Annotated in this window: 56 protein-coding genes, 1 tRNA gene and 2 pseudogenes (2 of these 59 cut by a window edge); 21 read left to right on the top strand and 38 right to left on the bottom strand. The window is 63.5% G+C overall.

The window, feature by feature from the left end:
* The 3 genes in view from cysS to DXY02_RS06765 are tightly spaced (at most 46 nt apart) and all read right to left on the bottom strand, a layout consistent with a single transcriptional unit that may run on beyond the window.
* Positions 1-587, bottom strand: partial view of a cysteine--tRNA ligase gene (gene cysS / locus DXY02_RS06775; protein WP_170951508.1) — the 5' portion only. Its footprint begins 895 nt before the window's first position; 587 of the gene's 1,482 nt are visible here — the first part of the coding sequence; its start codon is at positions 585-587; the stop codon falls past the left edge of the window.
* Positions 588-633: 46 nt separating this feature from the next.
* Positions 634-3,594: a DNA polymerase I gene (gene polA / locus DXY02_RS06770; protein WP_114988596.1), complete on the bottom strand. Its 2,961-nt coding sequence runs from the start codon at positions 3,592-3,594 to the stop codon at positions 634-636.
* Between the two features lie 24 nt (positions 3,595-3,618).
* Positions 3,619-4,785: an efflux RND transporter periplasmic adaptor subunit gene (locus DXY02_RS06765; RefSeq protein ID WP_244276185.1), complete on the bottom strand. Its 1,167-nt coding sequence runs from the start codon at positions 4,783-4,785 to the stop codon at positions 3,619-3,621.
* Between the two features lie 51 nt (positions 4,786-4,836).
* On the opposite strand from DXY02_RS06765, the gene ychF reads away from it, so the two are divergent.
* Positions 4,837-5,928 (top strand): redox-regulated ATPase YchF, encoded by a 1,092-nt coding sequence (ychF, locus tag DXY02_RS06760; protein ID WP_114988594.1) that lies wholly within the window; start codon positions 4,837-4,839, stop codon positions 5,926-5,928.
* A gap of 578 nt (positions 5,929-6,506) precedes the next feature.
* On the opposite strand, the gene DXY02_RS06750 is transcribed toward ychF, so the two are convergent.
* A complete protein-coding gene (locus DXY02_RS06750) occupies positions 6,507-7,721 on the bottom strand; it encodes an MFS transporter (protein ID WP_244276184.1) in 1,215 nt (404 codons plus the stop codon).
* Positions 7,722-7,858: 137 nt separating this feature from the next.
* Here DXY02_RS06750 and DXY02_RS06745 point away from each other — a divergent pair, with 137 nt between their 5' ends.
* Positions 7,859-9,433 (top strand): alpha/beta hydrolase, encoded by a 1,575-nt coding sequence (locus DXY02_RS06745; RefSeq protein WP_114988647.1) that lies wholly within the window; start codon positions 7,859-7,861, stop codon positions 9,431-9,433.
* On the opposite strand, the gene DXY02_RS06740 is transcribed toward DXY02_RS06745, so the two are convergent.
* The 13 genes from DXY02_RS06740 to DXY02_RS06680 form a co-directional block, all read right to left on the bottom strand.
* Positions 9,427-10,446, bottom strand: coding sequence for an ABC transporter permease (locus tag DXY02_RS06740; protein ID WP_114988591.1), 1,020 nt, complete (start codon positions 10,444-10,446; stop codon positions 9,427-9,429). The two genes, DXY02_RS06745 and DXY02_RS06740, sit on opposite strands and share 7 nt — an antisense overlap.
* Entirely contained in the window at positions 10,446-12,005 is a 1,560-nt protein-coding gene (locus DXY02_RS06735; protein WP_114988590.1) for an ABC transporter substrate-binding protein, read from the bottom strand. Before DXY02_RS06735 ends, DXY02_RS06740 begins: the two co-directional genes overlap by 1 nt.
* An 88-nt stretch (positions 12,006-12,093) precedes the next feature.
* Positions 12,094-12,330 carry a hypothetical protein gene (locus DXY02_RS06730; RefSeq protein ID WP_114988589.1) on the bottom strand — a complete coding sequence of 79 codons (237 nt, stop codon included), beginning with the start codon at positions 12,328-12,330 and terminating at the stop codon, positions 12,094-12,096.
* Between the two features lie 101 nt (positions 12,331-12,431).
* A complete protein-coding gene (locus DXY02_RS06725) occupies positions 12,432-13,739 on the bottom strand; it encodes a homoserine dehydrogenase (protein WP_114988588.1) in 1,308 nt (435 codons plus the stop codon).
* A gap of 109 nt (positions 13,740-13,848) precedes the next feature.
* Positions 13,849-14,271, bottom strand: coding sequence for a SufE family protein (locus DXY02_RS06720; RefSeq protein WP_114988587.1), 423 nt, complete (start codon positions 14,269-14,271; stop codon positions 13,849-13,851).
* A gap of 7 nt (positions 14,272-14,278) precedes the next feature.
* The gene (locus tag DXY02_RS06715) at positions 14,279-14,722 is read right to left on the bottom strand and encodes a hypothetical protein (RefSeq protein WP_114988586.1); all 444 of its coding nucleotides are present in this window, start codon (positions 14,720-14,722) and stop codon (positions 14,279-14,281) included.
* Positions 14,723-14,733: 11 nt separating this feature from the next.
* Positions 14,734-15,282, bottom strand: coding sequence for a 5-formyltetrahydrofolate cyclo-ligase (locus DXY02_RS06710; RefSeq protein ID WP_114988585.1), 549 nt, complete (start codon positions 15,280-15,282; stop codon positions 14,734-14,736).
* Entirely contained in the window at positions 15,279-15,743 is a 465-nt protein-coding gene (gene ruvC / locus DXY02_RS06705) for a crossover junction endodeoxyribonuclease RuvC (protein ID WP_114988584.1), read from the bottom strand. Before ruvC ends, DXY02_RS06710 begins: the two co-directional genes overlap by 4 nt.
* 18 nt (positions 15,744-15,761) lie before the next feature.
* Complete coding sequence (gene bchI, locus DXY02_RS06700) at positions 15,762-16,850, bottom strand: magnesium chelatase ATPase subunit I (RefSeq protein WP_114988646.1); 1,089 nt, start codon at positions 16,848-16,850, stop codon at positions 15,762-15,764.
* A gap of 20 nt (positions 16,851-16,870) precedes the next feature.
* Positions 16,871-18,223 carry a DUF3370 domain-containing protein gene (locus DXY02_RS06695; protein ID WP_114988583.1) on the bottom strand — a complete coding sequence of 451 codons (1,353 nt, stop codon included), beginning with the start codon at positions 18,221-18,223 and terminating at the stop codon, positions 16,871-16,873.
* On the bottom strand, positions 18,220-19,365 hold the full coding sequence (locus tag DXY02_RS06690) for a serine hydrolase (protein WP_114988582.1): 1,146 nt from the start codon (positions 19,363-19,365) through the stop codon (positions 18,220-18,222). Before DXY02_RS06690 ends, DXY02_RS06695 begins: the two co-directional genes overlap by 4 nt.
* A 28-nt stretch (positions 19,366-19,393) precedes the next feature.
* Complete coding sequence (locus DXY02_RS06685) at positions 19,394-20,140, bottom strand: RNA methyltransferase (protein WP_114988581.1); 747 nt, start codon at positions 20,138-20,140, stop codon at positions 19,394-19,396.
* 9 nt (positions 20,141-20,149) lie between these two features.
* Complete coding sequence (locus tag DXY02_RS06680; protein WP_025362444.1) at positions 20,150-20,563, bottom strand: c-type cytochrome; 414 nt, start codon at positions 20,561-20,563, stop codon at positions 20,150-20,152.
* 56 nt (positions 20,564-20,619) lie between these two features.
* Here DXY02_RS06680 and petG point away from each other — a divergent pair, with 56 nt between their 5' ends.
* Positions 20,620-20,736, top strand: coding sequence for a cytochrome b6-f complex subunit V (petG, locus tag DXY02_RS12945; RefSeq protein WP_071823076.1), 117 nt, complete (start codon positions 20,620-20,622; stop codon positions 20,734-20,736).
* A gap of 10 nt (positions 20,737-20,746) precedes the next feature.
* Here petG and rsmD read toward each other — a convergent pair.
* The 5 genes and pseudogenes from rsmD to DXY02_RS06650 form a co-directional block, all read right to left on the bottom strand.
* Positions 20,747-21,286, bottom strand: a pseudogene (gene rsmD, locus DXY02_RS06670) (16S rRNA (guanine(966)-N(2))-methyltransferase RsmD); the annotation flags it as partial.
* Positions 21,283-21,924, bottom strand: coding sequence for an imidazole glycerol phosphate synthase subunit HisH (gene hisH, locus DXY02_RS06665; protein WP_114988579.1), 642 nt, complete (start codon positions 21,922-21,924; stop codon positions 21,283-21,285). The gene hisH and the pseudogene rsmD, both read right to left, overlap by 4 nt.
* Positions 21,925-21,950: 26 nt before the next feature.
* Positions 21,951-22,274 carry a thioredoxin gene (gene trxA, locus DXY02_RS06660; RefSeq protein ID WP_006851354.1) on the bottom strand — a complete coding sequence of 108 codons (324 nt, stop codon included), beginning with the start codon at positions 22,272-22,274 and terminating at the stop codon, positions 21,951-21,953.
* Positions 22,275-22,453: 179 nt separating this feature from the next.
* Positions 22,454-23,617, bottom strand: coding sequence for a GuaB3 family IMP dehydrogenase-related protein (locus DXY02_RS06655; protein ID WP_114988578.1), 1,164 nt, complete (start codon positions 23,615-23,617; stop codon positions 22,454-22,456).
* Between the two features lie 63 nt (positions 23,618-23,680).
* Positions 23,681-24,211 carry a CAAD domain-containing protein gene (locus DXY02_RS06650; RefSeq protein ID WP_114988577.1) on the bottom strand — a complete coding sequence of 177 codons (531 nt, stop codon included), beginning with the start codon at positions 24,209-24,211 and terminating at the stop codon, positions 23,681-23,683.
* 91 nt (positions 24,212-24,302) lie between these two features.
* Here DXY02_RS06650 and gyrA point away from each other — a divergent pair, with 91 nt between their 5' ends.
* Together gyrA and crtL are read left to right on the top strand one after the other, a co-directional pair.
* Entirely contained in the window at positions 24,303-26,927 is a 2,625-nt protein-coding gene (gyrA, locus tag DXY02_RS06645; protein ID WP_114988576.1) for a DNA gyrase subunit A, read from the top strand.
* A gap of 2 nt (positions 26,928-26,929) precedes the next feature.
* Positions 26,930-28,168 (top strand): lycopene beta cyclase, encoded by a 1,239-nt coding sequence (gene crtL, locus DXY02_RS06640; RefSeq protein WP_114988575.1) that lies wholly within the window; start codon positions 26,930-26,932, stop codon positions 28,166-28,168.
* A 79-nt stretch (positions 28,169-28,247) separates the two neighbouring features.
* Here crtL and DXY02_RS06635 read toward each other — a convergent pair whose 3' ends face one another.
* Positions 28,248-29,843 carry a glycoside hydrolase family 57 protein gene (locus DXY02_RS06635; protein WP_114988574.1) on the bottom strand — a complete coding sequence of 532 codons (1,596 nt, stop codon included), beginning with the start codon at positions 29,841-29,843 and terminating at the stop codon, positions 28,248-28,250.
* 109 nt (positions 29,844-29,952) lie between these two features.
* Between DXY02_RS06635 and DXY02_RS06630 the strand changes: the two genes are divergently transcribed.
* Together DXY02_RS06630 and DXY02_RS06625 are read left to right on the top strand one after the other, a co-directional pair.
* Positions 29,953-31,575: a 2-isopropylmalate synthase gene (locus DXY02_RS06630; RefSeq protein ID WP_114988573.1), complete on the top strand. Its 1,623-nt coding sequence runs from the start codon at positions 29,953-29,955 to the stop codon at positions 31,573-31,575.
* Between the two features lie 10 nt (positions 31,576-31,585).
* Positions 31,586-32,410: a carbohydrate ABC transporter permease gene (locus DXY02_RS06625; RefSeq protein ID WP_114988572.1), complete on the top strand. Its 825-nt coding sequence runs from the start codon at positions 31,586-31,588 to the stop codon at positions 32,408-32,410.
* On the opposite strand, the gene DXY02_RS06620 is transcribed toward DXY02_RS06625, so the two are convergent.
* Positions 32,327-32,641: a hypothetical protein gene (locus tag DXY02_RS06620; protein ID WP_114988571.1), complete on the bottom strand. Its 315-nt coding sequence runs from the start codon at positions 32,639-32,641 to the stop codon at positions 32,327-32,329. The genes DXY02_RS06625 and DXY02_RS06620 overlap by 84 nt on opposite strands.
* Positions 32,642-32,702: 61 nt before the next feature.
* Here DXY02_RS06620 and DXY02_RS12495 point away from each other — a divergent pair, with 61 nt between their 5' ends.
* On the top strand, positions 32,703-32,879 hold the full coding sequence (locus tag DXY02_RS12495) for a hypothetical protein (RefSeq protein WP_170951499.1): 177 nt from the start codon (positions 32,703-32,705) through the stop codon (positions 32,877-32,879).
* A 41-nt stretch (positions 32,880-32,920) separates the two neighbouring features.
* Here DXY02_RS12495 and DXY02_RS06615 read toward each other — a convergent pair whose 3' ends face one another.
* Positions 32,921-33,130 carry a hypothetical protein gene (locus DXY02_RS06615; protein WP_114988570.1) on the bottom strand — a complete coding sequence of 70 codons (210 nt, stop codon included), beginning with the start codon at positions 33,128-33,130 and terminating at the stop codon, positions 32,921-32,923.
* A gap of 70 nt (positions 33,131-33,200) precedes the next feature.
* The gene (locus DXY02_RS06610; RefSeq protein ID WP_114988569.1) at positions 33,201-33,647 is read right to left on the bottom strand and encodes a hypothetical protein; all 447 of its coding nucleotides are present in this window, start codon (positions 33,645-33,647) and stop codon (positions 33,201-33,203) included.
* Between the two features lie 90 nt (positions 33,648-33,737).
* Between DXY02_RS06610 and DXY02_RS06605 the strand changes: the two genes are divergently transcribed.
* From DXY02_RS06605 to DXY02_RS06590, 4 genes are all read left to right on the top strand, one after another.
* Entirely contained in the window at positions 33,738-33,986 is a 249-nt protein-coding gene (locus DXY02_RS06605) for a hypothetical protein (RefSeq protein ID WP_114988568.1), read from the top strand.
* Positions 33,986-34,288: an MTH1187 family thiamine-binding protein gene (locus DXY02_RS06600; protein ID WP_114988567.1), complete on the top strand. Its 303-nt coding sequence runs from the start codon at positions 33,986-33,988 to the stop codon at positions 34,286-34,288. Before DXY02_RS06605 ends, DXY02_RS06600 begins: the two co-directional genes overlap by 1 nt.
* A gap of 82 nt (positions 34,289-34,370) precedes the next feature.
* On the top strand, positions 34,371-34,859 hold the full coding sequence (locus DXY02_RS06595) for a hypothetical protein (RefSeq protein WP_114988566.1): 489 nt from the start codon (positions 34,371-34,373) through the stop codon (positions 34,857-34,859).
* 26 nt (positions 34,860-34,885) lie between these two features.
* Entirely contained in the window at positions 34,886-35,473 is a 588-nt protein-coding gene (locus DXY02_RS06590) for an RluA family pseudouridine synthase (RefSeq protein WP_114988644.1), read from the top strand.
* A gap of 30 nt (positions 35,474-35,503) precedes the next feature.
* On the opposite strand, the gene DXY02_RS06585 is transcribed toward DXY02_RS06590, so the two are convergent.
* On the bottom strand, positions 35,504-37,594 hold the full coding sequence (locus tag DXY02_RS06585) for an HDIG domain-containing metalloprotein (protein WP_114988565.1): 2,091 nt from the start codon (positions 37,592-37,594) through the stop codon (positions 35,504-35,506).
* A gap of 70 nt (positions 37,595-37,664) precedes the next feature.
* Here DXY02_RS06585 and folD point away from each other — a divergent pair, with 70 nt between their 5' ends.
* The 5 genes from folD to DXY02_RS06560 all read left to right on the top strand — a co-directional run bounded on the left by folD (position 37,665) and on the right by DXY02_RS06560 (position 42,120).
* A complete protein-coding gene (gene folD / locus DXY02_RS06580) occupies positions 37,665-38,546 on the top strand; it encodes a bifunctional methylenetetrahydrofolate dehydrogenase/methenyltetrahydrofolate cyclohydrolase FolD (RefSeq protein WP_114988643.1) in 882 nt (293 codons plus the stop codon).
* A 95-nt stretch (positions 38,547-38,641) separates the two neighbouring features.
* Positions 38,642-39,148: a TIGR02466 family protein gene (locus DXY02_RS06575; protein WP_305791129.1), complete on the top strand. Its 507-nt coding sequence runs from the start codon at positions 38,642-38,644 to the stop codon at positions 39,146-39,148.
* Positions 39,149-39,272: 124 nt separating this feature from the next.
* Positions 39,273-40,163, top strand: a complete 891-nt coding sequence (gene crtE / locus DXY02_RS06570) for a geranylgeranyl diphosphate synthase CrtE (protein ID WP_114988564.1) — start codon at positions 39,273-39,275, stop codon at positions 40,161-40,163.
* On the top strand, positions 40,160-40,672 hold the full coding sequence (locus DXY02_RS06565; protein WP_114988563.1) for a divergent PAP2 family protein: 513 nt from the start codon (positions 40,160-40,162) through the stop codon (positions 40,670-40,672). Before crtE ends, DXY02_RS06565 begins: the two co-directional genes overlap by 4 nt.
* Positions 40,669-42,120 (top strand): ATP-dependent RecD-like DNA helicase, encoded by a 1,452-nt coding sequence (locus tag DXY02_RS06560; protein ID WP_114988562.1) that lies wholly within the window; start codon positions 40,669-40,671, stop codon positions 42,118-42,120. Before DXY02_RS06565 ends, DXY02_RS06560 begins: the two co-directional genes overlap by 4 nt.
* A gap of 1 nt (position 42,121) precedes the next feature.
* Here DXY02_RS06560 and DXY02_RS06555 read toward each other — a convergent pair.
* From DXY02_RS06555 to DXY02_RS06525, 7 genes and pseudogenes are all read right to left on the bottom strand, one after another.
* Positions 42,122-42,809 (bottom strand): annotated as a pseudogene (locus DXY02_RS06555) (GAP family protein).
* Between the two features lie 146 nt (positions 42,810-42,955).
* The gene (locus DXY02_RS06550) at positions 42,956-43,330 is read right to left on the bottom strand and encodes a hypothetical protein (protein ID WP_114988561.1); all 375 of its coding nucleotides are present in this window, start codon (positions 43,328-43,330) and stop codon (positions 42,956-42,958) included.
* 115 nt (positions 43,331-43,445) lie between these two features.
* The gene (locus tag DXY02_RS06545; RefSeq protein ID WP_244276193.1) at positions 43,446-43,766 is read right to left on the bottom strand and encodes an acylphosphatase; all 321 of its coding nucleotides are present in this window, start codon (positions 43,764-43,766) and stop codon (positions 43,446-43,448) included.
* The gene (locus DXY02_RS06540; protein WP_114988559.1) at positions 43,694-45,121 is read right to left on the bottom strand and encodes a cobyrinate a,c-diamide synthase; all 1,428 of its coding nucleotides are present in this window, start codon (positions 45,119-45,121) and stop codon (positions 43,694-43,696) included. The genes DXY02_RS06545 and DXY02_RS06540 overlap by 73 nt, the downstream gene beginning before the upstream one ends.
* 14 nt (positions 45,122-45,135) lie before the next feature.
* Positions 45,136-46,422 (bottom strand): glucose-6-phosphate dehydrogenase assembly protein OpcA, encoded by a 1,287-nt coding sequence (locus DXY02_RS06535; RefSeq protein ID WP_114988558.1) that lies wholly within the window; start codon positions 46,420-46,422, stop codon positions 45,136-45,138.
* Positions 46,423-46,478: 56 nt separating this feature from the next.
* On the bottom strand, positions 46,479-48,002 hold the full coding sequence (zwf, locus tag DXY02_RS06530) for a glucose-6-phosphate dehydrogenase (RefSeq protein ID WP_114988557.1): 1,524 nt from the start codon (positions 48,000-48,002) through the stop codon (positions 46,479-46,481).
* Between the two features lie 168 nt (positions 48,003-48,170).
* Entirely contained in the window at positions 48,171-49,361 is a 1,191-nt protein-coding gene (locus tag DXY02_RS06525) for an FAD-binding oxidoreductase (protein WP_114988556.1), read from the bottom strand.
* A 161-nt stretch (positions 49,362-49,522) separates the two neighbouring features.
* On the opposite strand from DXY02_RS06525, the gene DXY02_RS06520 reads away from it, so the two are divergent.
* Entirely contained in the window at positions 49,523-50,044 is a 522-nt protein-coding gene (locus tag DXY02_RS06520; protein WP_114988555.1) for an SRPBCC family protein, read from the top strand.
* Positions 50,045-50,170: 126 nt separating this feature from the next.
* On the opposite strand, the gene DXY02_RS06515 is transcribed toward DXY02_RS06520, so the two are convergent.
* Both DXY02_RS06515 and DXY02_RS06510 read right to left on the bottom strand, forming a co-directional pair.
* Positions 50,171-50,243: transfer RNA gene (locus tag DXY02_RS06515), tRNA-Glu, on the bottom strand.
* 47 nt (positions 50,244-50,290) lie between these two features.
* Positions 50,291-51,442: a histidine kinase gene (locus tag DXY02_RS06510; protein ID WP_006850655.1), complete on the bottom strand. Its 1,152-nt coding sequence runs from the start codon at positions 51,440-51,442 to the stop codon at positions 50,291-50,293.
* A gap of 107 nt (positions 51,443-51,549) precedes the next feature.
* Here DXY02_RS06510 and DXY02_RS06505 point away from each other — a divergent pair, with 107 nt between their 5' ends.
* The 3 genes from DXY02_RS06505 (at position 51,550) to pepN (ending at position 55,458) form a co-directional block, all read left to right on the top strand.
* Positions 51,550-52,137, top strand: coding sequence for a hypothetical protein (locus tag DXY02_RS06505; RefSeq protein WP_114988554.1), 588 nt, complete (start codon positions 51,550-51,552; stop codon positions 52,135-52,137).
* A 132-nt stretch (positions 52,138-52,269) separates the two neighbouring features.
* The gene (locus DXY02_RS06500; protein ID WP_244276181.1) at positions 52,270-52,680 is read left to right on the top strand and encodes a cAMP phosphodiesterase; all 411 of its coding nucleotides are present in this window, start codon (positions 52,270-52,272) and stop codon (positions 52,678-52,680) included.
* 174 nt (positions 52,681-52,854) lie between these two features.
* Positions 52,855-55,458, top strand: a complete 2,604-nt coding sequence (gene pepN, locus DXY02_RS06495; RefSeq protein ID WP_114988552.1) for an aminopeptidase N — start codon at positions 52,855-52,857, stop codon at positions 55,456-55,458.
* Here the strand turns inward: pepN and DXY02_RS06490 are convergent.
* Both DXY02_RS06490 and DXY02_RS06485 read right to left on the bottom strand, forming a co-directional pair.
* Positions 55,448-55,657, bottom strand: coding sequence for a transcriptional regulator (locus DXY02_RS06490; protein ID WP_114988551.1), 210 nt, complete (start codon positions 55,655-55,657; stop codon positions 55,448-55,450). The two genes, pepN and DXY02_RS06490, sit on opposite strands and share 11 nt — an antisense overlap.
* A 48-nt stretch (positions 55,658-55,705) precedes the next feature.
* Positions 55,706-55,830, bottom strand: the final stretch of a protein-coding gene (locus DXY02_RS06485) for a hypothetical protein (protein ID WP_244276180.1). It continues 169 nt past the right edge of the window; 125 of the gene's 294 nt are visible here — the last part of the coding sequence; its start codon lies off the right edge, out of view — the gene reads right to left on this strand; it ends in the stop codon at positions 55,706-55,708.

Below are 55,830 nucleotides of genomic sequence, written 5' to 3'. Positions count from 1 at the left end.
GGTTCTCCGGGTTTGGCCCCTTTCCAGAGCGCGAAATCGAAGGGGTGCTGCTTGCGGGCCTCTTCGGCATCGGCCACCCGCCCGGCGGCGTTGTCCTGTTGTTCGCTCAGGTCGCGGCCGCTGAGCTTGCCGTAACCGGCATGTTTCATCACCGCGAAATACACATCCCCTTCAGCGCTGTAGGCCGCACCCTTGGCTTCCAGTTCGCCGATCAGTGCGCGGATGCCATCCAGGCACTGGGTGGCGCGGGGCATCCGGTCGGGCCGCAAGATCCCCAGGGCGTCCATGTCCTGGTGGAACGAGGCAATGTTTCGCTCGCTCACCTCCGTCATCGAGGAGTTCTCCTCGCCGGCCCGTTTGAGGATCTTGTCGTCGATGTCGGTGAAGTTCTGAACGAAGGTCACCTCGAGGCCGCGCCAGATCAGATACCGCCTCAGCACATCCCAGTTGATGTAGCTGCGGGCATGGCCCAGGTGGCAGAGGTCGTAGACCGTCACGCCGCAGCAATAGATGCTCGCCTTCCCCGGGGTTAGGGGTGTGAACGGCTCGGTGCGGCGGGTGAGGGTGTTGGTGAGCCGCAGGGACACAGCCATTCAGAAGCTGCGGCTGAGGCTACGGCCTGTTCGGCTGGGTTTATTTCGCCTCCATCCAGTTCGCGCCGACGCCGGTCTCCACCACCAAGGGAACACTCAGCGCAACGGCCTGTTCCATGGTCTGCACCACCAGCTCTCGGATGGCGTCCAGGGCGTCCGGCGCCACCTCGAGCACCAGTTCGTCGTGCACCTGCAGCAGCAGCTGGGCCGGTAGGCCCTGACGCTGCAGGGCGTCTTGCAGCTGCACCATTGCCACTTTGATGATGTCGGCACTCGAGCCCTGAATCGGGGCATTGGCCGCCGCCCGCAGTTGCTGCGCCTCCATGCCGCCGCGGCGGGCCACGTCCAGGTCGATCTCCAGCGGGTCCTTGCCCAGCAGCCGCCCCAGGCCGTTGCGATCGAAGTGGAACGGCCGCCGGCGGCCGAGAATCGTTTCCACGTAACCGCGGCTGAGGGCGAGCCGCTCCTGCAGCTCGAGGAAGGCGAACACCTTCGGGTAGCGCTGCTTGTACTTGGCTAAGAACTCCTTGGCTTCGCTCTGGCTCACGCCGGTTTCCCGGGCGAAGCGCTGGGCTCCCATGCCGTAGATCACACCGAAGTTGATCGTTTTGCCGAGCCGACGCTCGTCCGGGCTGACCTCGTCCTTGTCCAGCAGCAGCCTGGCGGTCAGCGCGTGCACGTCGTCGCCGCTGCGGTAGGCCTCCTGCAGCACCTCTTCTCCCGAGAGGTGGGTGAGGATGCGCAGCTCGATCTGGGAGTAATCAGCGCTGAGCAGGGTCCAGCCCTCCTGCGGCAGGAAGGCCTTGCGGATCCGCCGGCTGTACTCGGTGCGCACCGGAATGTTCTGCAGGTTGGGGTTGCTGCTGCTCAGTCGCCCCGTTGCCGTTACGGCCTGGTTGAAATCGGTGTGGACCCGTCCGGTTTCCGCCTCCACCAGCTGCGGCAAGGCGTCGATGTACGTGCTCTTGAGCTTGCTGAGCACCCGGTGCTCCAGCACCAGGGGCACCACCGGGTGGTCGTTGCCGAGCTTTTCCAGCACGGTGGCGTCGGTGCTGAAACCGGTTTTGGTGCGCCGGGATTTCTTGCGATCCAGGCCAAGGGTGTCGAACAGCAGCTCCCCCAGCTGCTTGGGTGAGGCCAGGTTGAAGTCCACACCCGCTGCCGCTTTGGCGTCGGATTCCAGCTGCTGCAGGGTGGAGCCCATCTCCTCGGAAAGGCCCTGGAGATAGGGCACATCAATGCGGATTCCGGTGGATTCCATCCGGGCCAGCACCGGTTCCAGCGGCTGCTCCACCTGCTCCAGCAATGGCAGCAACTGCGGCCCCATGGCTTCCAGCTGACGTCGCAGCAACAGGGCGAGGCGATGGGTGACGTGCACGTCTATGCCGCAGTACAGGCTGGCGGGTTCCAGCGGCACATCGGCGAAGGTTTGCTTCTTGCCCACCAGATCGGTGAAGGCGGTGGGCTGGAAGCCGAACTCCCGTTCGGCCATCAGCTCCAGACCGTGTTTGGCCGCGGCATCCCGCAGGTAATCGGCCAGCAGCGTGTCGATCACGACGCCCTCGAGGGCAACGCCATGCCGCAACAGGATCAAGCGGTCGTATTTGGCGTTCTGCAGAGCCTTGGGGTGGTTGCTGCTGGCCAGCCAGGGGGCGAGGGCGGTGAGCACGGTTTCCAAGGGCAGCTGCTCCGGGCTGCTGTCTTCACTGCCTTTGTGACCCAGCGGGATGTAGGCGAGTGCGTCCAGGGCCTCTCCCCAGCAGATGCCGATGCCCACCAGTTCGGCGCGGAACGGGTTGAGGTCGGTGGTCTCGGTGTCGAAGGCCACAGGCAGGCTGCTGTCGGTACAGGCCATCAGCCTTTGCACCAGGACGTCCAGGGTCTTTTCGGTCTGGATTAGCTGCGGCTTCAGGGCCGGCAGACCCACGTCGTCTTGGGTTGTCGGCTCGGTTGCGGCCTCTGCAGCTGCTGGTTCTGTGGTGGCTGAGCGCCGGGGGGTCTTGGCTGCAGCGGCCTCCGCATTGGCCCCGTAGCCCCCTTCGGAGAAGGCCGCCACAAAGCCGCCCACCTGGCGCAGCAGGCTGTTGAGCTCGAGGTCTTCCAGGCAGCTGCTCAGGCCGTCGGCATCCACTGACGACAACGGCAGGCTGGGTTCCTTGGGCAGGGGAACATCCACGAGAATCTCGGCCAGCTTGCGCGACAGGTAGGCGTTGTCGCGGTCGGCGCGCAGCTTCCCTTTCAGTGCACCTTTGATGGCGCCCCGGCTGGCTTTCGGCCCTTCGGCTTCCACTTGCTCGAGGGTGGCGTACACCGCGTCGAGGTCACTGTTGTCTTTCAGCAGGTTGATGGCTGTTTTGGGGCCAACACCACGCACGCCGGGGATGTTGTCGGAGCTGTCCCCTGTGAGGGCCTTGAGGTCCACCACCTTGTCGGGCATCACGCCGAGCTTGCCGAGCACCCCTTCTTCGCGGATCAGCGTTGGGCCACTGCTTTTGGCGTAGGGGCCGCCACCCATGTAGAGCACCGCGATGTCGCGGCTGTCATCCACCAGCTGGAACAGGTCGCGGTCTCCCGAGAGGATCCGCACGCCCCATCCGGAGTCGGCCGCTCGGTTCGCCAGGGTTCCCAGCACATCGTCGGCTTCATAGCCCGGTGCCATGCAGAGGGGGAGCTGCAGGTGCGTTTCGAGGATCTGCTGCAGCTGTTCGAGGTCCTGGAAGAACACCTCAGGGGCCACATCCCGGTGGGCCTTGTAGTTGGCGTCCGCCTTGTGGCGGAAGGTGGGCTCGGCTGTGTCGAAGGCGATGGCAACGCCCTCTGGCTTCAGGGTTTTGCTGTTGTCCAGCAGGGCTTTGAGAAAGCCGTAGGTCACGCTGGTGGGCCGGCCGTCTTTGGTGGCCAGACCGCCTTCCCCCCCCTTGCTGAAGGCGTAGAAGCTGCGGAATGCCAGGGAATGGCCATCCACAAGCAGCAGAAGGGGCTTGGCGGTGGCCTCGGGCATGACGGTGTTGAAAGTGTGGGTGGATCAATCGCGGCGATCGGCCCATGGGGGCAGATCGATGAACACGCGGGTTCCTGATTCGAGACCGTTCAGGATCGCAGTCTTGTCGCCGCTGCTGTTGCCCAGTTCCACCGGCTGAAAACGTGGTTGCTGGTTTTCATCCACCAGCAACACACCCTGTTGGCCGTCTTCAAGGGTGATCGCCACGGTGGGCACCAGGATTTTGGGCGCACTGCGCCCGGTTTGGAAATTGATGTCGGCGGTCATGCCGATCTTCAGTTTCTTCTGCGGGTTAACGAAGTTCAGCTTCACTTCAAAGGAGGTGACGCTGTTTTCCTTCGCGGCGCGGGGGGCAACCTCACTCACCGTTGCCTGGAAGCGCTCATCGGGGTAGGCATCCACCCGGATCTCGGCGGTTTGGCCGGGCTGGATGCGGCCGATGTCGCTTTCTGGAACGCGGGCCCTCACCTCCAAGCCTTGCGAGAGCTCAACGATTGAGGCGCTTGTGGCACCGGCTGTGGCCGAGGCGGCTGTGGTGGGGGTCACAAACGACCCCGGTTCGGCGTAGCGCGCTGTGATCGTTCCTGAGAAGGGGGCGCGGATCGTCGTTTCTCGACTCTCCTGTTCCAGTTGCTCCACCCGTTCTCGGGCTGCCACCAGACCCGCCTGCCTGGCCAGCATCTCGAAGCGCGCATCACTGAAGTCGTCAGCGCTGAGCGCGCCGCTGGCATACAGCTGGCTGCGACGTTCGAAATCCTCCCTCTTGTTCTGATAGTTGGCGTCGGCCTGACGCAGCAGAGCCTGTTTCTCCTGCAGCCGATCATCGAGATCGCCGCGATCCATCACCGCCAGCACCTGCTCGTTCTCCACCACATCCCCTTCATCCACCATCAGCTCCGCCAGCAGACCCGGCTTGCGCGGACTCACGTTTACCTTCTGCTGGGCCTGCAGTTCCCCGCTGGCGCTGATCACTCCAGAGAGCACGCCGCGTTCAGCTGTGGTGGTGAAGGGCGTCAGATCCCGTTGACGGTTGCTCCAGGGACCGAAACGCAGCAGTAGCCCACCCCCGCACAGGGCCAGCACGAGCAGCCCCACCATCGCGGCTTTGGGCCGTCTGGATCGTGCTTTTGCCACTGAGGCCAGCTCTGCTTCAGGCGATGGGGATGCAGGGGAGCGCAAGGACTGCAGCATGGGCCCACAAAACTTCACAACAGTCTCGCCGCTGGCCGGTAGATTCCGCCGATGCTCAAAGCCGGAATTGTTGGATTGCCCAACGTGGGCAAATCCACCTTGTTCAATGCGTTGGTCGCCAACGCTCAGGCGCAGGCCGCCAATTTTCCGTTCTGCACAATCGAGCCCAACGTCGGCACCGTGGCGGTGCCCGATGAACGACTGGACCGGCTCACAGAACTGAGCAAAAGCCAGGACACCATTCCGACCCGGATGGAGTTTGTCGACATTGCTGGTCTGGTGAAAGGCGCCAGCCAGGGCGAAGGTCTGGGCAACAAGTTCCTCGCCAACATTCGTGAGGTGGACGCGATCGTTCACGTGATCCGCTGCTTCGAGGACGATGACGTCATCCACGTTTCAGGGTCAGTGGGTCCCTCCCGGGATGCGGAGGTGATCAATCTTGAGCTGGGTCTGGCGGATCTGGCTCAGATTGAGAAGCGCCGGGAGCGTCTCAAGAAGCAGATGCGCACCAGCAAAGAAGCGCAGGTGGAAGACGCTTCTCTTGAACGGATTCAGGCGGTGCTCGAGAACGGTGGTGCGGCTCGCAGCGTCGATCTGAACGACGAAGAAGCGGCGATGATCAAGCCCTTGGGGTTGTTGACCGCCAAGCCGATCATCTACGCCACCAATGTGAGTGAAGACGACCTGGCTGAGGGCAATGTCTTCTGCACCGAGGTGGTTGAACTGGCCGCAAAGGAAGGTGCCGAAACGGTGCGGATCTCTGCCCAGGTGGAAGCGGAGCTGGTGGAACTGGGAGATGAGGAAACCGCGGACTATCTGGAAGGTCTCGGGGTGACGGAAGGCGGTCTGCAAAGCCTGATTCGGGCCACCTATCGATTGCTCGGGCTGCGCACCTACTTCACCACCGGTGAAAAGGAAACAAGGGCCTGGACCTTCAAAGCCGGGATGACCGCTCCGCAGGCTGCCGGTGTGATTCACACCGATTTCGAGCGGGGCTTCATCCGCGCTCAGACCATCGGTTGGGAGAAGCTGCTGGAAGCTGGCTCACTGGCGGAAGCCCGCAACAAAGGCTGGCTGCGCAGTGAAGGAAAGGAGTATGTGGTGGATGAAGGCGATGTGATGGAGTTTTTGTTCAACGTTTAGTCAAAGCATTTGATTTCCTAGACATTCCCTCTAACGCTCTTTGACTTTTCAAGAGTGCTTGATTGGGGAAATATCAGTGATCTCTAGTTGGTTCGCCTAGAGCAAGCCCGGAATGCACTTGTAGCCCTTGAGGAACTTGCTCAACTTTCCACCCTTCATGATCTCACTTCCAATTGTCTCGCATTGATTCAGGGATTCAACTGGAATGAGTTCGATCTCCTGGGTGATTGTGCTTAGAACCAGGTAAGCCGCTTTCTTGTGCTCTCCGTGAGCCACAAGTGAACGTCCATCGTGCTGAGTGGCACTGGCAAGCGGAGAAAATATGACGGTAAGCAGCATCGCAGTGAACCATTTCATTGAGCGATCTGATCTTGCTTTTGCGGTGTTGTGGTCAACACTGTTTGGCTGCTGATCAATTCTTTGTACGTCCATAGAGCATGAACATCTGTTCTCTGGTTGAGATCAATTGGTAGGGCAAAAAGAGGAGTCAGGTCTTCTTCAGTATTTATCTTCAGCATCTAACTGAGAGATGGACTTCTCTTGGCCCTCGGATGGTCTTCATCCTCTGCCGTCAGCTCTCAACGATGTTGTTGACCTGAACTGCCTGCCAGGGCATCAAAGCGTTGTTGCTCTGGCAAGGCGATGTCCTGGCCTGTTGCTGTCACCCCGTAGCGCGGCTTGAGGCTGCGCAGGCTGGGGAGCACGACCAGGCAGGCCCCACCCATCAACAACCAGAGCAGCAGGCCATTGTTTTGAAGGTCCAGCAGGGCTCCACCAGCGAGAGGGGCCACAATGGCGCTGATGGCGAAGCACTGGGAAAACAGTGCCATCGCCAAACCCCGGTGTTCCGGTGGTGTCTCTTCAATGACGGCTTCTGTGGCCGTGGGCAGGAAAGCGGCCTGGGCGAAGGCCATCGGCAGCAGGGATGCCAGCACAAGGATTGTGCCGTTCTCGAACAGGGAGGAGAAAGCAATCAGGCTGCAGCCCAGACTGAATCCCGCCAGGCTCAAGCCGAGACCGAAGGCAACGCTGCGCTCCGCCAGCCAACGGCCCACCGGCCACTGCAGGCTCACCAGCAAGGTCAACTGAAGGGCGATCAGGGCACTGCTGTGGCTCTCGCTAAGGGCCGGTCGCACCAGCCCGCCGCGCACCAGATCGAGGGGAAGCGCACTCTGTTGAAGGGCCAGGATCCCGGTGGCCACCACACTGATCAGCAGTACCGGCAGCAGGGGAAGCAACCAGGGCAGTCGGGTTGTTGGCCGTGGCCGTTGACCAACCGGCGCTGGGCTGTTGCTGCTGAGGTTGCGGTAGGGCGGACCGTCCTGGAGCGGAACAAGGCTGATCAGCACCAACACAGCGCCCATGCACACCGCTTCAACGATGTACACCGTCCGCAGGATTCCAAGGGTGGCGGCAGCGGTTCCGATCAGCGTCCCGATGCCGATGCCGAGGGCATCGGCACTGCGCACCAGGGCGTAGCCCCGCCCTGAGGGAAGGTTGCCGCAACTGAGGGGAACGGCCAATTCGATGGCAGGCCAGTACAGACCCGCTGCACAGCCCAGCAGCAGCTGTCCGAGCAAGTAGCTGTTGTAGTTGTCGGCCTGCAGCAGGATCAGATCAGCTGCAATGGCCAACAGGGTTGTGCCCCTCACCGGCCAGGAGCAGCGAATGCCGCGATCAAGCAGTGCACCGCTCAGCAGGCGCACCACCGTGCCGATCAGGGCAGAGACGGCCAGGCCGCTTCCCACTTCACGCGCTGAGAAGTCGATCGCATGAAAGATCAGCGGCGTCATGAACATCACCCCGCCGGCACCGATGGACGCCAGGAACCTCAGTCGGGTGACATTTCTCAGGGGTGATGGAAACTGGTTCCACCACCGCAGAGGGTCAGGCGTTGCTGCGCGGACGCTTAACAGGACGATGCATCGCGATGGGCTTGATGGGCAGTCTGCTGCTCAGCACGTGCGGATCGTGGCCTGTTGGCTCCACAGAACGTGTGGAGGTCAAGATTGACGGCGTGGTTCTTCCGGTTTCGGTGGAGGAACTCGGATCCTTTGTGCGCTCGCCGACGGCTGATCCAGCGCAGCTCTCGCGATCGGAGCTCTCCACCTGGATGGGGCTTCTCGCACCGGAGAGCCGACAGGGGTTGATCCGTCTGCTCAAGGCTCCTGTGCTCTCCCGTCGCAGCCTCGGGCGTCAGTTGCTGAGCAGCTGGGGGGCGGGTCCGCTGTTGGATGCCCTGGGGGAATTGATTCGAGTGGATGGCGAAACGCGCATCAATCGTTGGCTGGTGCTCTCCACGCTGGAGCAGTTGCTCGAACGGCAGGAAACCGTTTCAACGCTGGATGTGTTGGAGGCGTTGCCCACCCCGCAGTTGCGTCTGGATCTGGATGCGTTGGTGGCTGCTGCCAACCGCTGGCGGCTGGAGTTGAAGCGTCATCAGGCCTTGATGCGGACTTTGGCTCGGGAAGAGGCTCGGCTGCAGCCCCTTCAGGGCAGGGAGCGTGCTGCCTCGGCTGATGCGCCCCGTCACGAAACGCTTGCAGTGGGCCATCGTTCGCGGCTATTGCGGCTGGAACGTTGGATCCCCCAGTCGCCTCGATCGGATCAGACATGGGTCTTGATGATGCCGGGGCTGGGCGGGGACCCCAACCACTTCCACTGGCTGGCCCGTTCGTTGATGCAGGCGGGTTGGCCCGTGCTGGTGCTGGAGCATCCCGGTAGCGATGCCGCCGCTGTTCAGGGTTTGCTGGAGGGGCGTCAGTCGTTTGATGGCGCCGCAGCACTTCGTGATCGCTTGGCTGACCTGGCGGCGGTGCTGGAGGCGCAACAAGGGGGCGATTTGAACATCCCCGGGACCGAGGTGGTGCTGATGGGCCATTCCCTGGGAGCCCTAACGGCCCTCCTGGCCAGTGGGGCGGAGCTGGTGCCCGGGATGGCCCAGCGCTGTGAAGCGGCCCTGGCGGGCTTGCCCCTCGCCAACCTGTCTGAATTGCTCCAGTGCGAACTGGCGGCAGGCCGTGTGCTCGAGAGCAAAGCGATGGACGCGCCGCCCCGTGCGGTGGTGGGGCTCAACAGCTTTGGTGGGTTGATCTGGCCGCACCGCGCCAGTCGGACGTTGCCGATTCCGCTGTTGATGGTGGGTGGCACCCTCGATCTGATCACCCCTCCTCTGGATGAGCAGCTGGCTCTTTTGGCTGGATTGGCGGAGCATCCCGCCAGCCGGGTGGTGGTGGTGGAGGGGGCCAGTCACTTTTCACCGATTCGTGTGGATGGCCAGGGCAAGGCGTCAGAGGGGGACGACATCTTCCGGCTCGGCGAAGAGTTGGTGGGCGTCAATCCCCTCAGCGTTCAACGGGTGATTGCCCATGAAGTCATCCGTTTTCTTGATTCCCTGAACTCCCCGTCACCCAGCAACGATGCGGTTCACCTGATGGACGCCAGTTCCAAGACGCGCTGGCATCGCTTGGGCCGTCGCAGGGCCTTGCAGCTGCTGGATCAGTAGCGCACCCGTGGATCGAGGGCGGCCACCAGCAGGTCAACGGCAACACTCACCAGCACCACAAGGGCGGCGATCACCACCACGATCCCCTGAACGACGGGGTAGTCCCGCTGATTGATGGCTTCCTGCAGACGCAAGGCAATGCCTGGCCAGGAGAAAGTCACTTCAATCAGCAGGGCCCCACCGATCAAGGAGGCCACGGTGATGCCAGCGATGGTGAGCACCGGCAGCAAAGCATTGGGCAGCCCGTGGCGCAGGATCACCTGGCGCTCAGTGAGGCCGCGGCTCCGCGCCGCTTCCACGTAGTCGCCGCGCAGGGTGCGTCGCAGGTTCAGTCGCAGGGCGGTCGTAAAGGTGCCGCTGAGCAGCAGAGCCAGGGTTCCCGCGGGCAGGATCAGGTGACGCACGGTGCCTCGAAAAGCGGCCCAGTTGTTCTGCAGAGCGCTGTCCAGCAGGAAAAAGCCGCTGCCCTCGGGGGGAAGAAGGCTGGGGGGGAAGCGCCCGCCCACCGGCAACCAGCCCAGGCTGACGGCGAACACCAGCTGCACCAGCATGGCCACCCAGAAGGGCGGCAGGGCATAGGTGCCCAATCCGTAGAGGCGTCCGCCCAAGTCGATCTTCCCCTCGGGCCGGGCAATGCCACTGAAGCCAATGCTCAGCCCCACCACGGCAGCCAACACCAAGGCGATAACGCTCAGCTCCAGGCTGGCGGGCAGGGTTTTGCCGATTATGGTTCGAACTGGCTCCTGGTTGATCAGGGCCTGCCCCAGATCGCCGTGGATCAAGCCGTTGAGATAGCTGAGGTACTGATCCAGCAACGATTGATCCAGGCCCAGCCGAGCTCGCATGGCGGCTTTGGCGGCGGCGGGGGCACGGCTTCCGAGAACCGCATCCACGGGATCACCTGGGGCGACGCGCAGTAGCAGGAACACCAGGCTGGCGATCAGCCACAACATCAATGGCGCCAGGGCGAGGCGGGTGGCGCTGTAGCGGGCGAGGTCTCGGGCGCGTCCCATCAGTTGTTCGTGGCTCCGTCCTGGCGGCGCTCCAGCTCAGCGAGCATCAGCTGACCACTGCCATCAAATCGTGGAGGGTTGAGGTTCAGCTGGGCCCAGGCCCGAGGTGAATCCAGCCAGACGGGGATGTAGGCGGCACCGTCGGCCGAGAGATGGTCCACATGGTCCAGGGCGGTGCGGCGGGCATCACCCATCAGCGTGTCGGATTTAATCAGGGCGGTCTGCAATCCGGGGGCACTCCAGAAGCTGCCGCTGATGGCTGCTTCTCCTTCCGTGCAGATGTTGCCCTCCACCGAGGTGCAGCTCAACAGCGGCGTCAGATAGGCCTCCGGATCGGGGTAGCTGCCGCGCCAATCCAGCATCACGGCTTTGAAGGTACCTTCCCCCAGCTGGCGATAGATGGTGGTGGATTCGACGCCATCGAGATCCAACACCAGGCAGTCCGAGAGGTCTCGTTGCACCTGGGCCTGCCAGGTGAGGGCCAGCAATTTGTCGGCGGGCACATTGGAGCGGAAGGTGAGCGGAAAGCGCAGGGTGCTGCCGTTGCAGTAGCCCGCTGCCTGCAGCAGATCGCGGGCCTGCTCGGGGTTGTGTTCGGGCCATGGGGCCATGGCGCCACCGGCCAGGCTGGGGGGCACCAGCGCCCGCAGCGGACGGCGCAGCCCGTAGCTCACCCGTTCACTGATCTCGCTTCGGTTCAGGCTGACGGCCAGGGCCCGTCTGAGGTTGGGGTCTTGGAATGGCTCCCGGTTGCTCAGCAGGGTGATGTAGCCGATCTCCATCGCCGGACCCACCGACTCGTGCAGCTCCCCTGCTCTGGCCCGTTCATGCAGGGTGTGGCGCTGGTCTTCGTCGATCGAGGCGGAGAGCAGCAGATCCACCTCGCCACTGCGCAATGCCCCGTAGAGCGCCGTGGAGTTGCTCAGCGTGATCAGATCGAGGCCGTTGTTGCGCGGCGCCTCACCCCAGTACTGGGCGAAGGGCTCCAAGCTTTGCTGATGTTCGCTGAAGCGGGTCAGTTTGTAGGGGCCTGTCCCCACAAAGCGGTCGTGCAGAAAACGGTCCTGATGGTTGCTGTAGGCCGTTGGTGAGATCGGGGTGAGGTTGATCGACGTCAGCAGGCCCTGCAGGGATGTGGAGGGGCGACTGAGGCGCAGCCGCAGGGTGTGGCTGTCGGCTTCCTCCACCGCCGCAATCCGGTCGCCCACCACATAGCTGAGGGTTCCGATCTCGAGGAAACGCCGCAGGCTGAAGGCCATGGCTGCGGCATTGAACGGCGTTCCATCGTGGAATCGCACATCGGTGCGCAGGGGAACCGTGACGGTGCGACCGCCATCACTGAGAACCGGGGCCGAGGCCGCCAGGCGGGGTTCTAGGGAGCCATCCCGCCTGAGGCGATAGAGCGGATCACCCAGGGCGCTGATCAGCTGCGTGGCGCCGAGGGTGCTGGCCTGGGCTGGATCCAGGGAACTGATTCGGCCTGCAGAGGCCACCGTGATGCGGCTGGTGGGGGGCGGGGCCTGACACCCCATCTGGGTGATGGTGAGAGCCAGGGCCATCAGCGCTCCACCGCACGTCCATCTCGTGGGGCGATCGGTGCGCTTCAACGGGCCTCAATCAACACGGGTCGGCCCATTCAACAGGGACTTACCCGACCTGGCGAATCCTTTCCAACGAGATTTCGAACACCGGTGAGCCCTCGTTGCTCTGCAAGGGCCAGCGGCGCACCCAGCAGCGGTCGTGGTCACCATCCACGCCGATCACCTGATAAGTGTCGTCGTCACTGTCGAGATTGACGCAATCTCCCTGGTGCACCGTCATCGGATTCACCTCCTCCTCTAGGGGGCAGCCTTGACCGGGACTCGAACAGGTGAGGTTCTGCATGAACCGTTTCGAGCACAGATCTGAGGATTCAGGCCTGTGCTGTGGAAGTTCTTGACACTCTGACGCACGCCAGGGGGCATTCGCCAGGGCTGAAGCTCTCCCTAGAGGCAGCCGAGGTGAGCGGCCAGGCCAGACACCTCCGGCAAAGCCTGGATGGCGTCCAGGGCTTCATTCATCTGACGTTGGCTCACTTCGTGGGTGATCACAACGATCTCGGCGCCGGCGTCGCTGGCATTGAACTGCACGATCGACTGGATCGACACGTTGCGTTGGCCGAAGCAGCCGCCCACGTTGCCGATCACGCCAGGGGCGTCTTTTGTCTTGAAACGCACATAGTGGCGTTGGCGAATGTCGCCTGAGTCGACCAGAGCGCAGGGGCGCCAGCTGCTGGCGGCCAGCAGGGGATCCACGTTCCCCGGCCCTTCACTGGCCTGGCGGATGCCGGCGATGTTGAGGATGTCAGCCACCACCGCAGAAGCGGTCGGGCCGGCGCCCGCGCCGGGGCCGTAGAACATCACCCGGCCGATGGGGTCACCTTCCACAAGGATGGCGTTGTTGACGCCGTTCACGCCGGCCAGGGGGTGGTCCTTGGGAACCAGCGTGGGCTGCACCCGCAGGGAGAGGGGCAGGGGATCGCCGCTTTCAGCCATGCGCTCGGCCACCGCCAGCAGCTTCACGCCGTAGCCCAGTTGATTGGCGTAATCCACATCCACTCCCTGCAGGCCACTGATGCCCTCGGTGGGAACGGCAGCGCGATCCACGCTGCCGCCGAAGGCCAGAGTCGCAAGGATCGCGACCTTGTCGGCCGCATCAAGACCGTCCACATCCGCTGCCGGATCGGCTTCGGCGTAGCCCAGCTCCTGGGCATCCTTGAGCACCGAGTCATAGGCGGCCCCCTCCTCAGCCATGCGGGTGAGGATGTAGTTGGTGGTGCCGTTGATGATGCCGCTGACGCGGTTGATGCGGTTGCCCCCCAGGGACTGCTTCAGCGGCTCAATGATGGGAATGCCGCCACCAACGGCGGCCTCTATCAGCACGTATACCCCGGCGGCGGCCGCGGCTTCAGCGATTTCCTGACCGTGGCGTGCGATCACGGCCTTGTTGGCGGTCACCACGGATTTGCCGGCTGCAATCGCCTGGAGAATCAGGCTGCGGGCCGGCTCCAGGCCGCCGATCACCTCCACCACCACGTCCACGGCTGGGTCCTGAATCACCGCCGATGGGTCGGTGGTCAGCAGGCTTTCGTCCAGAGCAACGGGCCGGGGGCGGTTCAGATCGCGGACGGCAACACGGATCAGCTCCAGTTCACCCACCAGCGGGTGACGTTCGCTGGGGTTCTGGAGGATCGATGCCACTCCACCGCCAACCGTGCCCAGTCCCAGCAGACCCACGCCGACATTTGCTGCCATCCCCTGTGATCCGTGTTGGAACGTTTGCGAGCGACTCTATGTATTGACGTGATTCGGCTTCTGTTCCTGTCTCTGTCGGTCCCTGTCCCTGTCCTGATCAGCGCTTGGGTCAGCTGTCCAGTTGACGGGCCTGCTCCTGCATGGCCAGGAGGATGTTGAGGAAGCCATTGGCGCGTGAGGGCGTCAGGCTGGCCTGCAGGCCTGTTGCTGCAATGAAGGCCGGGTCCACCGCCTGCACCTGGGCCGGTGTCAATCCATCCAGCCCCTGGATCAACAATGCGAGCAGTCCCTTGGTGATCAGCGCATCGGAGTCGCCCTGCCAGCGCATCACTCCCTCATCGAGGGCACCCCGCACAAACACCTGCGACACACATCCCTTCACCTTGATGTCGTCGGTCTGCTCCTCGGCCGGCATGGGTGCGAGCTTCTTGGCCAACCAGAGCACGTATTCGTAGCGGCGTTTTGGATCGGCGGTGCCGCCCAGGCGCTCCACCATCCGGTCGAGGGCATCACTGCCGGTGCTGGTGGCCATGCGGGGCTCAGTCGTATCGACGTCGCACGCTAACCAGCAGCCCCACCATCACCAGGCTGAACGGGAACATGACCACCTCGTTCAGATCCACTTCGCCGTCTTGAACGGGAAGTTCGAGGTAGTCGCGGTGGCCTGGACCACCGTCCACCTGGAGATCAACGGTGCCGTTGCCCACGCTGCTGAGATCGAGGCTCAGGCGTCCCTCGGCATCGGTGCGGCCCAGTTCCTGCCCTGGCGTGCCATCGGCATTGAGCAGGCGAACAACGGCCCCCTGGGTGGGCTCACCGTTGGAAAAGCTGCTGCTCAATTGCAGATCGCCATCGAGATACTGCAGAGCACTTTCGATCTGATGGGCTTTGGCAGGGGCCAGCAGCGCGCCATGTAGCACTGAGCCGAGCAGAAACAGTGGAGCCAGCAGACGCAGCATGGAAGGGCGATCAATGCTGCCCATGATGCGGCCTCTCAGGCGGGCCGACCAGCACCCTGTTCCGTGATCCAGCCGGTGAACGGAACATCCCAGGACTCCCGAGGCAACGCCTCGGCCGCAAGGCAGGTTGAGGGCAGCACCACCCAGGCCGGCACGGCAGCCCAGGCGGGATCAGCCCTGAGCCGGTCGTAATACCCACCGCCGTAGCCCAGGCGGATTCCCGCGCCGTCCACCGCAAGCGCCGGCACTAGCAGCAGCGCCACTTGATCGGGTTTCAGAGCATCTCCTGTGGCAGGAGCGGGAATGCCGCAGCCATCGGGCTGAAGCGATTCCTCACACCAGCTTCGGTAGATGAGCTTGCCGTTGCCATCGGCCACCGGCAAGGCCAAGGGCGGATGGGGACCATCCCGCATCGGCCGTACATCAACTTCCCCCGGGAGGGGCCAGTAGATGCCCACATGGCGGTTGCCGCAGTTGGACTGGTCGATCAACGCCGCCACGGCGTTCTGGATGGATCGCGTGGCGGCTACCTCCAGATGACGCTGGGCTTTGAAGTGACGGCGCAGGGTTGGCTTGCTGCTCATCGCTGCAACCAGGCCGTCAGCGCCACCGCAAGGGCATCGGCCGCATCGTCCGGGCGGGGCGGTTCCTCCAGGTTCAACTCCCGCATCACCGCCTCCAGCACCTCATCCTTTTCGGCATGGCCGAACCCCGCCACGGCGAGTTTGATCTGCATGGGTGGGAACTCCACTATCGGGATCTTGAAGCGGGCCAGGGTCATCACCACCACGCCCCGTGCCTGTACCACGTTGATGGTGTTGCTGGATCGGTAGAAGAAAAACTTCTCCACGGCCGCCAGTTCCGGGCGCCAGATCCGGATCAGCTGGCGCAGGTCGCCAGCGATCTCCACCATGCGATCACCGTCAGAGCGACCGGAATCGGTCTGGATGATGCCGCAATCGAGCATGCGCTGGCATCCGTCCTGAATGTCGATCACCCCGTAGCCCACCCGGGCGAGGCCCGGGTCGATGCCGAGGATCCGCATGGGCTGATTGTGGGGGGATCAGGCGGCGAGGGCCAGTTCGAAATCAGCGCGGTCGCTGCTCTCGCTGCGCTCAAACACCTTGCAGAACACCTTCACCACGCGGTCGCCGGAATCCACCTGCTCCAGGGGGTCCTTGCGCAGCCGGTGGCGCAGGCAGCAGGAGGCCACGCGCGCCACGTCTTCCTCGCTCACTTCCGTGCGTCCTTCGAAGGCGGCCAGGGCCCGGGCGGCACGGTTGGTGACGATGTCACCCCGCAGACCATCCACATCCAGCTCGCCGCAGACCGCGGAGATGCGCAGGCGCAGATCCTCATCGATGGTCACCTGACCGAGGCGTTGCTGAGCCTCCACCACACGCTGTTGCAGGGCGTTTTGGTTGCCCTCCACGGCGGTGCTGAAGCCATCGGGATCGCTGTCGAAAGCGGTGCGCTGGTCCACCACCTGCACCCGCAGTTCCGGATCACGCACGGTGCGCACTTCCACGCTCATGCCAAAACGGTCGAGCAGCTGGGGGCGGAGTTCGCCTTCCTCGGGGTTGCCGGAGCCGATCAACACGAAACGCGCGGGGTGACGCACGGAGACGCCTTCCCGTTCCACGGTGTTCCAGCCGGAGGCGGCGGAGTCGAGCAGAACGTCGACGAGGTGGTCGTCGAGCAGGTTCACCTCATCCACGTAGAGCAGGCCGCGGTTGGCCTTGGCCAGCAGGCCGGGCTCAAAGGCGCGCACGCCTTCGCTCAGGGCTTTCTCGATATCGATGGTGCCGCAGAGGCGGTCTTCCGTTGCACCGAGGGGAAGGTCCACCATCGGCACCTGCCGCGGTTCGGTGCTTAGGGTTTCCCCCTGCTGCATCCGCTCGCGCACCTCACTGCTCTGCAGGTCGGGATCGCTGGCCGAGCTGTTGTATGGATCGCCGGCGACAACGTCGATGTCCGGCAGCAGATCAGCCAGGGCACGGATCGTGGTGGATTTGCCGGTGCCACGGTCTCCCATGATCATCACGCCGCCAATGCGCGGATCGATCACGTTGAGAAGCAGGGCCAGCTTCATCTCCTCCTGACCGATCACCGCAGTGAAGGGGAAGACCCTGCGCTTCCGGGGTGCAGTCACGAGCAATTCTCTAGGCGTGCTCAGGATTGTTTCACAGGCTGCACGGTGATGACTTGCGGTGGCGTGGCATCAGCGGGATAGACCAGGCGAACGCGTACCTCTTTGTCCTCCCCTGGCTTGAGCATCAGCTGTCCCAAGAACGGCCCCTGCTGCCCCTGGCGCAGCACCAGGTGCTGGGTCTGGCGCCCCTTGGCAACACCCTCTGAATCCTCCAGACCCGTGGTCTGCACAGGCCCGCGGAACATCACCGGACCGTTGAGGTCATCGCGGAAGCGCAGCAGAGAGGTGGTGCTGTTGCCTTTGAGGGGCGAATCCAGCGACAGTTGCAGCGTGACCGCGGCTGAACCGGTGTTTTTCAGCGGCAGGGTGAGGTCGTACTCCACCCCGTAGTTGCCATGGGCCGCCCAGGCGGTGCCAGGGTAAAAGCGTTTGAGTTCCGCGGTTTGCACCTGGTTGGTGGCGAGGGTGCCGCGCTCCAGGCTGCTGATCGGCCAGGAGATGGGGGCCTTGGGTGCGGCCAGCACCGGGCTGCCCGGGTCGGTGATGCGCGCCCGCCAGCTGCTGCCGATCTGAACACCGCTCACCCGGGAATAAATGATCTTGCCCTTGCTGCCCCGTGGGGTGGGTTGGTGCTCCTTGCCGCTCATGCGCTGGTCCTTGAGCAGTTGCAGCCAGTGCTGCTCGCTTGGAGCCTTTCCGTTTTCACCGTGGGCGGCCAGGGTGGCCAGCGCCACCGGCCCGGAACTATGGAAGCGCAGTTGCAGGTTGCGGCCGTTGAGCAGGGGATCGAGACCGGCAACGGGAATCGGTAACAGCAACAGCTGCGTGGGTGCACCGGGAGCCAGGCTCCAGCGGCGGTTGGTCAGTTCCACTGCGCGGCGGCCGGCCAACAGATCGCCAGCCACACGGCTGCCGGGGCCAGACGCCACCACGTCGGTGGTTTCCGGCATCAGGCTCGGCAAGGGCAGGAAGGGGGCCTGGGTCTGGCCGGGCCCTGTGGCCTGCGAAAGCGAGGTGCTGCCTGAGAGCAGCTGCAGGGTCACAGGAGCGTTCCCCAGCGGAGCTGCCAGCACCGCCAGCCACAGGGTTGAGCTGGGGCTGCCCGCCGCATCACCGGCATACACGTGGTGGCTGAACAGGTCGAACCGACCGTTCAGCACCACTGGAACCGACGCCGCCTTCCCATCGGGGAAGGTTGAGATCAGGATGCCGTCGTCTTCGATCAGTTCGGGGTTGTTGTCGTTCACCATCAACACGCTGTCGAGGCCTCCCGGCAGGGGGCGAACGCTCTGCTGACGCTCAATCACCTCCGCAGCGCCGGGCATGGCTGCAACAGCCAGCCAGGCAGCAGACAACAGCGGAGCGAGCTTCATGGCTTGGGCGGAACAGGGATGGGTTTGAGGTGCGGTGCCATCGCAGCGACGAGCTGACGGATCAGTTCGGTGGATCGGGGGTCGTTGAAGGGGCCCTCCACCAGAAATCCCGCCACAGCGCGTCGTCCGTCGGGGAGTTCGATCAGCCCGGCATCGGCGTAGGCGATGCCGATGTCGCCTGTTTTGTTGTAGACGCGGTACCCCTTCCGGGCCAGGCTTGCGTCCGGTTCGCCCTGGGCGCCACCGAGGCCGCGCATCAAGCCCCTGGGCAGCAGCGTGTTGGTGATCGACGTGCCCATCACCTCGCGAAAAAGATCCCGGCTGCGGGGGGCCAGCAGCTCGCCGCTGTCCACCAAGGCGATTGCCCGGCTGAGATCTCTGGCACTGGTGGTGTTGGTTCCGTCGAGATCCGGCAGCCAGTTGTTCACCACGGTGGAGGGCAGGTCCAGCTCCTGAAAGCGGGCGTTGATCGCATCCATTCCCCCCGCCCGGGCAATCATCAGGTTGGTGGCGGAGTTGTCACTCACTCGGATCATTTCCGTGGCCACCTCATGGGTGGGGAAGCGACTGCCCAGGGGCCAGGAGGCCATCCAACCGGCGCCGCCTCCCACCAGCTCCTCGGTAAGCGTGAGCGGTTCGTTCCACTGCAGTGTTCCCTGATCCAGCAGTTCCAGCACTGCGAGCAGGATCGGCGTCTTGATGGAGCTGGCGGCAGCCATCGGCCGTTCGGCCTGCATGGCCGCAAAGCGCCCGTCGTCGAGGATCAGCATGTAGGCGCTGGCCTGCAGATCCCTCTGTTGTGCGGCCAGCTCCAGCCAGCGCTCACTCAGCGCCCTGATTTCCTGCCTGGGGGCGAAGCGTGCCTGCTTCAGACCCTTCGCCACGACAGAAGCAGGTTTCTTCCCTGCGGCGTTTTCAGTGCTGGGCGGCTCCATGGCGTCACCGAGCAGCGTGGTGATCAGCGCTTGATCGGCCAGCCAGCTGGGCAGGGCGATCTCCTGTTGCTGAACGCGGGGCGCTAGCAGCCGCAGGCCGCTGCCGGTGAGCAGTCCCAGACCCACCCCCATCAACACCAGCCGCAGGATGAGCGGGGCCGGACCTTTCCAGCCGGCGGAGCGACGTGACGAACGACTGCTGCTCAACCTTTCAGCCGTGACTGTTCGGCAGAGATTAGGGGCGCTTGGCGCGGATGGCCCAGCGCAGTTGGCGCACCATTCCCCGCAGCAGAGCCACCTCCTCAGCGCGCACCGTGGCGCGTTGCAGCAGATCCCGCACCTTGGCCATGCGGGCGGAGGCGGTGTGCTCCAGCAGGAAACCGGCCTCCAGCAGCAGGTCAGTGGCGTCGTCAAGAAAGGCTGAAAGCGCCTTGGCGGCTGCCGGGTCCGGCGATGGCGGCTCGATGCAGTGGGTTTCAGTACTCCCGCTGTTGAGGCGGGCCAACTCATGCAGCACCACCGCCACGGCGTGGGAGAGATTCAGCGAGGGATAGGCCTCCCCGCTCTGCAGGCAGAGAACCCTCTGGCAGAGCCGCAGCTCACTGTTGCTGAGGCCGCGGTCTTCCCGTCCAAACACCAAGGCCACGGGGGCGTCTGAGCTGGAGCTGCTGCCATCCCTGGCCAGCAACCAACCCAGGGCCTGCTCGGGTGTTTGCAGGGGGATCTCTCCATGGTCCAGGCGTCCGCAACTGCCCACGGTGCGGCGGCAGTCATGGATGGCCGTCAGCAGGTCGGGAACCACCATGGCGGCCTGAAGCAGCGCCTGGCCGTGCACGGCCATCAGCATCGCCTCCTCGCTGAGGTGGTCACAGCGGGGGGCCACCAGCCGCAGTTCGCCTACCCCGAAATTGGCGCAGAGCCTGGCCACGCTTCCGATGTTTAGGGGGCCGGCCGGCTCCACCAGCACGACAACGGCATTCAAGGCAGCGGCTCAGCTGAGGGTGTGCAGATAGGCCAGCAGGTCGGCCATCGATTGCGGTTCCATCTCAAAGCTCGGCATGGGAGGAGTCTCGCCGCTGATGATCTGGTGCACCAGAACGGGGTCTTTGAGCTGGTTGCTGACGCCCTGAAGTTGAGGGCCCACCAACCCCTGGCCGGCAAGGCCGTGGCAGCCGGCGCAATTGATCCGGAACAGCTGGCCGCCGTGGTCAACGGCCCCCTGCAGCTCAAGGCTGGCCTTGATGTAGGGGTCCTGCTGGGCGCTGCCCAGAACCCAGAGCACCAGCACCACGCAGGCCGTGGCAGCTGACACCACGAGCGCGGCGATCAGGCCGCGCCCCCGATCGCTCGAATCATTTGCATCAGCTGATGCCGATTCGGCCGCAATTCGTGACGGCTGGACCACAGACCCGGAGTTCCAATGAGAGAATTCTCCCTAATTCTGATTGCTGACGCGACGCGATGATCGAACCTCTGCTCTGCGGCATCGTTTTGGGTCTGATCCCCGTCACGCTGATGGGTCTGTTCGTGGCGGCATGGAACCAGTACCGCCGCGGTGGCAGCGCTCTGGGGGGCTGAGAAGCATCACGCTGCTGATGCCGTAGCGGCGTTGATCCACAACCGTCCAATCTGAGCCCGGTTCTGGGTTCAGGTTTGAGCGATGTTCACACACCACCAGGGAGTCCTGGTGAAGCCAATTCCCCTCGGCGAGGGCGATAAAGCAGGGTTCGTAGAGGCCCTGGTCGTAAGGGGGGTCGAAATAGACGATGTCGAAGGGCTCCTGGTTCCAGCCCTTGAGCAGCCATGCGATCAGCTCCCTCCGTTCTGTGCGGATTTCCGGAGCCTGTGAACGGCTCGCCGCCACTGCACTGAGGTTGCTGCGGCTGACGCGGATGCATTGCGGGTCTTGATCAACGGCCACCACACAGCGAGCCCCCCGCTGCAGGGCCTCACAGCCCATCACGCCGCTGCCGCTGCAGAGGTCGAGCCAGCGGCAGTCCTGCAGATGCGGGGCAAGGATGTTCATCACGGCTTCGCGCACCCTGGAGGTGGTGGGCCGAGCCGTGCGACCCCCGGGGCTCAGCAGCCGTCGCCCCCCGCTGAGGCGCAGTTGCCCGCCACCGCTCATGGGCAGGGTTCAGCCCCGTTACACAGCCAGGTCAACCAACGCTTGAGCATCTGTTCTCCAGCATCGGACGACTTCTCCGGATGGAACTGGCAAGCGCCGACGCGGCCCCGCCAGACCACAGCGGTCACCTCCTGATCGCCGAAGGGGGCCGAGGCCTTGAGGTCATTTCGATCGCTGGGAACAGCGGCGTAGCTGTGCACGAAATACACCCACTCTGATGGGGCATCGCTGCTGAGCAGCGGGCAGCTGCCGTGATGCTTCAACGGAGCCCAGCCCATGTGGGGGATGCGTTCGCCGCTGTTGCTGGGCAGGCGGCTCACCCGTCCGCCCAAGAGCCCGAGGCCTGGATCGCTGCCTTCATCGCTCTGCTCGAACAGCAGTTGCAGGCCGAGGCAGATGCCGAGCAAGGGGCGATCCTCCTGACCCCAGCGCAACAGGTGGGGCACCAGTCCGGTGGCCCTGAGGTTTGCCATGGCCGGATCAAAAGCGCCGACCCCGGGCAGGATCAGCGCATCGACGCCCTCCAGATCTTCGGCGTTATGGATCAATGAGCAGCACTGATCGAGCCGCTCGAGGCATCTCTCCACCGAGTGGAGATTGCCCATGCCGTAATCGATTAACCCGAGGTTCAGACTCAACCGGTCGATCCGTTCTGGATACGGATTCAGAGGTACTTGGAAATGGTGCCTGACAGGGTTGCCTTGGGAACAGCGCCCACGACGGTGTCAACTTTCTGGCCGCCCTTGAAAACCATCAGCGTCGGGATGCTGCGGATGCCGTACTGGCTGGCCACGTTGGGGTTCTCGTCGGTGTTGAGCTTGAACACCTTGATCTGGCCGTCAAATTCCTTGGCGATCTCTTCCACGATCGGAGCCACCATGCGGCAGGGTCCGCACCAGGGTGCCCAGAAGTCCACGAGAACCGGTACGTCGCTCTGGAGCACGTCCTGCTCGAAGGATGCATCGGTGACAGCAGCAGCGCTGGACATATGAGCAGGAGAATTTAGGGAGAATTTAGCAACGGTTTCGAGCGAAAACACAGCTCTTCCCTGCTGAGAAGGGAACTGTGACAGTCGCTCTCCACAAAGAGTGAAAGCCCGATCGCGTCGGGCCGGGGGGTGTGAGGAGTGTGGGGCCGAGGCCCGCACAGCTCCAATTTAGCCCTGCATTACTTGCCCATTCCGAGGTGCTGGGCCTTTTGGTAGACCTTGCCTTCCGTCAGCAGGGAGGGTGCCACGACCACCTCCACCTGCTGCATCTCTTTAATGGTTTGGGCGCCCAGGGTGCCCATCGATGTCTTCAGGCAGCCCAGCAGGTTGTGGGTGCCGTCGTCCAACTTGGCCGGGCCACGCAGGATGCGCTCGATGCTGCCGGTGTTGCCCACATTGATGCGGGTGCCGCGGGGCAGTACAGGGCTTGGGGTGGCCATGCCCCAGTGGAAGCCACGGCCGGGAGCTTCCTCAGCACGGGCGATGGGAGAACCGATCATCACGGCGTCGGCGCCACAGGCGATGCACTTGCAGATGTCACCGCCGGTGACGATGCCACCGTCGGCAACGATCGGCACGTAGCGACCGCTTTCCTTTTCGTAGTCGGCCCGGGCGGCAGCACAGTCGGCCACTGCGGTGGCCTGGGGAATGCCCACGCCGAGAACGCCACGGGAGGTGCAGGCTGCACCGGGGCCGATGCCCACCATCACGCCGGCGGCACCAGCCCTCATCAGCTGCAGGGCCACGTCGTAGGTGACGCAGTTGCCGATCACCACGGGAACGCCCATGTCGCGGCACAGGGCTTCCAGATCCAGGGTCTCCTGGCCTGCAGGACCGGTGTGATCCGTCGAGACCACGGTGGCCTGCACGAAGAACAGGTCGGCTCCGGCTTCGGCGATGGCCTTGCCGAAACGCATGGCTGCCACCGGAGTGCCGCTAACGGCTGCAATGCCGCCCTGGGCCTTGATGTCCTGGATGCGTTTGCGGATCAGCGCCTCCTGAACCGGCTGGCTGTAGATCTCCTGCATCAGCGGGACGAATTCGTCCTTGCCAACGGCGGCGATGCGATCCAGCACCTGGTTGGGGTCGTCGTAGCGGGTCTGAACACCCTCAAGGTTCAACACGCCAAGGGCGCCCAGTTGGGACAGGCGAACGGCCATGCCCACGTCCACCACGCCGTCCATGGCGCTGGCGATGATCGGGATCTCGCGCTCGATGCCACCCAGGGTCCAACGGGTATCGGTGACCTCGGGGTCCACCGTGCGACCCCCAGGCACCAGGGCAATTTCATCAATTCCGTAGGCCCGGCGAACGGTCTTGGAGCGTCCGAGCTGAATGTCCACCGCGCGACTTCAATAAAGTCAGATCAAGCTACCAATCGGGATGATCAGCTCAGCTTGATCGGGTCAGCTCGATCGGCCCGTCACGCGGGTCCAGGTGGAGCGGGCGCCCTTGATGAAGTTGTCCCGATCGCTGTTGCGGATCAGGTTGCGCAGGGCGAAGTTCACCAGCCAGACCACGCCGGCCAGCTCCAGCAGGCCTGGCACCAGAGGGATGCTGTTGATGGTGCTGAGCACACCGGAGTAAACCGTCGCCACCAGGCTGAACACGATCAGGCCGCCCAACACCCGCAGTGGCAGCTGGGCTTTGGTCCAGAGCTCCGCCAGATCGTTCTGCTCGAGCCAGTCCTTCACCTTGCCCAACAGCAGCTCCCATTCGCCGCCGTCTTCATCGGCGCTCTCCTGAGCAGAGATCGACACGGTGGAAGCGATCACCGGGTCTGGTGTTGGAGCGGGGGTTGGTGCTGGCGTGGGCGCCGGTGTTGGTGCCGGAGTCGGCTCAGGTTCCGGCGTTGCGGCGGGCGTGGGCTCCGATGTGGGGGTGGGGTCGCTGCCTGGGGTTTCGGCTTCAGGGCGCGGCTCGTCGACAGGACCCATCACATCAGTGGAAAGCGTTCGGCAGTTTATCCGGATTTTTCTGTTGCTTCCACTGTCCGAGATAGACTGACAAAGGACGTCTGATGCACGTATGACGGATTCTGTGGGGCCTAGCGGCGGCGGTCCCGGCGATTCCGACGATCGGATCATTCAGACGGACCTGCGCAACGAGATGTCGCGCTCCTACTTGGAGTACGCGATGAGCGTGATCGTGGGTCGGGCCCTGCCCGATGCCCGCGATGGCCTCAAGCCGGTGCATCGCCGGATCCTGTACGCGATGTACGAGCTGGGCCTCACCAACGACAGGCCTTACCGCAAGTGCGCCCGTGTGGTGGGCGAAGTGCTCGGCAAATATCACCCCCACGGCGACACCGCCGTGTACGACGCCCTGGTGCGCATGGCCCAGGACTTCTCGATGTCGATGCCCCTGATCGATGGGCACGGCAACTTCGGCTCGGTGGACAACGACCCACCGGCGGCCATGCGATACACCGAATCGCGGTTGCAGGCGCTCACCACCGACAGCCTCCTGGAGGACATCGAGGCTGAGACGGTTGATTTCGCAGACAACTTCGATGGCTCCCAGCAGGAGCCCACGGTCCTGCCGGCGCGGATCCCGCAGCTGCTGCTGAATGGTTCGGCGGGCATAGCCGTGGGGATGGCGACCAACATCCCGCCCCACAACCTCAATGAACTGATTGATGGCTTGCTCGCGTTGATCGCGAACCCGGAGATCACCGATCAGGAGTTGATCCAGCTGATCCCCGGCCCGGACTTCCCCACCGGCGGTCAGATCCTGGGTCGTGAAGGCATCCGCGAGACCTACCTGGGTGGCCGCGGCTCGGTGACCATGCGCGGCGTGGCCAACATCGAAACGATTGAGGCTCCCGGGCGGCCCGATCGCGATGCGGTGATCATCACCGAGCTGCCGTATCAGACCAACAAAGCTGCGCTGATCGAGCGCATCGCGGAGCTGGTCAACGACAAGAAGCTCGAGGGCATATCTGACATCCGCGACGAGAGCGACCGCGACGGCATGCGGATCGTGGTGGAGCTGCGCCGCGACGCCTACCCGCAGGTGGTGCTGAACAACCTGTTCAAACTCACCCCGCTGCAGAGCAACTTCAGTGCCTACATGCTGGCGCTGGTGAACGGTGAGCCGATCCTGCTCACCCTGCGCAAGATGCTCGAGGTGTTCCTTGACTTCCGGGTCGAGACGATCGAGCGTCGCACCCGCTACCTGCTGCGCAAGGCCGAAGAGCGCGACCACATCCTGCTGGGCCTGCTGCTAGCCCTTGATCAGCTCGATCCGATCATTGCCTTGATCCGGGCTGCACCCGACACGGCCACGGCACGGCAACAGCTGCAGGATCGTCATGGCTTGTCCGACATCCAGGCCGACGCCATCCTGCAGATGCAGCTGCGTCGTCTCACCGCCCTTGAGGCCGACAAGATCCGGCTCGAGCACGAGGACCTCGTCACCAAGATCGCCGACTACAAGGACATCCTTGGCCGGCGTGAGCGGGTGTTCGGGATCATCCAGGACGAGCTCGGCCAGCTGCGGGAGCGCTACCCGACCCCGCGCCGCACCGAAATCCTCGACCTCGGCGGTGGCTTGTCTGACATCGACCTGATCGCCAACGAGCGGTCTGTGGTGCTGCTCACCGAGACCGGCTACCTCAAGCGGATGCCGGTGAGCGAATTCGAGGCCACCAGCCGCGGCACCCGCGGCAAGGCCGGCACCCGTAGCCAGGGTGAAGATGCGGTGAAGCTGTTCATCAGCTGCAACGACCACGACACCTTGGTGCTGTTCAGCGACCGTGGTGTGTCGTACGCCTTGCCCGCCTACCGCGTGCCCCAGTGCAGCCGTGCGGCCAAGGGAACACCGGTGGTGCAGCTGTTGCCGATCCCCCGGGAAGAAGCGATCACCACGTTGATTCCGGTGTCGGAGTTCAGCGACGACACCGACCTGGTGATGCTCACCCGAGGTGGCTTCATCAAGCGCACCCGCCTTTCGGCCTTCAGCAACATCCGCTCCAACGGCCTGATCGCCATCAACCTGGAGGAAGGCGATGCCCTCACCTGGGTGCGCCTGGCCGTGCCGGGCGACAGCGTCTTGATCGGCTCCAAAGCCGGGATGACCATCCACTTCCGGCTCAGCGATGAGGAGTTGCGCCCCCTGGGGCGCACGGCCCGCGGCGTGCGGTCGATGAACCTGCGCGAGGGCGATGCCCTGGTGAGCATGGATGTGCTGCCGGTGGAACTCGCCGATCAGGTGGCTGCCAGCGCAGACGATGAAGAGGATGCCGCCAGCGAGGGTCCCTGGGTGCTCGTGGCCTCGGCTTCGGGTCTGGGCAAACGGGTTCCGGTGACGCAATTCCGCCTGCAGAAGCGGGCTGGCATGGGCCTGCGGGCGATTAAGTTCCGCATCGACTCCGATCAGCTGGTGGGGCTGAGTGTGCTCGGTGCCGGCGAAGAGCTGCTGCTGGTGAGCGAGAAGGGGGTGATCGTGCGCACCAGCGCCGATGCCATCCCTCAGCAATCCCGTGCTGCCACGGGAGTGCGTCTGCAAAAGCTCGACAAGGGCGACCGGCTGCTGAAGGTGGTGTTGGTGCCGCCTGAAGCGGAGGACGACTCCGCTGACGACACCTCGAACGACAGCGATTCGAGTGATACCGAAGCGTCTAACACCGACAACAACGCTCAGGACAGCTGACCTTGGCTGAGCCGGTGGATGTGCTGGTGCTGGGGGGCGGTCCTGCTGCCCTCTGCATCGCGTCGGAACTGAACCAACGGGGTGTGGCTGTTGCGGGCATCGCCCCGGATCCGGTCGAAGATCCCTGGCCGAACACCTACGGAATCTGGGCCGAAGAGCTCAAAGCGGTGGGGCTTGAGCAGCTGCTGGAGCACCGCTGGAGCGACACCGTCAGTTATTTCGGCGAAGGTGGCTCAACGGCTCAGGATCAGAGCCATGCCCACGGGATCGACTACGGCCTGTTCGATCGGGCGGCTCTGCAGCGCCATTGGCTGGAGCGCGCCGACGGCGTGGTCTGGCATCAAGACACGGCCGAGCGGGTGGAGCTGAACGGTGCAACCACCAACGTGTTCTGCGCATCGGGAACCACCCTGCAGGCGCGCTTGGTGATTGATGCCTCCGGTTCGCGCACGCCCCACATTCGCCGCCCCGATCAGGGGCCGGTGGCGGGCCAGGCGGCCTACGGCGTGGTGGGGCGTTTCTCCAAACCGCCAATTGAGCCGGGCCGGTTTGTGTTGATGGACTACCGCTGTGATCACCTCAGCGAGGAGCAGCGCAGCGAACCGCCCACGTTTTTGTATGCGATGGATCTGGGCGATGGGGTGTTCTTCGTGGAGGAAACCTCACTCGCCTTGGCGCCGGGTGTTCCCTACGACGTGCTCAAACAACGGCTGCAGCAGCGCCTCGATCGGCGCGGCGTGGACATCACTGAGGTGATCCATGAGGAGTTCTGCCTCTTCCCGATGAACCTGCCGCTGCCGGATCGCAACCAGCCGGTGCTGGCCTTTGGAGGCGCGGCGAGCATGGTTCATCCCGCCTCGGGTTACATGGTGGGATCGCTGCTGCGGCGGGGGCCTGATCTGGCCCAGGCCATATCCGAAGCCCTCGTCAATCCAAGCCTTGTTTCAGCGGCTTTGGCGCAACGGGGTTGGCAAGCGCTCTGGCCGATCGATTTGGTGCTGCGCCATCAGCTCTATCAATTCGGTTTGGGGCGGTTGATGGGATTCAACGAAGCGTTGTTGCGCATCCACTTCGCCACTTTCTTCTCCTTGCCGAGGGAGGAGTGGTTTGGCTTCCTCACCAACACACTGCCGTTGCCGCGCTTGATGGGGGTGATGCTGCGCTTGTTTGCCCTCTCCCCATGGGAGTTGCGGCGTGGGTTGGTGTTGGGGGCGGCGAAGGATCAAGCTCCGCGGTTTTGAGATCGTTTCAGGACAGACCCGATCCCTCAGTTGAGGGAGCGCTGAACAGCCACGCCCCCCCCATCTGAGGGAGGAATTTTTATGCGTTGGGTGCAGAGGGCTGTGCCGCGGACTGCAACGGAGCCCAGTCCAACGGCTGAATAAGCGGGAACAGGCGGTCGTCCGTCTGCACCTCCTCGAGCCAGCCCTCCGGTAGTTCGCTGGTGCCGTCGATCGCCTGCATCAACTGCCAGAAGCGGCCCAGGTGGCGCTGGACCCGTTCCTTGGCCAGTTCGGTGGTGGTTCCGGCACGGAGGATGAAGCTCCAATCGGACGACTGCGCCAGCAACAGCTCCCGAGCAGCCTGCTGCAGCCACTGCATCGCCTGCTCGCTGCCCACGCCGCAGCTGCAGCGCTGCACCATCGCTGCACTGGCCTTGTCCCACTCAGGAATGATCCAGGCGTTGCTGTCGTTCAGCCAATAGTCGTGATAGCCCCCTTGCCCCCAGCTGGAGGGGCAGGGATCGCAGAGCTGCAGCTGGCCAACGTTGTTCAGCACATCGCGCAGCCGGGTGAAGGCCACCCCCTGCTGAGGTGCCTGCTGAAACAGCTGGTTGAGAAAGGCTGGCCCTTCAAACCACCAGTGGCCGAAGAGTTCGGCATCGAAGGGCGCCACCAGCAGGGGGGACACGTCCATGGCAGCGCTGAGCTGATCCAGTTGCCGCCGGCGTCCCTGCAGGTAATCGGCGGCATGCTCTTTCACCCGTTCCGCCGCCACCCCCGGTTCGTAGGGGCGTTTGCGGTCCAACGGCGCGCTGTGGTCAGTGACCCGATGCAGCTTCAGGCCGAGCGGTCGCGGTTGGTCAAGTCTCAGCGGTTTGAGCTCCTCGATCGGCAGGTCCCAGCCCAGATCGCGGTGGAACTCCCGGTAGTGGGGATCGCCGGGGTAACCGTCCTTGGCCGACCACACCGGCAGCGTGGCGTCACTGTCGCGTCCGAAGAAGGCCACCCCATTGCGGCTGCAGATCGGGGCGTACACCCCATAGCGGGGCCTGGGCCGGCCGTGCAGCAACCCATGCCCATCCAGCACGGCGTAGCGCAGCCCCGCATCGCGCATCCAGCGATCCAGGTCCTCGTAATAGGCGCATTCCGGCAACCAGATCCCCAAGGGGCGTTCGCCCACGAGGCGTTGGTGCTCCCGCACCGCCGTGCGCAGTTGCCCGCGCACCGCTTCCGGGTGATGGCGCAGCAGGGGCAGGTAGCCGTGGGTGGCGCCGCAGGTGAGCAGGTCTACCACCCCCTGGCGCTGCAGGGCCGCGAAGCGCTGGATCAGATCGCCGTCGCAGCTCTGCCAGGCCCGCCGATGCCGCTCGATCGTGGCCGCCAGGTGCTCGGCGCCTGCGCGCAGGGATGGGTCAGCCTTCGGGAGGAGATCCAGCCGTTCGTTCAGCCAGTCGGGGAAGCGCTGCTTGAGGTCTTGATCGCTCAGCAGCGACAGCAGCGTCGGCGACAAGCCGATGGTGAGCTTGGGCTGCTGGTGGGGGTCGGCGCTGGCCCGCTCCAGCGTTTCCAGCAGCGGCAGATAACACTCGATCAGGGCCTGGAAAAACCAGTCCTCCTCCAGGGAGCCAGGTTGTGCCGACCGCACGTAGGGCAGATGGGCATGCAACACCAGGGCGACAGCGCCTTTGGTCACGAATAAGCCCAAACGTAGGCTGAATTTAATCCGATTCCCCCTCGGGGACTGAACTAGGATGGGTTAACTCATAGTCATTCCGACTAAGACCTCCGCTGGAGCCCCTTCCATGGCCAAGGACCCCGGTCGCGTCCTGATTTTTGACACCACCTTGCGGGATGGTGAGCAGTCGCCCGGGGCGAGCCTCAACCTGGAGGAAAAGCTGGCCATTGCCCAGCAGCTGGCGCGGCTCGGTGTGGATGTGATCGAGGCGGGGTTCCCCTTTGCCAGTCCCGGTGATTTCGCCGCTGTGCAGCGGATCGCCCAGCAGGTGGGTGGCGACAACGGCCCGATCATCTGTGGCCTGGCCCGTGCCTCACGGGCCGACATCAAGGCCTGCGCCGATGCCGTGGCGCCAGCCCCGCGTCGCCGCATTCACACCTTCATCGCCACCAGCGACATTCACCTCGAGCACAAGCTGCGCAAGAGCCGTGCCGATGTGCTCGGCATCGTTCCCGAGATGGTGAGCTACGCCCGCTCTCTTGTGGAGGATGTGGAGTTCTCCTGTGAAGACGCCGGCCGCAGCGATCCGGAGTTCCTCTACGAGGTGATTGAGGCGGCGATTGCCGCTGGCGCCACAACGATCAACATTCCCGACACCGTCGGCTACACCACCCCCTCGGAGTTCGGTGCACTGATTGCGGGCATCAATCAGCACGTGCCCAACATCAGCGATGCCGTGATCTCGGTGCACGGCCACAACGATCTCGGCCTGGCCGTGGCGAACTTTCTTGAGGCGGTGAAGAACGGCGCCCGTCAGCTCGAATGCACGATCAACGGCATCGGCGAACGGGCCGGCAATGCCTCCCTCGAGGAGTTGGTGATGGCGCTGCATGTGCGGCGTCGTTACTACAACCCCTTCTTTGGCCGGGAGGAGGACAGCCCCACGCCGCTCACGGCCGTGCGCACCGAAGAGATAACCAAGACCTCACGGCTGGTGTCGAACCTTACCGGCATGGTGGTGCAGCCCAACAAGGCCATCGTTGGTGCCAATGCCTTCGCCCATGAATCCGGCATCCACCAGGACGGCGTTCTCAAGAACCGGCTCACCTACGAAATCATCGACGCCCAGACCGTGGGCTTGTCCGACAACCGCATCTCCCTCGGCAAGCTGAGCGGCCGCAGTGCCGTTCGCGCCCGTCTGGAGGAACTGGGCTACGACCTCACCCGTGAGGACCTCGATGAGGCCTTTGCCCGCTTCAAGGAACTCGCTGATCGCAAGCGCGAGATCACCGACCGTGATCTGGAGGCGATCGTCGGCGAACAGGTGCAGCAGCCGGATGCTCGTTTCCAGCTCAAGCTAGTGCAGGTCAGCTGCGGCAGCAGCCTGCGCCCCACCGCCACCGTCACCCTTTCGGATGAGGAGGGCAGTGAAACCACAGGCTCGGCGGTGGGCACCGGTCCGGTGGATGCCGTCTGCCGTGCCTTGAATGATCTGTCGGGTGTGCCGAATGAATTGATCGAGTTTTCGGTGAAGTCGGTCACCGAGGGCATCGATGCCATGGGCGATGTGACCATTCGCTTGCGCCGCAACGGTGCGCTCTATTCCGGTCACGCTGCCGACACCGATGTGGTGGTGGCGGCGGCCATGGCCTTCGTGAACGCCCTCAATCGCCTGGTGGCTGGAGAGGAGCGCCAGTCATTGCATCCGCAGAAGGATCCTGTTGTTCTGGAGACCCGACCGACGCTCTAGAGCCGACGCCATGCGCACCTCCACCGCCCGGGCCGTTCAGCTGGTGCTGCTGATTCTTCTTGCGCTGCTGGTGCTCACTCCGTTGCTCTGGTTGGTGAGCACCTCGCTCAAGGGCCCGGCTGAGGACATCTTCAGCAGTCCACCGGCGTTGCTGCCCGCCCAGCCGAGCCTCGATGCCTACGTGCGGCTGTTTCAGGACAATCCCCTCAGCATCTATCTGTTCAACAGCACCGTGGTGAGTGGCCTGGCGGTGCTGGCCAACCTGTTGTTCTGCTCCCTGGCCGCCTACCCCCTGGCCCGTCTGCGCTTCGCCGGCCGGGGCCTGGTGCTGGGGCTGGTGGTGGCCACGATCCTGATCCCGTTTCAGGTGGTGATGATTCCGCTGTATCTGCTGATGGTGCAGCTGGGGCTGCGCAACACCCTGCTGGCCCTGGTGATTCCCCAGGCGGCTACCGCCTTCGGCCTTTATCTGCTGCGCCAGAGCTTCCTGGGTGTTCCCAAGGAGCTGGAGGAGGCGGCACGCATCGATGGCTGCAGCCGTCTGGAGGAATGGTGGAACGTGATGATCCCCGCCGCCAAAGCCGATCTCATCACCCTGGCGATGTTGGTGTTCATCGGCACCTGGAGTGATTTCCTCTGGCCGCTGGTGATCCTCGACGACCCGTCCCTCTACACTTTGCCTCTGGGCCTGCAGCAGCTTTCCAGCAGCTTCTCGCTCGATTGGCGGATCGTTGCCGCCGGCTCGGTGGTGTCAATCCTGCCGGTGTTGTTCTTGTTCGTGCTGTTGCAACGCTTCATCTTGCCCAATGCCAGCGGGGATGCGGTGAAGGGATGAAGCGGCCGAGGTGCGCATGGCCGAGAAGGCATCCATGCGTTCCTGCATCACACCCATCTGTTGGCTGAGCAGCTCACTGTGGGCGCCGTTCGGTGTGCGCTCCTCCAGTTGATCGATCCGCTCCTGCAGCGCATGGAGGCGTTGGTTGTGCTGCCGCAAACCCTGCAGCAGGGTCACCACCAGAACACTCACCAGGGCCAGGCTGCCGCAGCTGATCAGTTTCAAGAGCATGCAACCTCCCCACTTGGGCCGATGCTGACTTGAATGGGAGCACGCAACAAGTGGTGTAGGGATGTCTCTCGAGGATCTCGAGCGGTTTCTCGGGCTTGCTGCCGAGCGCGGCTTTGCCCTGAGTGAGGCGGATGTCTTCGCGGCCCAGCAGCGCGAACACCAGGCGCGAACGGCAGCTGAGCTGCAACAGGATCAAGCCGCCGAATCACGACGCCTGCGCAATTTCATCCACGGCTGATCACCACCACGTTTAGTTCACAGTTCCGTTCAAAGATCCAGTCACTGATCCAGCTTCACCACGTCCGTTGCTTCTCCGAACACCTCGCGGATCCAAAGGGCGTGTTTCACAGCGCCATCGTGGCTGTGAAAAATCCATGCCCTGTCGAGGGAGGCTTGGCTCTCGATGCGTTGGTCCAGGGCATTGACGCCGAGGTAGCCGCCCTCCGAGCAGGACCGCAGCACATAGCGTTCGGCATGTTTGGTGAACATCGGCTGAGCGGGCTATCTCTTCTCGCTAGGGATGCGGTTGCGCGGCTTTCGTCGTTCTGCGGAATTGCTTCTACTTCTCTTCCTTGAGGGTTAAGAGGGTTTGTTGTTGCCAGCCCAAACCCATGGGTGCGGCAAAGCGGATTTGATGCCCGCCCTCCCGGAACCAGGGGGTGCTGAGGGTCTCGATCTGAAGCTCGTCCGGGTTGAGCGACCAGGTGTACTGCAGGTAGCGGCGCAGCTCCTCCGGCTCGGGCGGATGGGGTTGTTGCCAGTGCACCACGGCCAACTGCCCCGGCCGTGAGTGGAGAATCGCCAGACGGTGATTCGGATCGCCATCGTTGGCGGGCTGAATCGATTCCTTCAGCTGCTCGTTGCAGACGTAGAGCCGCAGCGGAGCACTGCCATCGGCCTGGGGAAGTGGATATTTGTTGAGATACAGGGCCCGTGCTTTTTGAAACGCTGCCCCCGGAGCCTTCACCATCAAGGCGTTGTAGGCCTGCTGCAGCTGATCACTCATGCCCTTTGCGTACCGTTGCTGGCTCCAGTGTGGGAATGCCGTCGGGTCAGGACCATGGGAAGATGATGACACTTCCGGGATTGGACTGCGATGGCCAAGCATCGCTCCCGCTACCGGTTGGTTGGCCTCGACGGTCAGCCGCATCCGGTGCTCGACGCCCCCTACGACTCGTTAGAACTTGCACTCGCTGATGCCAGTGATTGGTGCACGGGACAAGGGTCCCGCTGTTCCATGGGTCAGCAGGGCATTGCGGTTGAAGTGCGAACCAACAGCGGCAGTTGGCGCACCATCGACTACCCCGTCAGTTGCTTGAGCCGATCCAGTTCGATGGCGGGCTGATGTGGGTCAGTGTTGATCTCTGCGTGGTGCCGATCGGTGTGGGCGTCAGCCTTTCGCCCTACATCGCCACCTGTGAGCGGGTGATCGCCGCCACGGGCCTGAACCATCAGCTGGGCCCCAATGGCACGGCGATCGAAGGCCCGTGGGACGAGGTGATGGACTGTGTGCGGGCGTGTCATGCCGAGTTGCATGGCATGGGAGCCCCGCGTCTTTACACAACGCTCAAGCTCAACACCCGCACCGATCGGCAGCAGTCGTTTGCGGAGAAGGTCACGTCCGTGCAACAGCTTCTTGGCGAATAAAAATCTGTAGAACTTCGGTGGGAATCAAGCCGGCTTGAGCCGATCTTGAGACCAATGAGATTGTTCTGTGGTCCCTGGCTTGATGGGTCGCCGTTTCAGGGCTGCGCTGTTGGTTCTGCTGGTGTTGCAGCTCACGGGTAGTGCTGTTCAAGCCTCAACCTGGGATCGCATCGCCAGTTACCTGCGGCTGCTGCAGCGGGCGGGCGTGAAGGCCCTGGTGGCGCCCGACTGCCCCTTGGGCTTACTGGGGGCCTTCCATGAGGGCAAGCAGGCCCTGTTGATGTGCGGCAACAACCTGCCCGACGATCCCGCCGTGGTTTGGGTGGTGCTGGCCCATGAATCAGCCCATGTGATGCAGTCGTGCCATGGCGGCAACCTGATGCCGGCGGCCTTGCTCAGCCGTGAGGTGGAGCTGGCCCGCCAGCAGGAGCCCAATCCTTTTCACGAGTTGCAGCTCTATCACTCCAGCCAGCATCACGTTGAGGCGGAAGCCCGGCTGATTCAGGCCCTGCCCGCGGAGCAGGTGGTGGCCTTGTTTGAACAACACTGCGCCCAGCGGCTTTCCCCTTGAAGCTGCTGATCCGGGACCCGTGGCTGATGGCGGTCGACAAGCCCGCCGGCCTGCTGAGTCAACCGGGCCTGGGGCCCGAGCAAAGCGATTCCGTGATCACCCGCCTGCAGCAGCAGGACCAAAGCCTGCGCCTGGTTCACCGCCTGGACCGCGACACCTCCGGGGTGCTGCTCTTGGCCCGAAGCGCTGACGCACTGCGCCGCCTGAGTGCCCTGTTTGCTGAACGGCGGATCAACAAGCTGTATCAGGCAGATGTGGAGGGGGAACTCCATGGCCGCGGTTGCATCGCCAGCCCTTTGGCGCGCCTGTCGCGCCAACCGCCGCGCTACGGCAGCCACCCCGAGGGACGTTTGGCACTAACGATCTGGAGGGTCCACACCGCTGGTGCCCACCGCACGCGGCTCTGGCTGCGTCCGCTCACGGGGCGCTCCCATCAGCTGCGGGCCCATCTGGCCGAACGGGGTCACCCCATCGTGGGCGATCCCATCTATGGGGATCCCGGCCGGTCCTGCCGCTTGCATCTGCATGCCCAGGCCCTGAGCTTTCGCCATCCCTTCACCCAGCAACGCGTTCGTTTGATCGCGCAGGAGGTTCCCTTTGCCACTGAGTGCTGAACTCGTGAGTGCTGAACGCGGACGCTGCGGTCAGCGTCGGGCGGGGATTGGATAGGGGATGCGGCGGTGGCGCATCCGCCGCCACACCTGCACAAAGGCACGAATCACCAGTTCCACTTCGCTGCGGTTGAGGCTGCTTTTGCGCAGTTGTCCATCCCGCTGCCGCGCTTCCACAATCCGCCGCACCGTGTCCACCGCCTGGGCATCGGAGGTGTCGGGGGGGAGGGATCGAAGCGCTGCTTCACAGCCGTCGGCCAGCATCAGGATCGCCGTTTCTTTGGAGCGGGGTACCGGGCCCCGGTAACGGAAGCGGCGCTCCTCAACGGCTCCGCCGCGCTCCTGGGCCTTGTGCAGGAAGTAGCCCATTTTCAAGGTGCCCTGGTGCTCAGGGATGAAATCGGCGATGGGCCGGGGCAGGCGGTGGCGCCGCGCCAGCTTCAGCCCCTCATCCACATGGGCTTGAAGCACCGCCGCACTCGCCTGGGGGTCATCCAACGCGTCGTGGGGATTGGGGCCATCCTTCTGGTTCTCGATGAACCAGTCCGGCGCATGCAGTTTGCCCACGTCGTGGTAGAGCGAACCTGTCCGGATCAGATCCACATCCGCACCTATCGCCCGCGCCCCCTCCTCCGCCAGGCCGCAGATCATTAGGGTGTGTTCGAAAGTTCCCGGGGCTTCGCAGGAGAGGCGGCGCAGTAGAGGGCGCTCCTGGTCGGCCAGTTCCAGCAAACGCGCCCGGGTGAGCAGGCCAAAGGAGCCCTCGAGCATCGGGATCAGCAGCAGGCTGAACATCAGCAGAACACCGAGCACAAAGGAATCGGTGGCCAGTTCATCCAGGCTTGGATTCAGATTTCCCCAGAGCCGCAGGCCGGTGATCGGTTGCAGTTGCAGCAGCAGCCACTGCCCCACAAAGGCGCCGATCGGCAGCAGCACCGTGAGTTGAAGTAACTGGCCGCGGCTGCGCTGACGACCTGCGATCAAGGCCCCAGCGGCGGCCACCGTTGCCGCCACAATTAGGCGACCGTCCCCCAACCCCTGGACGGGTTCTGGCCAGAGCAGAGCGGCCACCCCCATCCAGACCAAGCCGCAGCCGGTGCCGAGGCCTTCCGCCAGCACCAGGGTGGGCGCCACCAGCACAGCCAGAGGGCTCACGGAGCTTTTGAACCAGAGCTTGGCTCCCTGCACCAGCAGCAGCAGGCCCACCGCCAGCAGCGCATGGCGCACCTCCAGGCCAGGCCGTTCACGCCGCATCACCAGAAGCATCACGGCGCAGGCTGCAGCGGCTTCAACAAACCGTTGGAACCAGATCAACGGTTGGGGTTCGCGGCGCACGCGGCCGAAATAATCCAGCACGTCGTAGGCCTGGGGACTGATCAGCTCGCCCTTGCGGGTGATCAGATCCCCCTTGCGCACCTCGATGGTGGGGATGGCCTGTTTGGTCAGCTGTTCCTCGATCAGCTGTTTGCTCAGGTTCGGGTCCGTGCGCAGGTTGGTGCTGCCGCGCATGGCGCTGGTGAGAACCTTGCCGGCCAGGGTGCGCGCCGCCTCTGGCTGCAGGGCAACCGCCTTGAGTTGCTGGTCGGCGGCCTTGCGCAATTGTTCAATGGCCAGGTTGCTCACAAGCCCTTGGCTGAGCATGCGATCAGCGGTGCTGCGCACCGCTTTATCCCAGGCCAGAAGCTCCCATTCGCTGCGTCGTTCCAGCCACCTTTTCTCTTGATCAGACAGGTTCACGGGCCCGATCCGGTCTCCAGATCCGGTATTGGTGACCTCCTGCAGTTGCAGCAGTTGCTGCTCGAGCCGTTGTTTGAGTGCTTGGGTTTGCTCCTGATCGATCACCTGCACCACCGATCGCGCCACCAGCGAGGCCCGTTGCTGCTCGAGGGCGGTGCTGTCCTGCACCAAAGCATCCTTTGGAGCGATGGCTTCAAACGGGGCCAGCGATCCGGGTTGAAGTTTTGGCTTGATCAGCCAGGGCAGGCTTGAGGCTGCGGCTACGGACAGGCATAGCAGCAGCACAACAAAGGTCTGCAGTCGTGTCCAGCGCAGCAGGCGTCGCCCTGGGCCTTCGAGCCGCACCCAGTTCCGCCAAAGGCTGCTCAGCCGTGGAACACGAACCAAAAAGGACCCTGTAGCGGCCTAACGCTAGCTCTCCTCAGAGGGCATGCTGGAGGGAGTGCACTGGAATGCCATGGCCCTGCGTTTGGACGGCAAGGTGCTGGCAAGGGATGTGGAGCATCGTCTTCAAACCCTGATCGAACGGCGTCTGGCCGAGGCGGGGCGACCGCCGGGCTTGGCGGTGCTGCGGGTTGGTGATGATCCCGCCAGCGCCGTCTACGTCGCCAACAAGGAAAAAGCCTGTGCTCGGATCGGGGTGGTCAGCTTTGGTGATCATCTCCCCGGCGACACACCTCCAGCGCAGGTGCTTCAGACGATTGAACGGCTGAATGCCAACCCTGCAGTGGACGGGATCCTCCTGCAGCTGCCTCTGCCTGCTGGCCTCGATGAGGGGCCGCTGCTGATGGCCATTGATCCTGAAAAGGATGCCGATGGTCTGCACACCCTCAATCTCGGACGGCTGCTCAAGGGGGAGCCGGGCCCGCGCAGCTGCACCCCCGCCGGGGTGATGGCGATGCTGCGCAGCAATGGCATCGATCCTGCGGGCAAGCGCGCCGTGGTGATCGGCCGCAGCATTCTCGTGGGGCAGCCGATGGCCTTGATGCTGCAGGCCGCCAACGCCACCGTCACCATCGCTCACTCCCGCACGGCCGATCTGGCGGCCCACACCCGCGAAGCCGACATCCTCGTGGTGGCAGCAGGCCGTCCTGAGTTCATCGGGGCCGAGCACGTGCGGCCGGGGGCAGCGGTGGTGGATGTGGGCATCCACCGCAAGCCGGAAGGCGGACTGTGCGGGGATGTTCGTGCGGCTGAAGTCGAGTCGATCGCTGCTGCGCTCTCGCCCGTCCCCGGCGGTGTGGGACCGATGACGGTAACGATGCTTTTGGTGAACACCGTTGTGGCTTGGTGCAGACGCCACAACCTTGACCATGATTTGGACGATCTCGTGCCCTGATCGGTTCCATGGCGCTGCACTGGCTGTTCCCCACCCCCGTTCTGCAGGTGGACCTTGAGCCGGATGCAGTCACAGCCGCAGCCATGCAGTAGCAGCTGGAGCAGTTCGATGCCCAGGTGTATCAGCACCCTGAGTTCAGTGATCGCAACAACCTCACCGGAGATCTGCTGGGCCATGCCGTCCTGGATCAGTTGCATCGCATGGATGCGTTCCAGTGGCTGAACGGGCAGTTGGCTGAGCACGTTTCGGCCTATCTCCGTGCGCTGTTGGGCCCGGATCACGGTCTTATGGCCCACATCCAGAAGGCCTGGCCTGTGGTGTGTGCGAGGAATGGCGGAACGGTGGATCTGCACAGCCACCGGAACGCCCAGTTGAGCGCGGTGTTCTACGTGTTGACGGATCCTGCGAACGAGAGCGGGGAGCTGGAATTTGAGGCGCCCGACGATTACTTCAGCCATGTGATGGCGATTCCCTACCGCGATGCGTCGGTTTCCGGTGGGGTGTTCGCGCCGGTACCCCACCGCCTTCTGCTGTTCCCTTCGGACCTGCGCCATCGGGTGCTCCCCTATGAAGGAAGCAGCCCCCGCTATTCGGTGTCCTAGGACCTGGCCATCACCACGGCACCTGGAAAGGGACGCGAGATGCGAACACCCCATCCGATGGATTGGGTTCCCCTCGGCAGCTAAGGGCTCGGCCTGAGAGAATCCCGCCAGCCAGGGTCCACCCATGAGCGCCGAGTTCGATTTCAAGGCCTATCTCGGCAAGGCCAAAGAGCGGGTGGAAGCGGCCCTCGATGGATCGCTCAGTCCGGAGCGGCCGGAGTCCCTCAGGGAAGCTATGCGCTATTCGCTGCTTGCCGGTGGCAAGCGCCTGCGCCCGATTCTCTGCCTGGCCGCCTGCGAGCTGGCGGGCGGGGAAGCGACGCAGGCCCTGCCCACTGCGGTGGCGCTGGAAATGATCCACACCATGTCGTTGATCCATGATGACCTGCCGGCCATGGATGACGACGACCTGCGCCGTGGTCGACCCACCAACCACAAGGTGTACGGCGAAGCCGTGGCCATCCTTGCCGGTGATGCCCTGCTGACCCGTGCCTTCGAAATGGTGGCGCTGCGCAGTCCGGATGTGCCGGCTGAGCGTCTGCTCAAGGTGGTGGGAGAACTGTCGTTGGTGGCCGGCGCCCCTGGCCTGGTGGGCGGCCAGGTGGTGGATCTGGAAAGCGAAGGCAAGGAGGTGGATCTTGAAACCCTCGAATACATCCACCTCCACAAAACCGGAGCCCTGTTGAGTGCCTGTGTGATCACCGGGGCGATGATCGGCGGAGCCGATGAGGCGCTGATCAAGGCCCTGCGCACCTATGCGAGGGGGATCGGCCTCGCCTTCCAGATCATCGACGACATCCTCGATATCACCGCCAGCAGCGAGGTGCTCGGCAAAACCGCCGGCAAGGACCTCATCGCCGACAAGACCACCTATCCCAAGCTTCTCGGGCTCGACGAGTCCCGCCGTCGGGCCGATGCGTTGGTCAATGAAGCGAAAGAGGCGCTTCAACCATGGGCTGAGAAGGCGATTCCCCTGCTGGCATTGGCTGACTTCATCACCAGCCGCGACCGATGATCGACGCCACGCCCTCCCATGCGGTGCTGCGGGAGTTCTTCGACAACAGTTCGCTCACCTGGGGCCTGATGGCCTGTGGCGTCGCCCAGCTCTCGAAATTGTTCCTTGAGTTGCTTCTGCATCGCCGTTGGCGTCCGGCGGTGCTGATCGAAACCGGCGGCATGCCGTCGAGCCACTCCGCCCTGGTCACCGGCACGGCGGCCTGTGTGGGCTGGACCCTGGGCTTTGATCACCCACTCTTCGCCCTTGCGGCGATGGTGGCGTTCGTCGTCATGTACGACGCCAGTGGCATTCGTCGCGCCGCCGGGCTGACGGCGGAACGGGTCAATGCTCTGCCTGATTCGCTCTGGCCGGACGCTCCGGAAAAACCCCTCAAGGAAAGCCTGGGCCACAGCCGGCTGCAGGTGCTGGTAGGCAGCCTGATGGGTCCCGCCGTTGCTCTGCCCGGTTTGGAATTTGTGGGATCACCGCTGCATCTGCTGTCGGGTCTTGGAGCTGGGCTGGGGTGACCGCTGCCGCGGACCTGACCGCTGATCAGCAGGAAGCGGCGGACGCCTTTGCGGCCTGGCTCAAGCAGCCCGTGGATGGCACGCCCTTCGTGCTCAGCGGTTTTGCCGGCAGCGGCAAAACCTTCCTCTCCATGCGCCTGCTGCGCCAGGTGGAGGCCAGTGGTTTGTGCTGGACCGTCGTGGCACCGACCCATAAAGCGGTGGGCGTTCTGCGCCAGGCGTTGGAGTTGGAGGGTCTCCAACCCACCTGGTACCCCTCCACCATTCATCGCTTGCTGCGGCTGAAGCTCAAGCGCTCCGCCGACGCTGAACTCTGTGAACCCACCGAGCAGACGGCCATGGCCCTGGAGAACCTTGGCCTGGTGCTGATTGATGAAGCCTCGATGGTGGACAGCACTCTGTTGGGCATTGCCCTCCAGTGCGCCCATCCGTTCAAGACCCGTCTGGTGTTCGTCGGCGACCCCGCCCAGTTGCCTCCTGTGGGTGAGCCGAAAAGCCCCGTGTTTGCGATGCAACGGTCCTGTTCCGCCAGCTTGACCCAGGTGGTGCGGCATCAAGGCCCGGTGCTGCAGTTGGCGGCGGGGCTGCGGGAGGGGCGCCTGCCCTGCCAGATGCCGCCGCTGCTGCCGCCGATTCGTTCCCCGCAGGGGCAGGTGCGCATCCTGGTGCAACGGGAGTGGCTGGATCAGGCCAGGCGTGCATTGCGCGACGCCTCGGTGCAAGACAGCCCCGATGCAGCACGCATCCTCTGCTACACGAACCGCACCCTGGATCGTCTGGTGCCCCATGCGCGCCGGGCCATCCATGGGGAGATGGCCGATCAGATGCCGGTGCTGCCCGGTGAGGTGTTGATCAGTCGCACTGCCGTGATGGCCCCGGCCTCAAGGGACGGAGACGAGGCGGGTGAAGAACCCGACATGGTGCTCGGCTCCAACCGCGAAGTCACGGTGCGGGACGTGAAGCCGGAGGCCTGTGACCTGGCGGATTTCGGCCTCTCCTCAGCCGATGGGCCCGTGCCGGTGATCGAGACCCTCTCCGCATCGGTGAATGCGGGGGATCTGGAGCTCACCCTGCGCCTGCAGCCGCCGATTGGCAGCCCAGGTCGTCAGGAGCTCGATGCGGTGATGCAGCGGCTGCGCAAGCAGGCCCGTGATGCCGGCAAGAAAAATGGTCGCGCGATCTGGCGGCAGTACTTCCTGATTCGCGATGCCTTCGCCTCCCTGGGGCCTGCGGCGGTGCTCACGGTTCATCGCAGTCAGGGCAGCAGTTTCGGGGATGTCTTCGTGGCGCCGGATGTGTTCCGGGCCGATCCAGCCATCCGCCAGCAGCTCTGTTACGTGGCTGTGTCCCGTGCCCGCACGGGGGTTTGGTTGCTCGGCGGCGAGACGTCGCCTGATCTGCGCGCCACCTGGCAGCGCCAATTCGACACCACGCGGGATTCCGAGTGAATCAGTTGATCATCAAACCGCTGATGCCCTGCCAGCCCAGATAGGAGCCCAGTCCGAAGCTGAGGCTGCCCACCACCAGCTCCCCCCGACGCAGCAGGGCGGTTTTGCCGCGTTGCAGCAGCGGAAGAACCCGCTCGCGTCCGATCAACACGGCCATGAACGGAACCAGCAGCAGGGCAGTGGCGGCGGTGCTGAAGCCGATGCTGCAGGCAATCTCCTCCTGCAGGGGCAGTTGCGCCGCCAGGATCACGGCGGCGCTTTTGGCGAACAGCAACAGGTCGTCGGGACTGATCACTTCAGTGACGCTGCTGATCAGCAACAGCAGAGGAAGCGGCATCGCGGCGAAACGATCCACGGCGCCGCTCCAGGCGGGGGCTGCGCCGTCGTCTAGCAGCCCTCGGATCAGTTCACGTCCGCCCAGGGGCGATCAAGGCTCCGCCGCCGATCAGGTCTAGACCGGTGCGGTGGTCGGACCCATGGGTCATGTCCAGCAGCAGCCCATGGCCCAGCGTCAGCAGCCAGATCACCGTCAGGGCGCTGGTCAGCAGCCAGCCGCCTACAAACAAGCCACCGCGCCGCAGCGGCGAGCCCCCCAGCAGCAGCAACAGCAGCAGAACGATGTGGATGGGCGACAGCGCCACGCCAAGCCCATAGGTCAGCAGTTCCGTCCAGATCCGGGGTTCCGCCATGGGCCGTGCTCAGAGCTCGCAGCTCACAGTTGCAGGATCAGGGCCGCCAGGCCGATGCTCACCCCCAAACTCAAAACGCCGAGCAGGGCTCTCCAGAAGGCTTTGTCTTTGGTGTCGAGGAAGTTGCTCAAGACATGCCAGGGGCGTTATTCGCCAGTTGTGCCATCTGGCAGCAGGTAAGGAAAGGTGCGATGGATCGGGCGGTGCAGCGACCGCAGCGTTTTGTTGTAGTGCACGCCGGCCACCACGCCGTAACGGCGTCCCAGCATCAGCGCATGGTCCAGATCGGCCTCGCAGCTGCGGATGTCGGTCTGCACAGGCCGCACCTGCGTTGATACCGGTGCAGCGGCGGGAATCAGGGCCGAAAACTGTTCTTCCCTGAGCCGCCAGCTCTGACAGGCGTCGAGGGCTTCTGCTGCGGAATCGAACACCTGCTTGGTGGTTTCCCGTCGTGTGCTCATGGCCTCCATGCCGAGCAGGGGCAGCGCAGTGATCAACAGGACAAATCCGAAACGGAGCATGCGGCAGGCGCGAAGGTCCTGCTTCAGCCGTAGCGAGATGGGCGGAGCGTGGAGACCTCCTTCCCAATGTTTTCGCGTCTATGTGTCAGCGCACTTCTTCTCAGCGCACATCGTCTCAGTAGCGCACTTCGAACCAGTCGTCGCCCGTGATCGGGAGCTGGCTGGGGGTCACCCGAACCACCCGGGCGCCCGGCGGCCCGACTTCGCACCAGGCCCGCAGTTCAGACAAGGCCAGCGGTGGCCCCTCGGCCTGCACTTCCACACGGCCATCACTCAAGTTGCGCACCCAGCCGCTGATGCTGAGATCCAGGGCGCGCCGATTGCAGCTGGCGCGGAACCCCACCCGCTGAACGCGACCTTCGATTACCCAGCGCCAGCGTTCGGAGAAGGGTTGGACCCGCGGGGGCTGCTGGCGGCTGACGAAGCGTTTGGCGATCTTCTCTCCCCGGATTCGAGCGCGGCGCGCCATCGGGAGCAGATCGTCGTAGAGCTTGCCCAGTGCAGGTGAACCCAGCTCGCGTGAACCGTCTGATCTACCCATCCTTCCGAATGTCGATGGACTTTCCATCCCTCAATGTCCCACAGCACTGACCTGTCGGAGGACGGCCGGTTGGTGTGCAGTTCCCAGCGGTGAAATTCATGGCCCACCAGCTGCTGACCGCTCTCCACCGCAGGGCTGTCCCGCCGCGCCTGCAGGCGGCGATAGCCCACCTGCAGTGGGCCGCGCTGGGCGGTGAAGGGAAGCAGGCCCGCCATGGGGTGGCTGGTGCCATCGAGATCGGTCAGCTGCTCTCCGAGCACCAGCATCCCGCCGCATTCGGCGTAGAGCGGCCGCTGCTGTACGAACGCCCGCAGGGAGCTCAAGCTTCGCGTGCAGCCGCTGAGCTGGGCAGCGTGCTGTTCGGGGAAACCGCCCGGCAGGATCAGGCCCTTGGCGTCTGCAGGGATGGCCTCATCGGCCAGAGGGCTCCAGCGGAGCACGGGCATGCCCATGTGCCCTAGCAGTTCACTGGTTTCCTGGTAGCGGAAGTGAAAGGCGGCATCACTGGCCAAAGCCACCGGCAGGGGCTGGCCCTGCTCCACGGGGATGCTGGCCAGGGGATGCGGCCCAGGGCGGGGCGCCTGCAGCAGGGGCACCAGGCGTTCCAGGTTCAGGTGCTGGCTGGCCAGAGCGGCCCAGGCCTGGCGTCGCTGCTCGGGGGCCTCCAATTCATGGGCCGGGGCTAAGCCGAGATGCCGGCCCGGCAGGGCCAGGGCTTCGCTGCGCGGCAAGCAGCCCAGCAATGGCACCTCCATGCGCTCCAGCACGTCGGCCAGCAGCTCCCTGTGCCTGGGGCTGCTGACCTTGTTGAGCACCACGCCGGCGATGCGCAGCTGGGGATCGTGATCGCGGAATCCGCGCACGATGGCGCCGAGGGAAGCGGCCTGACCACCGGCATCCACCACCAGCACCACTGGCAGGTCCAGCAGGCGGGCCACGTCCGCCGTGCTTCCGGTTGTACTGCTGCCGATGCCATCGAAGAGCCCCATCACCCCTTCCACGAGGGTCAGCTCAGAGGCACCGCCGTAACCGTGAAAGGCCTGGCGAACCCAGGTTTCTCCGCAGAGATTGAGATCGAGGTTGCGACAGGCCTGACCCGAGGCCTGGCTGAGCAGCTGGGCATCGAGATAGTCCGGTCCCACCTTGAAGGCCTGGATCCGGCGTCCTTTCTGCTGGGCCCAGCTCAGCAGCGCCAGGCTCAACAGGGTTTTGCCGCTGCCACTGGCTGGTGCAGCGATGACAGCGGCCATGGCTCAGATGCGGATCAGCCCAGCAGCCTGGCAGCCAGCGGAGCCGCAGCGGCCAGCAGGGGATTGGTGCTGTCGTGACCGCCGCCCAGCAGGCGGGCCACATCCATTTCAGGGGTGTCGTGCTGCACGGGAACCACTTCCTCATTCAGCTCGAGGTTGGCCATGCCTCCCCCCTCCAAACGCATGCAGCCACCGGATTCAGCGCAGAGGATCACGCACACGCCCTGGCCGTTCTCCGGTTCAGCGATCAGCCGCAGCCCCACCATCTGGCCGGCGTGCACGTTGGGCTGGGCTGTTGGCACGGCCATCAGTTGGAAGTTCACCTCGGTGCCATCGGAGCGCTTGAACTTGGCGGTGGTGCCGTTCTCGACCGCAGCGGTCGACAGCAGCGTCCAGCCCAGTCGATCGGCGATCCAGGCGGCCAGCAGCAGCCCCTGGGCAGGGTGATGGCCCTCAACGTCGATGTCGAGACGGGTGATGTGGCTGAGGGCATTCCGCCGTTGCGGCGGGTCGAACACCATGGCCAGGGTCTCGCGCCAGCTGCGCAGGCGTAGCCAGTTGAGATCGTTCACCGCCTGGCCGCTCTCCACGCGGCGACGCAGCAGCTCAAGGCACTGATGCGGATCCCCCAAAGCGGTGTCGATGATCAGGCGCCGTGGTGCGCTGGTGAGCCGTTGCATCAGCTCCGGTGCTTCGTCGATGCAGCCGTTCCACCAGACCCAGGCCGGCATAGATTCCGGCAGCAGGGGGTCGAGAATCGAAAGGCCCTCATGCAGGGCTCCATGGCCGCCCCGCAGCACCACCACATCGCCGCAGGCGGCGGTACCACCGCCTTCTTCAGGCAACGGGCAGTAGGCGGCCACGAGTGTTTCCAGGGGCTGGGCCACATCGATGGTGGGCGCCAGGGTGATCAGGCGCCGTGGCATCAGTGCACTCAGGGCTGGGTCGATGTACTGCCCACGCAGGTCTTCGGCGTTCGCTTGCCCTTCCCAATCAGCCACCGCCTTCATCACGGCCCCATCCAGGGGCGGCGTGCTCAGCGGGAGGTCGGCATCCAGCACCGCCTGGCGGCCCGCAGCGATCAAGGGGGCGGACTGCTGTCCCGTGATGGGGCCCGACAGACGACCACTGCGGATCAATTGCTGCTCGGCCCAGGCGGGTTGCCAGATCAGCAGGCAGAAGGTGTTGGCCCCGGTGCCCGTGCTGCCCTGCTGCTCGGGGGACCAGAGCTGTTCGAGGTAGTGGGGCACCTCCGCCGGTGCCAGTTCCAGCGGGGTTTGCAGGGTGAGCTGAGGGGACATGGTGACGGATGAACGAGACGTGGAGAGCTGAACAACAGGGCTGTGAACGTGTGCGGTCAGGGGCGTCGCCAGAGCAGTCCGTCCTTCGCCAGCAGGGCATCCGCGGCGGCCGGTCCCCAGGTGCGGGATTCGTAGGGATGAACCGGCAGCTGCCAGGGACTGTCTTCAATCAGTTCCAGCAGCGGGGTGTAGAGCCGCCATGCCGCTTCCACCTCATCGCTGCGGGTGAACAGGGTGGGGTCGCTGAGCATGGCGTCAGCCAGGAGCCGCACATAGCCCTCATCGGAGGGCTCCCCGAAGGATTCGTCGTAGGAGAACTCCATGTCGATCGGGCGGCTGCGCATGCCAGATCCGGGTGACTTCACTTCGAAGCGGAATTCGGCCCCCTCATCCGGTTGGATGCGCAGGATCAGCTGATTGGCCGTGGGGCCTCCGGTGGCTGCATCAAACAGATGCACCGGTGCTTCACGGAAGGTGAGCACCACCTCACTGGTGCGCTTGGCCAGCCGTTTGCCGGTGCGCACATAGAAAGGAACTCCCTGCCAGCGCCAGTTGTCGATGAACAGCTTCATCGCCACGTAGGTCTCGGTGGTGCTGTTGGGATCCACACCGGGTTCATGGCGGTATCCGGCCAGGGGTGATTCCGCGGAACCACCGGGTCCGTATTGGCCACGGATGCAGCAGTTCCAGGGTTCGAGCTCATCGGCCAGGCGGGCGGCCTGGAGCACCTTGGCCTTTTCGTTGCGGATGGCCTCCGGGTCAAAGCGCCCGGGTGGTTCCATGGCGGTGATCGCCAGCATCTGGGTCAGGTGGTTCTGCACCATGTCCCGCAGGGCACCGGCCGATTCGTAGTACCCGGCCCTTTCCTCCACGCCAACCGTTTCTGCGGCGGTGATCTGAACACTGGAGATGTAATTGCGGTTCCAGATCGGCTCGAAGATCGTGTTGGCAAACCGCAGAACCATGATGTTCTGGACGGTTTCCTTGCCTAGGTAATGGTCGATGCGAAAGATCTGGTTCTCCTGACCGCAGGCCTGCACCACGCGATTGAGGGCCTGGGCACTGCCGTAGTCGCGTCCGAAGGGTTTCTCGATCACCACCCGGCTGCGTTTGGGGTCCTTCAACAGGCCAGCGTCGGCCAGTGAACGGCAGCCACTGCCATAGAACTTGGGGGAGACGGAGAGATAAAAGGTGCGGTTGCCGCGGGTGGCGCACTGTTGATCGATCTGCTCCAGCCGACCGCCCAGCCGCACAACATCCTCTGGTTGTTGAAGGTCGACCGGCTCGTAGAACAACTTGCCCACGAACTGCTCCCAGGCCTGGGGATCGTCCTCGATCGTGCTGGCCAGTGCCTCCGCCATCTTTCCGCGGAACTCCTCGTCACTCCATGGCCGTCGCGCACAGCCAAGCAGGGCGAACTCACTGGGCAGACGCCGTTGCTTGAACAGTTCAAACAGGGCTGGCACCAGTTTGCGGTGGGTTAGATCACCGCTGGCGCCGAAGATCACCAGACACTGCGGCGCGATCACGCGCTCCTGACGCAGTCCAACCCTGAGGGGATTAGTCATCGTGGCAACCATGGAGTGTCCAGGCTTCTGAAGCTGGTTTAGGCACGGAACCGGCAACAGACATGGACTCGCCGCTTTGTTTCCGTGTTGGCGTCAGCGTTTGTTGCCAACCCAAAAAAAAGTCCACCCCTCGGGGTGGACTGGAAACGATCGTTGGCTGATGGATCAGCGCTTGGTCGATCAATAGGTTTCCACGTGCCAGCGGTCAGCCTTCTTGAGCTGAGGGCGCAGTTCGGACCAGTCGAGCCCTTTGGCGGCCGCGGCGGCGGTCATGGCTTCGTCGATGCCCGGCTCCATGCCGCGCAGACCGCACATGTACACATGGGTCTTGGGGTCTTCGATCATCGCGAAGATCTCTTCAGCGTGCTCCAGAACGCGGTCCTGGATGTACATCCGGCCGCCCTTGGCGTTCTGCTGTTCCCGACTGATCGCTTTGGTGTAGCGGAAGTTGTCGGGATACTCCTTCTCGTAGTGGAGGAAGTCCTCGTCGTAGAGCAGGTTGGCGGTTTTGGGTGCGCCCATGAACAACCAGGCTTTGCCGCGGAATTTCCAGCCGTTGGCTTCCTGTTCACGGGGCTCGAACATGCGACGCAGGTAGGTGCGCATCGGAGCGATGCCGGTGCCCGTCGCCAGCATGATGATGTTGGCGTCCTCGTCGTCAGGGAGAAGCATCTCCTTCCCGACCGGACCGGTGATCTTCACCTTGGTGCCGGGTTCGATGTCGCAGAGGTAGGTGGAGCAGACGCCATAGATCTGCTCACCGGCATCGTTCTTGTACTCGAGCTGGCGAACACAGAGGGAGACCGTGTTGCCCTCCAGGTTGTCGCCGTGGCGGGTGCTGGCGATGGAGTACAGGCGCAGCTTGTGGGGCTTGCCGTTGGCGTCTTCCCCTTCGGGAATGATGCCGATGCTCTGGCCCTCGATGTACTTCAGCTGCGGGTCGCCGCCGGCCAGGTCAAAGGTGATGTGCTGCACACGGCCGATCGCACCGTCCTTGAGCAGGGAGTAGTTCTCCGTGACCGTGCCCATGAACGGTGTTTTGGGCTTGTAGGTGTTGACCGGAACGTCGGCGTGGGGCTTCTTCTTCGGGGCGCTTGACGTCACGGCTTTCTTGGCGGGTTTTTTGGCGGGTTGTTTGGCAGGTGCCGGGGTGCTGGCAACAGGAGCGGCGGGACGCTCTTCGCTTGCACCATTCACAGAAACGATCTTGGCGCCAGTGGCCCCCAATCGTTTGAAAAGTGCGGAAAACTGGTTCATCGCAACGGTGTAGGTCCGCACGACGGACGGGTTGGAGCCGACCTGGGGACCACTGGCCACAACAGTGAACAGAGCCTCATTGCAGTGCTCTGACGCTGCATTGGACACCCGCATAGAAATCACCTGCCTTTGGTGGCGCGACTATAGGCGTGGCCTTTGATTTCACACAAAAAGGTTGCTGTTCGGAACAGAATCTGATGTGATCCAGGCGACCTCATTAAGATCCTCGGGTTCGGCCCCTCATCTCGGCGTCTCTTTTGGTTTTCCCCCAGACAATGTTTGGACGAGGGCTTCAAACCTCCGCAGATTCAGGGACTGCGATCGAGCAGACGATGGAGCGGCTGCCCCAAGGGACGCGGCGTCTGGCAGCTGAACTCAAATCTCCACTGCCTGTTCAGCTTCTCTGGGACGTGCTGACGGATTACGAGAATCTGTCCCGTTTCATTCCCAACCTCAGCACCAGTGAGCTGATTCAGCGCCAGGGTCAGACGGTGCGCCTTCAACAGGTGGGCAGCCAGCAGCTGCTGGGTCTTCGCTTCTCGGCCCAGGTTCAGCTGGAGCTGACGGAATACCGCCAAGACGGACTGCTGCAGTTCCGCATGGTGAAAGGGGATTTTCGACGTTTTGAAGGGTCCTGGCAGATCCGCCAGCGTCCCGATGGCAGCTCACTGCTCTATGAGCTGACGGTTCAAGGCTGTCTTGGCATGCCGATCGGTCTGATCGAGGAGCGGCTGCGGGACGATCTCTCGAGCAACCTCAACGCCGTTGTGCAGGAAGCCCACCGCAGAAACAGCTGAACAAGCAGCGAGGGCGCAGCGGATTCAATGCAAACCAACTGAATGGATGTTTTGGAGCTTGAAAAGCGCCAAAACACTTGAATTGGTACTCAATTCATCATCAAAACGGGTCTGATGATGACGTCATACCCCCAAGGGGATTCGAACCCCTGTCGCCTCCGTGAAAGGGAGGTGTCCTAGGCCTCTAGACGATGGGGGCGAGGCCGTAGTCAGCGAGCGGTCTGTGCTCCTGATCACTTGTGAACACTAGGGCTTGGTCGGACCCTCCGTCAAGACAGCTTGACCCCATTCGACACCTTGTCCTTGCCAGATCGGCACCGTGAAGGTGAAGCAGGCGCCTTCGCCAGGGTCCGAAACCACCCAGATTTTGCCGCCGTGCACTTCAACGATGCGGCGGCAGACCGACAGCCCCACGCCGTAACCGGTGGTTTGATCAGAGGTTTGCGGCAGCCGCACCCGATCCAGAAAAATTCGCTGCTGTTCCGTTTCCGGAATGCCCGGGCCGCTGTCACAAACGCTCACCTCCACCCGCTGGCTGGTGCGGTGCAGCATCGTGAGTGAGATGTGCCCGCCGTCGTTGGTGTATTTCAGGGCGTTTTCGAGCAGATTCAGGAGCACCTGGCGCATGCGGCGCTGATCAGCGAAAACCTTGGGCAGGTCAGCGGGAATGTCGGTTTTGATTTCGACGTTGCGCCCCAGCCACAATTTTTCGAGCTCGAGGATCACTTCGGCTGAAACGCTGGCAAGGTCAAGCCGTTGAGGGTTGAACAGGGTTTCCCATCGGGTGGTGCCCACCTCCAACAAATCCTTCGACAGCGCCTCCATCTCCTGTAGGCGGCGGGTGATCACATCCTGAAAGCGATCCATGTCGATCTGGCCCAGCTTCTGGCTTTGCAGGGCCAAGGCCGCTGCCGTGAGTGGGGTGCGCAGTTCATGGGCCACCATGCGCAACAGGCGTTCCTGGGCACTAACGCGATCGATCAGCGTTTCGTTCTCCTGGCGCAGCACCAGCAGCTGATCCTCCAGTTGGAGTTCCTTCTGGGTGCGACTGCCGTCGAGTTCGGTGGGCCTGAGGCTGAGGCCAAGGCCGCTCACCACCCCATCCTGTTTCCAGCGGGGCACCCATCCTTTGAGTTGCTGAAGAATGTTGCTTCCCGCGAACACCTGCTTGGGGTTGGGCGCCAATTTGATCAGCGCTGGCGTCACCACGAGGCGATGCAGCTCAAGCAGTTCAGGTTGCTGGGCGGGATCGGCTACTTGCAGGGTGACTTCGAAGCCCAGGTCCTCCCGTTCCAGGAACTGCACCAGCGATCGGAGGTCCTGACCCGACAGGTGATGTCGAGCAGCCACCAGCAACAGCTTCAGGGTTTGACGTGTCTTGGGAGCGTCCTTGACCACGCGGACTGCAAGACAGCAAAACCGATGCTCACCTTATGGGTTTTTGACTGCACCGCCAGCAGCGCTAAGACGAACAGGAACACTCCGTTGCGTCATTGACGCGGTCCATGTCGCTTTTTTCTGCGCAAAACCGTGTTCCTCTGACCGTTCCCGGCGGAGTGGCTGCCCAGCCTTCGATTCAGGTGGATAGCAACCTGCGCCGCTGGTTCAGCCGCAATCTGGGCTTGTGGCGTTCCCGGCGGCAATACACCTTCAGTGACGACCAGGTTCTCCACTTGGACATGAACCTGAAAATGGAGGCGTTCGCACACCCCGAGGTGGGTGAGAGCCGCTACCGCTTCAGCTGGTGGTCTGACCAGGAGGACCAGCATTCCGACGAATTCTTTGCCCGCAAACCCTGGTTTGAACGCAGTGGCGTGATGGAAGCCACGTTGTGGGGCCATCAACTCCAGAGAAGTCGTGGTTATTTGACGGGAGACCCGGTGCGCACTCGGCTGCGTCAGGTGGATGAGCACGAAACCATCCTCGAATCCCACTACCAGCAGTGGGACATCCTTGAGCACATTCGCCTTGTCGATCAGGACCGCTACCGCTACCGCGCCATCTACAGCTGGGAGAACGGTGATCTCTCGATCGTTGAGCACCACCATGAGATTCGAATGTCAGATCCCCTGCCACTGATCGAGGACGACTGATCGAAGACGATTGATCGAGGACGACTCAACGGCGCCGTTGTGCTGATGTCCCAGTTCAACAACCGCGCCTAAAGGCGGCAAGAGGCATCTGTTGACAGTAAATTTGATGTATTAATCAATTTCCGAAGGAAAGTGCTCATTCGCTCTTTAATAGCATCTTCGTTGGTATTTTTTGCACCATTTTTTGCCCCTCAAGTCGCAGATGCTCAGCAGAAAAAAAATCAAATAATTCCCGCTACTAACGCAGATGTTGCGACCTACCGAATGATGTCTGCAGTAACATTTTGTGAGGCGAGGGCAAGGGAGATTGATTTCGACAAATCTGTCGCGATTGCCCTTGCTGGACAGCACAATGCTTTTTACACTAAGCATGGTGGTAAGGCGGTGGGTGTTGATAAAAAAATTACTGAGCGGCAGTTCTTTAATAGTGCTGGCTTTTCTCTTGTAGCTGCTGCCTTGAACTTCTGTCCAAAAAGCGTCCCGGAAAAGCAAAAGCAAGAATTTGAAAAAGCTGCTGCTTCGTTGAAGCCTTCGAAAAAATAAGATCTTCTTGAGCTCTAAAGATCAAAAACGTCTGGCCTTCTGAGTTCAGGCGTTTTTTTGCGTCTGTTCCTCTGCTCTGATGCCGTTGCTTGCTTGATGGTCGGCAGCTTGGCTGAAACGTCCCGGTTTTGAGCGTCGTCCGTCAGGATCGTTCGGTCCTCGCGTGGTTCGGCCATGACTGCAGCTGCTTCGATTCGTCTGGCGGACTACACGCCGTGGGCCTTTGAACTCCCTTCCATCGTCCTGGATGTGAACATCCAGGACGACCATGTCGCCGTTGCCTCCAGGCTCAGCCTTGAACCGCGTCGGCCTGGAGAGCCCTTGGTGCTGTGCGGCGTTGATCTGGCGATCGAATCCCTGGTGATCGACCAGGCGCCGTTGTCGCCAGAGGAATACAGCTTTGCCGACGGACGTCTCACCATCCCCAACGTGCCGGACCAGCCGTTTGTGCTGGAAACCCGTTGCCGTCTGGATCCCTACTCCAACAGTTCGCTCGAAGGCCTGTACGCCAGTGGTGGTCTGCTGAGCACCCAGTGCGAGGCCGAGGGATTCCGGCGCATCAGCCTGCACCCTGATCGTCCGGATGTGCTGAGCCGCTGGCAGGTGCGGATTGAGGCCAGCCGCAGCAGCTGCCCTGTGCTGTTGAGCAATGGCAATGCAGTTCAGGAGGGATCCGTCGGCGCTGATCGTCATGCGGTCACGTGGGATGACCCCTTCCCCAAGCCCTCCTATCTGTTCGCCCTGGTGGCCGGAGACCTCAGGGAGATTCGTGATCACTACACAACGGCGTCGGGTCGGCGGGTCACCCTGCGTTTGCATGTGGAGGAGGGGGATGAACCCTTCACGGCCCATGCCATGGCTTCGTTGAAACGATCCATGCAATGGGATGAATTGGTTTACAACCTTGAATACGACCTGGATGAATACAACATCGTCGCCGTCCGTCACTTCAATATGGGCGCGATGGAAAACAAGAGTCTGAATATTTTCAACTCAAAGCTTGTTCTGGCGGATGCGGAAACGGCCACCGATGCAGAACTTGAGCGCATCGAAAGTGTGATTGCCCATGAATACTTCCACAACTGGAGCGGAAATCGAATCACCTGCCGGGATTGGTTCCAGCTGTCGCTCAAAGAAGGCCTGACGGTGTTCCGTGATCAGTGCTTTACCGCGGATTTGCATTCGGAGGCGGTGAAGCGCATTGAGGATGTGGCGATGTTGCGCAACACCCAATTCCGTGAGGATGCTGGCCCGACGGCCCACCCGGTGAAGCCAGCGGAATACCAGGCGATCGATAACTTCTACACAACAACCATCTACGAAAAAGGTGCGGAATTGATCCGCATGCTGCGCACCCTGCTGGGACCCGAGCGGTTCATGAAGGGAATGGAGGTGTACGTGAAACGTTTCGATGGCACAGCCGCCACGACGGAAGACTTCGTTCAGGCGATCGCCGATGGTGCCACCAGCCAGGGCGAGCCACTGGGCTTTGATCTGGACCGCTTCAAACGCTGGTATCACCAGGCAGGAACTCCGGAACTCAGCATTGATCGGCAGTGGAACCCTGAATCGGGTGAGCTCACGGTGGACTTGCACCAGGCGACGCCTCCGACGCCGGGACAAGCGGACAAACAGCCCCTGGTGCTGCCGGTTGCCATGGCCTTGGTGGGGGAGCAAGGCCGTGTTGGTGACGAGCAGCTGCTGGTGATGGAGGCTGAGCGCGCCAGCATCACCCTGCAGGGCCAGCCGGGCGACACCCCTCCTGCCCTTTCGGTGCTCCGCCGCTTCTCGGCGCCGGTGCACGTGCGTCTCGATCAGCCGTTGGAGGAGTGCCTGCAGCTGTTGGCTTCCGATGATGACCCGTTCTGCCGCTGGGATGCGGCCCAGCGCCTGGCACGCCAGGTGCTGTTGGCGCGGGCTGAAAACGAGCCGAAGCCTGCCGTGGAAGCGGCGCTGATTCAGGCCCTTGATCAGCGGATCTGTGCCTACGACGGTGGTGATGGCATGGATCTGGCGGCGCTGCTGGCGCTGCCGGGCATGGCGGAACTGGAGGCGTTGCAATCCCCGGTGGATCCGCTGGCGCTGGATCAAGCCTTCCGGGCGTGGACCCATGAGATGGGCGTTCAATTGCAGTCGTCCCTGCGTCGCCTTCTGGAGCTGGCCCGGGCTGACTGGACCCTGGCTTGGCCGGCGGGTCAGGGCGGCCGGGCCCTGACCGCCTTGGCCTGGCGCTGGCTTGCCGCGGCTGGTGATGCCACGGTTCAAGCGGAGGCATTGGCTGCTGTTTCCGGCCCCTCGATGACCCTGGCACGGGGAGCCCTGCGGGCCTTGCTGCCGCAGGAAAGCGCCGAGCGTGAGCAGGCGATGGCGCTGTTCTACGAGCGTTGGCAAGACAAGCCCGTGATCCTGGATGCCTGGTTCGCGATGGAGGCATCAGCCCCCAGGTCCAACGCGTTGGAGCGGGTTCAACAGCTGCTGGAGCACCCGCGCTTCGATCCCCTGGCGCCCAATTCCCTTCGCGCTGTTCTCGGTGGATTCACCGCCAATGTTCAGGCGTTTCACGCCATCGATGGCAGTGGTTACCGGTTCATGGCGGAGCAGATCGCAGCGGTCGACTCCCGCAATCCGATCACCGCATCACGGATGGCCAAGGTGTTCAGTCGCTGCGGTAGTTACGGCCCCGAGCGCCAAACGGTCATGCGTCAGGCCATCGACCAGCTGGCCGCCAAGCCTTTGTCGGCGAACACCGCTGAGGTGGTGCAGTTGCTCACGACGTGACCACCACCAGCACGATCACCGCGATCAGCAGGATCACCAGCCAGCGTTTTGCGTTGCTGCGCCGCCTGCTGTGCGGTGTGGACCGTGCAGCTCGGCTACCGGCCGCAAGGCCGCAGCTCTGACAGACCAGCCGCCCGGCCATGGATCGGTCGGCACGAAACCGGCGGCTTCCGCAGTTCTGGCAGACGGTGACGGCCAAGGTCTCTCGATCAGCGCTTCACCAGCTTGCCTGGCGTGAGCCAGTGAGTCATACAGCCAGCCAGTCAGTCCCGTTGCCAGCCATCGCAGCCGGCTTTGGCGCGTTGGCGCGTTGGCGCTTGGTGCGCCGGTAGCTCTCGTTCTGTTCGGCCAGAGCATCACTCGCCGCAGCGA

Source organism: Synechococcus sp. N19 (assembly GCF_900474045.1).
In the GTDB taxonomy this organism is placed as follows: Bacteria; Cyanobacteriota; Cyanobacteriia; order PCC-6307; family Cyanobiaceae; genus Parasynechococcus.
This window is presented reverse-complemented; position numbering and strand designations above follow the sequence as displayed.

Coding starts and splice junctions, on each gene's coding strand:
- polA (WP_114988596.1), bottom strand. CDS start 3,594: ATGCCCGAGGCCACCGCCAAGCCCCTTCTGCTGCTTGTGGATGGCCAT.
- DXY02_RS06765 (WP_244276185.1), bottom strand. CDS start 4,785: ATGCTGCAGTCCTTGCGCTCCCCTGCATCCCCATCGCCTGAAGCAGAG.
- ychF (WP_114988594.1), top strand. CDS start 4,837: ATGCTCAAAGCCGGAATTGTTGGATTGCCCAACGTGGGCAAATCCACC.
- DXY02_RS06750 (WP_244276184.1), bottom strand. CDS start 7,721: ATGACGCCGCTGATCTTTCATGCGATCGACTTCTCAGCGCGTGAAGTG.
- DXY02_RS06745 (WP_114988647.1), top strand. CDS start 7,859: ATGGGCTTGATGGGCAGTCTGCTGCTCAGCACGTGCGGATCGTGGCCT.
- DXY02_RS06740 (WP_114988591.1), bottom strand. CDS start 10,446: ATGGGACGCGCCCGAGACCTCGCCCGCTACAGCGCCACCCGCCTCGCC.
- DXY02_RS06735 (WP_114988590.1), bottom strand. CDS start 12,005: ATGGCCCTGGCTCTCACCATCACCCAGATGGGGTGTCAGGCCCCGCCC.
- DXY02_RS06730 (WP_114988589.1), bottom strand. CDS start 12,330: ATGCAGAACCTCACCTGTTCGAGTCCCGGTCAAGGCTGCCCCCTAGAG.
- DXY02_RS06725 (WP_114988588.1), bottom strand. CDS start 13,739: ATGGCAGCAAATGTCGGCGTGGGTCTGCTGGGACTGGGCACGGTTGGC.
- DXY02_RS06720 (WP_114988587.1), bottom strand. CDS start 14,271: ATGGCCACCAGCACCGGCAGTGATGCCCTCGACCGGATGGTGGAGCGC.
- DXY02_RS06715 (WP_114988586.1), bottom strand. CDS start 14,722: ATGGGCAGCATTGATCGCCCTTCCATGCTGCGTCTGCTGGCTCCACTG.
- DXY02_RS06710 (WP_114988585.1), bottom strand. CDS start 15,282: ATGAGCAGCAAGCCAACCCTGCGCCGTCACTTCAAAGCCCAGCGTCAT.
- ruvC (WP_114988584.1), bottom strand. CDS start 15,743: ATGCGGATCCTCGGCATCGACCCGGGCCTCGCCCGGGTGGGCTACGGG.
- DXY02_RS06695 (WP_114988583.1), bottom strand. CDS start 18,223: ATGAAGCTCGCTCCGCTGTTGTCTGCTGCCTGGCTGGCTGTTGCAGCC.
- petG (WP_071823076.1), top strand. CDS start 20,620: ATGATCGAACCTCTGCTCTGCGGCATCGTTTTGGGTCTGATCCCCGTC.
- trxA (WP_006851354.1), bottom strand. CDS start 22,274: ATGTCCAGCGCTGCTGCTGTCACCGATGCATCCTTCGAGCAGGACGTG.
- DXY02_RS06650 (WP_114988577.1), bottom strand. CDS start 24,211: ATGGGTCCTGTCGACGAGCCGCGCCCTGAAGCCGAAACCCCAGGCAGC.
- gyrA (WP_114988576.1), top strand. CDS start 24,303: ATGACGGATTCTGTGGGGCCTAGCGGCGGCGGTCCCGGCGATTCCGAC.
- DXY02_RS06630 (WP_114988573.1), top strand. CDS start 29,953: ATGGCCAAGGACCCCGGTCGCGTCCTGATTTTTGACACCACCTTGCGG.
- DXY02_RS06625 (WP_114988572.1), top strand. CDS start 31,586: ATGCGCACCTCCACCGCCCGGGCCGTTCAGCTGGTGCTGCTGATTCTT.
- DXY02_RS06620 (WP_114988571.1), bottom strand. CDS start 32,641: ATGCTCTTGAAACTGATCAGCTGCGGCAGCCTGGCCCTGGTGAGTGTT.
- DXY02_RS12495 (WP_170951499.1), top strand. CDS start 32,703: ATGTCTCTCGAGGATCTCGAGCGGTTTCTCGGGCTTGCTGCCGAGCGC.
- DXY02_RS06615 (WP_114988570.1), bottom strand. CDS start 33,130: ATGTTCACCAAACATGCCGAACGCTATGTGCTGCGGTCCTGCTCGGAG.
- DXY02_RS06610 (WP_114988569.1), bottom strand. CDS start 33,647: ATGAGTGATCAGCTGCAGCAGGCCTACAACGCCTTGATGGTGAAGGCT.
- DXY02_RS06605 (WP_114988568.1), top strand. CDS start 33,738: ATGGCCAAGCATCGCTCCCGCTACCGGTTGGTTGGCCTCGACGGTCAG.
- DXY02_RS06600 (WP_114988567.1), top strand. CDS start 33,986: ATGTGGGTCAGTGTTGATCTCTGCGTGGTGCCGATCGGTGTGGGCGTC.
- DXY02_RS06595 (WP_114988566.1), top strand. CDS start 34,371: ATGGGTCGCCGTTTCAGGGCTGCGCTGTTGGTTCTGCTGGTGTTGCAG.
- DXY02_RS06590 (WP_114988644.1), top strand. CDS start 34,886: ATGGCGGTCGACAAGCCCGCCGGCCTGCTGAGTCAACCGGGCCTGGGG.
- folD (WP_114988643.1), top strand. CDS start 37,665: ATGGCCCTGCGTTTGGACGGCAAGGTGCTGGCAAGGGATGTGGAGCAT.
- crtE (WP_114988564.1), top strand. CDS start 39,273: ATGAGCGCCGAGTTCGATTTCAAGGCCTATCTCGGCAAGGCCAAAGAG.
- DXY02_RS06565 (WP_114988563.1), top strand. CDS start 40,160: ATGATCGACGCCACGCCCTCCCATGCGGTGCTGCGGGAGTTCTTCGAC.
- DXY02_RS06550 (WP_114988561.1), bottom strand. CDS start 43,330: ATGCTCCGTTTCGGATTTGTCCTGTTGATCACTGCGCTGCCCCTGCTC.
- DXY02_RS06540 (WP_114988559.1), bottom strand. CDS start 45,121: ATGGCCGCTGTCATCGCTGCACCAGCCAGTGGCAGCGGCAAAACCCTG.
- DXY02_RS06535 (WP_114988558.1), bottom strand. CDS start 46,422: ATGTCCCCTCAGCTCACCCTGCAAACCCCGCTGGAACTGGCACCGGCG.
- zwf (WP_114988557.1), bottom strand. CDS start 48,002: ATGGTTGCCACGATGACTAATCCCCTCAGGGTTGGACTGCGTCAGGAG.
- DXY02_RS06525 (WP_114988556.1), bottom strand. CDS start 49,361: ATGCGGGTGTCCAATGCAGCGTCAGAGCACTGCAATGAGGCTCTGTTC.
- DXY02_RS06520 (WP_114988555.1), top strand. CDS start 49,523: ATGTTTGGACGAGGGCTTCAAACCTCCGCAGATTCAGGGACTGCGATC.
- DXY02_RS06505 (WP_114988554.1), top strand. CDS start 51,550: ATGTCGCTTTTTTCTGCGCAAAACCGTGTTCCTCTGACCGTTCCCGGC.
- pepN (WP_114988552.1), top strand. CDS start 52,855: ATGACTGCAGCTGCTTCGATTCGTCTGGCGGACTACACGCCGTGGGCC.